The organism is Pseudomonas typographi, assembly GCF_014694385.1.
Classification (GTDB): domain Bacteria; phylum Pseudomonadota; class Gammaproteobacteria; order Pseudomonadales; family Pseudomonadaceae; genus Aquipseudomonas; species Aquipseudomonas typographi.
Window position 1 is genome coordinate 168,957 of record NZ_JAAOCA010000002.1, and the last position, 57,442, is coordinate 226,398.

General features: G+C 61.3%; 48 protein-coding genes, 4 tRNA genes and 1 pseudogene (2 of these 53 only partly in view). 26 read left to right on the plus strand and 27 right to left on the minus strand.

Translation table 11 applies throughout. The features are described from left to right. The 10 genes from HAQ05_RS02090 to HAQ05_RS02135 all read left to right on the plus strand — a co-directional run. A protein-coding gene (locus tag HAQ05_RS02090) for a DUF4845 domain-containing protein (protein ID WP_190416930.1) crosses the window boundary here: on the plus strand, positions 1-134 show its end. The gene continues 235 nt to the left of window position 1, outside the view; the window shows 134 of its 369 coding nt (coding positions 236-369); its start codon lies beyond the left edge, outside the window; the stop codon is at positions 132-134. Next, positions 131-820: a ribonuclease III gene (rnc, locus tag HAQ05_RS02095; protein ID WP_190416931.1), complete on the plus strand. Its 690-nt coding sequence runs from the start codon at positions 131-133 to the stop codon at positions 818-820. The genes HAQ05_RS02090 and rnc overlap by 4 nt, the downstream gene beginning before the upstream one ends. After that, positions 813-1,709 (plus strand): GTPase Era, encoded by an 897-nt coding sequence (gene era, locus HAQ05_RS02100; protein WP_190416932.1) that lies wholly within the window; start codon positions 813-815, stop codon positions 1,707-1,709. Before rnc ends, era begins: the two co-directional genes overlap by 8 nt. An 89-nt stretch (positions 1,710-1,798) precedes the next feature. Then, positions 1,799-2,485 carry a DNA repair protein RecO gene (gene recO, locus HAQ05_RS02105; RefSeq protein WP_190416933.1) on the plus strand — a complete coding sequence of 229 codons (687 nt, stop codon included), beginning with the start codon at positions 1,799-1,801 and terminating at the stop codon, positions 2,483-2,485. Between the two features lie 54 nt (positions 2,486-2,539). Beyond that, entirely contained in the window at positions 2,540-3,286 is a 747-nt protein-coding gene (gene pdxJ / locus HAQ05_RS02110) for a pyridoxine 5'-phosphate synthase (protein ID WP_190416934.1), read from the plus strand. A gap of 255 nt (positions 3,287-3,541) precedes the next feature. Continuing rightward, positions 3,542-4,111, plus strand: a complete 570-nt coding sequence (locus HAQ05_RS02115) for an RNA polymerase sigma factor (protein ID WP_190416935.1) — start codon at positions 3,542-3,544, stop codon at positions 4,109-4,111. Beyond that, on the plus strand, positions 4,108-5,082 hold the full coding sequence (locus tag HAQ05_RS02120) for a FecR family protein (protein ID WP_190416936.1): 975 nt from the start codon (positions 4,108-4,110) through the stop codon (positions 5,080-5,082). The genes HAQ05_RS02115 and HAQ05_RS02120 overlap by 4 nt, the downstream gene beginning before the upstream one ends. Positions 5,083-5,185: 103 nt before the next feature. Continuing rightward, positions 5,186-7,624: a TonB-dependent siderophore receptor gene (locus tag HAQ05_RS02125; RefSeq protein ID WP_190416937.1), complete on the plus strand. Its 2,439-nt coding sequence runs from the start codon at positions 5,186-5,188 to the stop codon at positions 7,622-7,624. Between the two features lie 150 nt (positions 7,625-7,774). After that, positions 7,775-7,850, plus strand: a tRNA-Glu gene (locus HAQ05_RS02130). A 4-nt stretch (positions 7,851-7,854) separates the two neighbouring features. Further along, positions 7,855-7,930 (plus strand) — tRNA-Gly (locus HAQ05_RS02135). A gap of 318 nt (positions 7,931-8,248) precedes the next feature. Here HAQ05_RS02135 and HAQ05_RS28525 read toward each other — a convergent pair. The 7 genes and pseudogenes from HAQ05_RS28525 to HAQ05_RS02170 form a co-directional block, all read right to left on the minus strand. Beyond that, positions 8,249-8,554: pseudogene (locus HAQ05_RS28525) on the minus strand (transposase); the annotation flags it as partial. A gap of 571 nt (positions 8,555-9,125) precedes the next feature. Beyond that, positions 9,126-10,352 carry a c-type cytochrome gene (locus HAQ05_RS02145; protein WP_190416939.1) on the minus strand — a complete coding sequence of 409 codons (1,227 nt, stop codon included), beginning with the start codon at positions 10,350-10,352 and terminating at the stop codon, positions 9,126-9,128. Continuing rightward, positions 10,349-12,112 (minus strand): GMC family oxidoreductase, encoded by a 1,764-nt coding sequence (locus tag HAQ05_RS02150; RefSeq protein ID WP_190416940.1) that lies wholly within the window; start codon positions 12,110-12,112, stop codon positions 10,349-10,351. Before HAQ05_RS02150 ends, HAQ05_RS02145 begins: the two co-directional genes overlap by 4 nt. Positions 12,113-12,117: 5 nt before the next feature. Beyond that, positions 12,118-12,867 carry a gluconate 2-dehydrogenase subunit 3 family protein gene (locus HAQ05_RS02155; protein ID WP_190416941.1) on the minus strand — a complete coding sequence of 250 codons (750 nt, stop codon included), beginning with the start codon at positions 12,865-12,867 and terminating at the stop codon, positions 12,118-12,120. An 812-nt stretch (positions 12,868-13,679) separates the two neighbouring features. Beyond that, a complete protein-coding gene (locus tag HAQ05_RS02160) occupies positions 13,680-14,030 on the minus strand; it encodes a peptidase dimerization domain-containing protein (RefSeq protein WP_190416942.1) in 351 nt (116 codons plus the stop codon). Positions 14,031-14,141: 111 nt separating this feature from the next. Then, complete coding sequence (locus HAQ05_RS02165; protein WP_190416943.1) at positions 14,142-15,170, minus strand: EthD domain-containing protein; 1,029 nt, start codon at positions 15,168-15,170, stop codon at positions 14,142-14,144. Beyond that, on the minus strand, positions 15,163-16,341 hold the full coding sequence (locus HAQ05_RS02170; RefSeq protein ID WP_190416944.1) for an MFS transporter: 1,179 nt from the start codon (positions 16,339-16,341) through the stop codon (positions 15,163-15,165). The genes HAQ05_RS02165 and HAQ05_RS02170 overlap by 8 nt, the downstream gene beginning before the upstream one ends. Positions 16,342-16,487: 146 nt before the next feature. Between HAQ05_RS02170 and HAQ05_RS02175 the strand changes: the two genes are divergently transcribed. Further along, the gene (locus tag HAQ05_RS02175) at positions 16,488-17,435 is read left to right on the plus strand and encodes a LysR family transcriptional regulator (RefSeq protein ID WP_190416945.1); all 948 of its coding nucleotides are present in this window, start codon (positions 16,488-16,490) and stop codon (positions 17,433-17,435) included. A 191-nt stretch (positions 17,436-17,626) separates the two neighbouring features. On the opposite strand, the gene HAQ05_RS02180 is transcribed toward HAQ05_RS02175, so the two are convergent. From HAQ05_RS02180 to HAQ05_RS02240, 13 genes are all read right to left on the minus strand, one after another. Continuing rightward, complete coding sequence (locus tag HAQ05_RS02180) at positions 17,627-18,112, minus strand: GNAT family N-acetyltransferase (protein ID WP_190416946.1); 486 nt, start codon at positions 18,110-18,112, stop codon at positions 17,627-17,629. Between the two features lie 86 nt (positions 18,113-18,198). Then, a complete protein-coding gene (locus tag HAQ05_RS02185; RefSeq protein ID WP_190416947.1) occupies positions 18,199-19,476 on the minus strand; it encodes an acetyl-CoA hydrolase/transferase family protein in 1,278 nt (425 codons plus the stop codon). Positions 19,477-19,573: 97 nt separating this feature from the next. Then, complete coding sequence (gene catC, locus HAQ05_RS02190) at positions 19,574-19,852, minus strand: muconolactone Delta-isomerase (protein ID WP_190416948.1); 279 nt, start codon at positions 19,850-19,852, stop codon at positions 19,574-19,576. Positions 19,853-19,888: 36 nt separating this feature from the next. Beyond that, positions 19,889-21,175 carry an MFS transporter gene (locus HAQ05_RS02195; protein ID WP_190416949.1) on the minus strand — a complete coding sequence of 429 codons (1,287 nt, stop codon included), beginning with the start codon at positions 21,173-21,175 and terminating at the stop codon, positions 19,889-19,891. 136 nt (positions 21,176-21,311) lie between these two features. After that, a complete protein-coding gene (locus HAQ05_RS02200) occupies positions 21,312-22,190 on the minus strand; it encodes an acyl-CoA thioesterase (protein ID WP_190416950.1) in 879 nt (292 codons plus the stop codon). Then, positions 22,187-22,906 (minus strand): 3-oxoacid CoA-transferase subunit B, encoded by a 720-nt coding sequence (locus tag HAQ05_RS02205; RefSeq protein ID WP_420825736.1) that lies wholly within the window; start codon positions 22,904-22,906, stop codon positions 22,187-22,189. Before HAQ05_RS02205 ends, HAQ05_RS02200 begins: the two co-directional genes overlap by 4 nt. Next, on the minus strand, positions 22,903-23,604 hold the full coding sequence (locus HAQ05_RS02210; RefSeq protein ID WP_190416952.1) for a 3-oxoacid CoA-transferase subunit A: 702 nt from the start codon (positions 23,602-23,604) through the stop codon (positions 22,903-22,905). The genes HAQ05_RS02205 and HAQ05_RS02210 overlap by 4 nt, the downstream gene beginning before the upstream one ends. A 214-nt stretch (positions 23,605-23,818) precedes the next feature. Beyond that, positions 23,819-24,520, minus strand: a complete 702-nt coding sequence (locus HAQ05_RS02215; protein WP_190416953.1) for an SDR family oxidoreductase — start codon at positions 24,518-24,520, stop codon at positions 23,819-23,821. Positions 24,521-24,535: 15 nt separating this feature from the next. Then, positions 24,536-25,588 (minus strand): cyclase family protein, encoded by a 1,053-nt coding sequence (locus HAQ05_RS02220; protein WP_190416954.1) that lies wholly within the window; start codon positions 25,586-25,588, stop codon positions 24,536-24,538. Positions 25,589-25,698: 110 nt separating this feature from the next. Next, complete coding sequence (locus HAQ05_RS02225) at positions 25,699-26,637, minus strand: LysR substrate-binding domain-containing protein (RefSeq protein ID WP_190416955.1); 939 nt, start codon at positions 26,635-26,637, stop codon at positions 25,699-25,701. A 90-nt stretch (positions 26,638-26,727) separates the two neighbouring features. Further along, positions 26,728-27,618, minus strand: a complete 891-nt coding sequence (locus HAQ05_RS02230) for an MBL fold metallo-hydrolase (protein WP_190416956.1) — start codon at positions 27,616-27,618, stop codon at positions 26,728-26,730. Between the two features lie 23 nt (positions 27,619-27,641). Beyond that, the gene (locus HAQ05_RS02235; protein ID WP_190416957.1) at positions 27,642-28,502 is read right to left on the minus strand and encodes an alpha/beta fold hydrolase; all 861 of its coding nucleotides are present in this window, start codon (positions 28,500-28,502) and stop codon (positions 27,642-27,644) included. A 12-nt stretch (positions 28,503-28,514) separates the two neighbouring features. Continuing rightward, complete coding sequence (locus HAQ05_RS02240) at positions 28,515-29,711, minus strand: acetyl-CoA C-acetyltransferase (protein WP_190416958.1); 1,197 nt, start codon at positions 29,709-29,711, stop codon at positions 28,515-28,517. Between the two features lie 259 nt (positions 29,712-29,970). Between HAQ05_RS02240 and HAQ05_RS02245 the strand changes: the two genes are divergently transcribed. After that, a complete protein-coding gene (locus HAQ05_RS02245) occupies positions 29,971-31,209 on the plus strand; it encodes an OprD family porin (protein ID WP_190416959.1) in 1,239 nt (412 codons plus the stop codon). 77 nt (positions 31,210-31,286) lie between these two features. Here HAQ05_RS02245 and HAQ05_RS02250 read toward each other — a convergent pair whose 3' ends face one another. The 3 genes from HAQ05_RS02250 to HAQ05_RS02260 are packed head-to-tail and all read right to left on the minus strand — an operon-like array spanning position 31,287 to position 34,140. Next, complete coding sequence (locus HAQ05_RS02250) at positions 31,287-32,108, minus strand: HpcH/HpaI aldolase/citrate lyase family protein (RefSeq protein WP_190416960.1); 822 nt, start codon at positions 32,106-32,108, stop codon at positions 31,287-31,289. A 9-nt stretch (positions 32,109-32,117) separates the two neighbouring features. After that, on the minus strand, positions 32,118-33,281 hold the full coding sequence (locus tag HAQ05_RS02255) for an acyl-CoA dehydrogenase family protein (RefSeq protein WP_190416961.1): 1,164 nt from the start codon (positions 33,279-33,281) through the stop codon (positions 32,118-32,120). Positions 33,282-33,312: 31 nt separating this feature from the next. Further along, positions 33,313-34,140: an HTD2 family dehydratase gene (locus tag HAQ05_RS02260; RefSeq protein ID WP_190416962.1), complete on the minus strand. Its 828-nt coding sequence runs from the start codon at positions 34,138-34,140 to the stop codon at positions 33,313-33,315. A 244-nt stretch (positions 34,141-34,384) separates the two neighbouring features. Here HAQ05_RS02260 and HAQ05_RS02265 point away from each other — a divergent pair, with 244 nt between their 5' ends. From HAQ05_RS02265 to HAQ05_RS02275, 3 genes are all read left to right on the plus strand, one after another. After that, positions 34,385-34,912, plus strand: coding sequence for a TetR/AcrR family transcriptional regulator (locus HAQ05_RS02265; RefSeq protein WP_274603298.1), 528 nt, complete (start codon positions 34,385-34,387; stop codon positions 34,910-34,912). A 290-nt stretch (positions 34,913-35,202) separates the two neighbouring features. Beyond that, a tRNA-Glu gene (locus HAQ05_RS02270) sits at positions 35,203-35,278 on the plus strand. A gap of 4 nt (positions 35,279-35,282) precedes the next feature. After that, positions 35,283-35,358: transfer RNA gene (locus tag HAQ05_RS02275), tRNA-Gly, on the plus strand. Positions 35,359-35,802: 444 nt separating this feature from the next. On the opposite strand, the gene HAQ05_RS02280 is transcribed toward HAQ05_RS02275, so the two are convergent. After that, the gene (locus HAQ05_RS02280) at positions 35,803-37,761 is read right to left on the minus strand and encodes a polysaccharide lyase family protein (RefSeq protein ID WP_190416964.1); all 1,959 of its coding nucleotides are present in this window, start codon (positions 37,759-37,761) and stop codon (positions 35,803-35,805) included. A gap of 263 nt (positions 37,762-38,024) precedes the next feature. Here HAQ05_RS02280 and HAQ05_RS02285 point away from each other — a divergent pair, with 263 nt between their 5' ends. The 3 genes from HAQ05_RS02285 (at position 38,025) to HAQ05_RS02295 (ending at position 42,683) form a co-directional block, all read left to right on the plus strand. Beyond that, positions 38,025-40,277, plus strand: a complete 2,253-nt coding sequence (locus tag HAQ05_RS02285) for a TonB-dependent receptor (RefSeq protein WP_190416965.1) — start codon at positions 38,025-38,027, stop codon at positions 40,275-40,277. Positions 40,278-40,474: 197 nt separating this feature from the next. Then, the gene (locus HAQ05_RS02290) at positions 40,475-40,966 is read left to right on the plus strand and encodes an acyl-CoA thioesterase (RefSeq protein WP_190416966.1); all 492 of its coding nucleotides are present in this window, start codon (positions 40,475-40,477) and stop codon (positions 40,964-40,966) included. A 58-nt stretch (positions 40,967-41,024) separates the two neighbouring features. Next, the gene (locus HAQ05_RS02295) at positions 41,025-42,683 is read left to right on the plus strand and encodes an FMN-binding glutamate synthase family protein (RefSeq protein ID WP_190416967.1); all 1,659 of its coding nucleotides are present in this window, start codon (positions 41,025-41,027) and stop codon (positions 42,681-42,683) included. Between the two features lie 25 nt (positions 42,684-42,708). On the opposite strand, the gene HAQ05_RS02300 is transcribed toward HAQ05_RS02295, so the two are convergent. Both HAQ05_RS02300 and HAQ05_RS02305 read right to left on the minus strand, forming a co-directional pair. Continuing rightward, positions 42,709-43,278: a LysR substrate-binding domain-containing protein gene (locus HAQ05_RS02300; protein WP_338050092.1), complete on the minus strand. Its 570-nt coding sequence runs from the start codon at positions 43,276-43,278 to the stop codon at positions 42,709-42,711. Between the two features lie 74 nt (positions 43,279-43,352). Next, complete coding sequence (locus HAQ05_RS02305) at positions 43,353-43,994, minus strand: TetR/AcrR family transcriptional regulator (RefSeq protein ID WP_190416969.1); 642 nt, start codon at positions 43,992-43,994, stop codon at positions 43,353-43,355. Between the two features lie 467 nt (positions 43,995-44,461). On the opposite strand from HAQ05_RS02305, the gene HAQ05_RS02310 reads away from it, so the two are divergent. The 6 genes from HAQ05_RS02310 (at position 44,462) to HAQ05_RS02335 (ending at position 53,845) form a co-directional block, all read left to right on the plus strand. After that, positions 44,462-45,868, plus strand: a complete 1,407-nt coding sequence (locus tag HAQ05_RS02310; protein WP_274601956.1) for an efflux transporter outer membrane subunit — start codon at positions 44,462-44,464, stop codon at positions 45,866-45,868. 15 nt (positions 45,869-45,883) lie between these two features. Next, positions 45,884-46,954 (plus strand): HlyD family secretion protein, encoded by a 1,071-nt coding sequence (locus HAQ05_RS02315; protein ID WP_190416971.1) that lies wholly within the window; start codon positions 45,884-45,886, stop codon positions 46,952-46,954. Continuing rightward, positions 46,951-49,716 carry a ribosome-associated ATPase/putative transporter RbbA gene (gene rbbA / locus HAQ05_RS02320; RefSeq protein ID WP_190416972.1) on the plus strand — a complete coding sequence of 922 codons (2,766 nt, stop codon included), beginning with the start codon at positions 46,951-46,953 and terminating at the stop codon, positions 49,714-49,716. Before HAQ05_RS02315 ends, rbbA begins: the two co-directional genes overlap by 4 nt. A gap of 1 nt (position 49,717) precedes the next feature. Further along, a complete protein-coding gene (locus HAQ05_RS02325; protein ID WP_190416973.1) occupies positions 49,718-50,842 on the plus strand; it encodes an ABC transporter permease in 1,125 nt (374 codons plus the stop codon). 115 nt (positions 50,843-50,957) lie between these two features. Next, positions 50,958-52,844, plus strand: a complete 1,887-nt coding sequence (locus HAQ05_RS02330; protein ID WP_238935006.1) for an esterase/lipase family protein — start codon at positions 50,958-50,960, stop codon at positions 52,842-52,844. Continuing rightward, complete coding sequence (locus tag HAQ05_RS02335; RefSeq protein WP_190416974.1) at positions 52,841-53,845, plus strand: Lnb N-terminal periplasmic domain-containing protein; 1,005 nt, start codon at positions 52,841-52,843, stop codon at positions 53,843-53,845. Before HAQ05_RS02330 ends, HAQ05_RS02335 begins: the two co-directional genes overlap by 4 nt. Before the next feature lie 9 nt (positions 53,846-53,854). Here HAQ05_RS02335 and HAQ05_RS02340 read toward each other — a convergent pair whose 3' ends face one another. Beyond that, a complete protein-coding gene (locus tag HAQ05_RS02340) occupies positions 53,855-54,490 on the minus strand; it encodes a TetR/AcrR family transcriptional regulator (RefSeq protein ID WP_190416975.1) in 636 nt (211 codons plus the stop codon). Between the two features lie 241 nt (positions 54,491-54,731). Between HAQ05_RS02340 and HAQ05_RS02345 the strand changes: the two genes are divergently transcribed. Both HAQ05_RS02345 and HAQ05_RS02350 read left to right on the plus strand, forming a co-directional pair. Then, on the plus strand, positions 54,732-56,336 hold the full coding sequence (locus HAQ05_RS02345) for an MFS transporter (RefSeq protein WP_190417057.1): 1,605 nt from the start codon (positions 54,732-54,734) through the stop codon (positions 56,334-56,336). Positions 56,337-56,341: 5 nt separating this feature from the next. Then, positions 56,342-57,442 carry the 5' portion of an HlyD family secretion protein gene (locus HAQ05_RS02350; RefSeq protein ID WP_190416976.1) on the plus strand. The gene runs 60 nt beyond the window's last position, so 1,101 of the gene's 1,161 nt are visible here — the first part of the coding sequence; it begins with the start codon at positions 56,342-56,344; its stop codon lies off the right edge, out of view.

The following is a 57,442-nucleotide window of genomic DNA, read 5'->3' on the forward strand; positions in this document are numbered from 1 at the left end:
AAAAAGCATTGAGCATCGAAGAGCAAGGTGGCGTGATCCGCGCGCACCTGAATTATGAAAAACGTGAACACCTGGTGGCCAACCTCGACCTGGTCCTGGTGTTTACCCACGATACGAGCGTGACTGCCCAGTGAGTGTTTCGTTGAACCGGCTCGAGCGCCAACTCGGCCATACCTTCAAAGACAAGGACCAAATGGTTCTGGCACTCACGCACCGCAGCTTTGCTGGGCGCAACAACGAGCGCCTGGAGTTTCTTGGCGACGCGATCCTGAACTTCGTGGTGGGCGAGGCCCTTTACGAGCGCTTCCCGCAGGCCCGCGAAGGGCAACTGTCGCGCTTGCGCGCACGGCTGGTCAAGGGCGAAACCCTGGCATTGCTGGCCCGCGGTTTCGACTTGGGCGAGTACCTGCGCCTGGGCTCCGGTGAGCTCAAAAGCGGGGGCTTTCGCCGTGAATCGATCCTGGCCGACGCGCTCGAGGCGCTGATCGGCGCCATCTACCTCGATGCCGGCATGGCGGCGGCTCGCGAGCGTGTGCTGGCCTGGTTAGCCAGCGAATTCGACAGCTTGACGTTGGTCGACACCAATAAAGACCCGAAAACCCGCCTGCAGGAGTTCCTGCAATCGCGGGCCTGCGAGCTGCCGCGCTATGAGGTAGTGGATATCCAGGGCGAACCCCATTGCCGTACCTTCTTCGTCGAATGCGAAGTGGGCCTGCTCAACGAAAAAAGCCGCGGGCAGGGCGTGAGCCGCCGCATCGCTGAACAAGTGGCCGCCGCTTCGGCCCTGATCGCCTTGGGCGTGGAGAATGGCAATGACTGATACCCCCACCCGCTGTGGCTATGTGGCCATCGTTGGCCGGCCGAACGTGGGCAAGTCCACGCTGCTGAACCATATCCTTGGGCAGAAACTCGCAATCACCTCACGCAAGCCACAGACCACGCGCCATACCATGCTGGGTATTAAAACCAACGGCCCGGTGCAGGCGGTGTATGTCGACACCCCCGGTATGCATAAGGCCAACGACAAAGCCTTGAACCGCTACATGAACAAGACGGCCTCGGCCGCGCTCAAGGATGTAGACGTGGTGATCTTCGTGGTCGACCGCACCCGCTGGACGGACGAGGACCAATTGGTACTCGACCGTGTGCAGTACGTCGCAGGGCCGGTCATCATCGCGATCAACAAGCTTGACCGCATGGAAGAAAAGGCCGATTTGATCCCGCACCTGGAATGGTTGCAACAGCAATTGCCCAAGGCCGAGGTGGTGCCTATTTCCGCCCAGCAGGGCCATAACCTCGACACCCTCGAGGCACTGATCGGCAACTTTTTGCCTGAAGGCGACCATTTCTTCCCCGAAGACCAGATTACCGACCGTAGCAGCCGTTTCCTGGCCGCCGAGCTGATCCGCGAAAAAGTCATGCGCCAACTGGGCGCTGAGCTGCCGTACCAGGTCACCGTCGAAATCGAAGAGTTCAAGCAGCAAGGCCGTACCCTGCACATTCATGGGTTGATCCTGGTCGAGCGTGACGGGCAAAAGAAGATCATCATTGGCGACAAGGGCGAGCGCATCAAACGCATCGGCACCGAAGCGCGCAAAGACATGGAACAGATGTTCGACGCCAAGGTGATGCTCAACCTCTGGGTCAAGGTCAAGGGCGGCTGGAGCGACGACGAGCGCGCACTGCGTTCGTTGGGGTACACGGATTAAACGGCAGGCTGCAAGCCACAAGCCGCACGGCCGTGGCTTCGAGCATGAGCCTTATGGCATGAGGGCTGCGACGTGAAGCTCAACCCCCCATGCCGCTGACCACCGATACTCACCACGCCTACGTCCTGCACACGCGGCCTTACCGGGAAACCAGCGCGCTGGTGGATTTTTTTTCCGCCGAAGGGGTGGTACGCGGGGTGTTGCGCAGCGCCCGGGGCAAGGCCGGCAGCGTAGCGCGGCCGTTTGCACCGCTGGAGGTGGCGTTGCGTGGGCGCGGCGAACTCAAGACCGTGGCGCGCTTGGAGCCCACCAGCAATGGCCTGTGGTTGACTGGCCAGGCGCTGTTCAGCGGGCTCTACATGAACGAGCTATTGGTGCGGTTGCTGCCGGCCCAGGTGGCGCACCCGGCGCTGTATGAGCATTACCAACTGACACTCCAGGCGCTGGCCGAAGGCCGCGCCCTCGAGCCGCTGCTGCGCAGCTACGAATGGCGCCTGCTCGATGAGCTGGGTTACGCCTTCGCCCTCGACCACGACCTCCATGGCCAGCCGTTGGCGGCGCAGGCGTTCTACCGGCTGCAGCCGGAGGCCGGGCTGGAGCCCATCGCGCACGCGCAACCGGGCATGTTCCTCGGGGCCGACCTGTTGGCCATGGCCGAGGCCGACTGGGCCGCCCCCGGTGCCCTGGCCGCGGCCAAACGGTTGATGCGCCAGGCGTTGGCCGCACACCTGGGCGGGCGGCCGCTGGTGAGCCGCGAGCTGTTTCGCAAGCCATAGCCGCCTGGGGGCGCGGCGGCGTATCCTGTGGCCCCCACTCACAGGAGACCTGCCGTGACCACCACCAACCGCATCCTGCTGGGCGTGAACATTGATCACGTCGCCACCCTGCGCCAGGCCCGCGGCACCCGTTACCCGGACCCGGTCAAGGCCGCGTTGGATGCCGAACAGGCGGGCGCCGATGGTATTACCGTGCACCTGCGTGAAGACCGCCGGCACATCCAGGAGCGCGACGTGCTGCTGCTCAAGGATGTGCTGCAAACCCGGATGAACTTCGAAATGGGTGTGACCGAAGCCATGCTCGCCTTCGCCGAGCGTTTACGCCCGGCGCACGTTTGCCTGGTGCCGGAAACCCGCCAGGAACTGACCACCGAAGGCGGCCTCGATGTCGCCCGGCAGCAGGCGCGTATCCAGGCCGCGGTGCAGCGTTTGAGCGCGGTGGGCAGCGAGGTGTCGCTGTTCATCGACGCCGACCCGCGGCAAATCGATTCCGCCCACGCCGTGGGGGCGCCGGCGATCGAACTGCACACCGGGCGTTATGCCGACGCGCACACCCCTGCCGAAGCCGCTGCCGAATGGCAGCGCATCGCCGACGGGGTGGCCCAAGGCGCGCAATGGGGCCTGGTGGTCAATGCCGGGCATGGCCTGAATTACCACAACGTAGAGGCGATCGCCGCGATACCTGGGGTGAATGAGTTGAACATCGGCCATGCCTTGGTTGCGCATGCCTTGTTCGTGGGGTTCCCCGCCGCGGTGGCGCAGATGAAGGCCTTGATCACGGCGGCCGCCCAGCGCCGCTGACCCGCGCTGCATTACGGATTACGGCCAGTGCCTGAACCTGGTTGGCTATCGTTTCGTGGGCAGCACGTTTTACGCAGCCAGGCAATCAAGCGCTACTGGCCCGCGCACCTGGCCGCGGCATGGCTACCCCGTCACAGCATGCGGCAATAGGGGGTGCGCACAGCGAATGTGACGGCGTGAAGGATTCTGCTTCACATTTGAGAATATTTATCATTAAAATCGCGCTTTCGTCCGTTTCGTCACACAGCGCCCACCATGACCGAACCCACCCGCGCGCCTGAGCCGGCTGCACCACTGCAGCCCGATACCCGTGCGCAGTTTCTCGAAGTGTTCCTGGCCGAGCGCCCGCGCATGGAGGCGGTGGTGGCGCGCCGGGTGGGTTGCCGGCAAACCGCGGCAGACCTCGTACAAGAGCTGTTCCTGCGTTTCTGGCGGCGGCCACAGACGCAGGTGGGGGAGCTGCGCCATTACCTGATGCGCAGCGCGGGGAACCTGGCCATCGACCATTTACGCAGTGAAGACGCGCGTGAACGCTTGGCCAACGGCTTGGCCCCGCTGGGCGATGAAGCGGTGGGCGCCTCGCCACACCAGGCGCTGGAAGCCGGAAGCGAGTTGCGCCACGTCGAGGCCGCGCTGCGTGCGTTGCCGGAGCGGACCCGGCGGATATTTCTGCTCAACCGCATTCATGGGCGCACGTACGCCGAGATCGCCAAAGCGATGCAGGTATCCCAAAGCGCCGTGGAAAAACATATGATGCGCGCGCTGCAAGCGTGCAAGGCCAGCTTGCGCGATACCACTTGCCCGCCAGGGAATGCCGGCCCATGACAGCCCACCGCGTTAACCCCCTTGCCGCCCGCCAAGCCCTGAAGTGGCTGAGCGTGTTGGCCAACCAACCTAGCGAGGCGCAACGGCGCGCGTTCGAGCGTTGGCTAGGCCAGGCCCCCGCTCACGCCCAAGCCTGGCAGCAGGCCAGCCAGGCCTGGGTGCGCAGCGAAGCGCCGGCGCGCACCCTGGCCGATGAAGACGCCGTGGCCCTGCAGGACTTGCTCCAGGCGATGGATGCACCGCCCAGGCGGCGCGCACCGTGGGCGGCGGCGCTGGCCACTGCCGCCGGCGTGCTGGTGCTGGTCGGTAGCTTGGCCGGCTGGCGCCCCGACCACTGGCTGCAAGACCTCGGTGCCGACCATGTATGCCCAGCCGGGCCGGTGTGTTCCCTGACCTTGGCAGACGGCTCGCAGCTCACGCTCGACGCGGATACGGCCATCGCCGTGGACCTTACGCCGGGGCGGCGCCAGGTGCAGGTGCGCCGGGGCGCGGTGTTCTTCAAGGTCAGCCACACCGGCCAGCCATTCGTGGTGCAGGCCGGTGGCGGCGACGTGCGGGTGATGGGCACCGAGTTCGAAGTGCGGCGCCAGGCCAGTGATGAGCGGGTCACCGTACTGGGCGGCAAGGTGGCGGTGCGCGCCGCCGCCGGCCAGCCGGAGCAGGTACTCCAGGCCGACCAGCAAGTGGCCTATGCCCACGGCCACGCCACGCCAGTGGGCCAGGTCGACAGTGCAACGCTGTTGGGCTGGCGTGACGGCTGGCTGAGCTACTACCAGGCGCCGTTGGCGCGGGTGGTCGCAGACCTCGCAGCCCACTACCCGGGGCGCATCCTGTTGCTCAACGATGAACTGGCCGCGCGTACCCTGAGCGGCAGTTTCCCCAGCCGCGACCCCCAGGCGGTGATCGATTCGCTGCAAAAAGTATTGGGGTTCGAGCAACGCCGCTGGCTGGGCGTGATCGTGCTGCGTTGAGTGCGCCAAATATTTTCAAAATGTGTGTGAGGTACTGGCCCCGTTGCTCCGTCTAGACACTACATGCGAGTAATTCTTATTCGAATCCATGACGGGGAGCAGAATGAAACACAGGATTGAACCAGCGCGTCGTTCGGTAAAAAGCTGGCTGGGGGCATCGGTGTTGTTCGCCGGCTGCGCCACGGCGATGGCAGTGGCCGCCGCCCGTGCCGATGAGCCGGCCGGCACCGCCCAGGGCGTGCAGTACGCCTTCGCTATCGGTGCCAAGGCGTTGCCCCAGGCGCTGGGGGAATTCAGCCGGGTGACCGGGTTGAGTGTGATCTATACCGTGCAGGTGCCCAGCCAGGTCCAGGCCCCGGCCCTCAGCGGCCGCATGAGCGCAGACGCGGCCATGGGCCAATTGCTGGCGGGCACTGGGTTTACCTTTCGCCACACCGACGCCATGACCGTGGTGCTCGAGCCCTTGGCCCAGGACGGCGCCTTGAGCTTGCCCAGCAGCCAGATTACCGCCAGCCTCGACCGCGAAGGTGGCAATAGCTACCAACCGCCCGCGACCAGCTCGATTGCCCGCGCCTCGGCGCGGGTGCAAGACATCCCCCAGTCGATCAATGTGGTCGCCAGCCAAGTGATCAAGGATCAGGCGCCGCGTAACCTTGACGATGCCTTGAACAACGTCAGCGGTATTACCCAAGGCAACACCCTGGGCAGCACCCAGGATTCGGTACTCAAGCGTGGCTTTGGCGACAACCGAGATGGTTCGATCATGCAAGATGGCATGCCGTTGGTGCAGGGCAGGGCATTGAACGCCACCACCGACCGGGTCGAAGTGCTCAAGGGCCCAGCCTCGCTGCTGTATGGCATCCAAGACCCGGGCGGGGTGGTCAACTTGGTGGCCAAGCGGCCTCAGCTCACGCAGTACAATGCGCTGACCGCGCGCGGCTCCAGCTATGGCAACGGCAAGAACGGCAGCGGCGGTACCCTCGACACCACCGGGCCACTGGGCGACAGCGGCCTTGCCTACCGGTTGATCGTCGACCATGAAGACGAAGACTATTGGCGCAATTTCGGCACCCATCGCGAAAGCCTGGTGGCGCCGTCACTGGCGTGGTACGGCGAAAACACCGAGGTGGTCGCCAGCTACCAGCACCGCGAGTTCCTCACCCCTTTCGATCGCGGCACCGTCATCAACCCCAACACCAACCACCCGCTCGACATCCCGGCCACCCGCCGGCTCGACGAGCCATTCAACGACATGGAAGGCCGCTCCGACCTTTACCAACTGCAGGTCGACCACCACCTGAACGACGACTGGAAAGCGCACCTGGGCTTTAGCTACAACCGCGAAACCTATGACGCCAGCCAAATACGGGTGACCGCGGTGAACCCCACCGCCGGCACGCTCACCCGCAGCATGGACGGCACCCATAACGCGATCACCCATGACCGCTTCACCACCCTGAGCGTGGAAGGCTCGCAGAACCTGTTCGGGCTGCAGCATGATTTGGTACTGGGCCTGGACGACGAATACCGCAAAATCTACCGCTCAGACCTGATCCGGCAAAAAAGCCTTACCACCTTCAGCTACACCAACCCGAATTATGGCCACGAGGTAGAAGGCAGCACGGTCAGCGCCTCCGACAGCGCGCAGTTGGATGACCTGCGCAGCAATTCGCTGTTCATGCAGGATTCGGTACACCTGAGCGACCACTGGATTTTCGTGGCCGGTGGCCGCTACCAACTGTATGACCAGTACGCGGGCAAAGGTCGGCCATTCAACGCCAACACCGATGCCAGCGGGCAAACCTGGGTGCCACGGGCAGGGCTGGTGTACAAGCTCAATGAACAGTGGTCGTTCTATGGCAGCTACACCGAGTCGTTCAAACCCAATTCCAGCATTGCCGCGCTGAGCGGTAACACGGTGCTGGATTCAGGCTTCAAGCCCGAAGAGGGCAAGGCCTGGGAAATCGGCGCCAAATTGGATATCCCCGGGGCGATCACCGGCACCGTGGCGCTGTACGACATCAAAAAACGCAACGTGCTGGTTTCGCAGGATGTGTCCGGCACCACCACCTACAGCCTGGCGGGGGCGGTGCGCTCGCGGGGGCTGGAAGTGGACCTGACCGGCCAGCTCAGCCAGCACTGGAGCTTGATCGGCAGCTATGCCTACACCGATGCCGAGGTCACGGACGACCCTGACTACAAGGGCAACCGCCTGCAGAACGTGGCGCGCAACGGCGCCTCGGTGCAAGCGGTGTACGACTTCGGCAGCTTGTTCGGCGGCGACCGCCTGCGCGTGGGCAGCGGTGCCCGCTACGTGGGCAAACGGGCGGGGGATGCGGCCAACAGCTTCGACTTGGACGCTTACACCGTGGCCGACGCCTTCGCCAGCTATGACACGCACGTCGGTGGGCATAACGTGAATGTTAAGTTCAACGTGAAGAATCTGTTCGATCGCACCTACTACACCTCGGCGGCCAGCCGTTATTACGTGTCGATGGGCGATTCGCGCCAGTTCGTGCTGTCGAGCACGGTGGAGTTCTGACCCGTCGGGTGGCTTTTGTGCCGCCCTTCCGCTTCTCGAAGTCGTTGATTTAAATAATATTCCGTTGGGGGGTTGACGCCCCGGCAAAGCCCCCCTAGAATGCGCGCCACTTGCAGCGCAAAGCGTTGCAAGAGTGAAAAGTTGTAGTGTGTCCCCTTCGTCTAGTGGCCTAGGACACCGCCCTTTCACGGCGGTAACAGGGGTTCGAGTCCCCTAGGGGACGCCATATTGCGGGAATAGCTCAGTTGGTAGAGCACGACCTTGCCAAGGTCGGGGTCGCGAGTTCGAGTCTCGTTTCCCGCTCCAATTTATTTTCTACAGGCTTCTATTGAAATCTGCAGAAACCCAAAAAAGAGGCTTCGGCCTCTTTTTTCGTTTCAGTAAGTTCCACTCAAAAGCACTACCAGCCGCGTTTTTTAGTACATTTTTTGGTACATTAGTCCGGTGCTCGATAGGTCATTTTTTCGTGGTACTCACTCTTCGGGAACCGTACAAATCCCCTCTATTAAATGAGACGGCGTTTGTACAATGGCGCTCACCGACACTCGGTCCGGCACGGCAAACTGTCGTGGTCTAACGATTCAGGACACCTCGATAAATAGTTTTTGCGCCTCCTGCCGTTCGTACTGATTTGGCGATCACTTTAATTCGTGGGCAAAGAAGGCTGTAGCTTTTCGAGGATAGCGTTGTCCATCTTCAGCTTCCGGATTTGCTGCTCAAGCTGGCGAATACGCTGTTGTTCCGATGTCAGCGGCTTCCGATTCCGGCACCCCCAAGCTGCTCGGCCTCGTACTGCTGAACCAGCGCCGAACCGCCGTCTCGCCCAGATCCAGATCTCGGCAGGCCTGACCCACACTCATCCTGGTCTTTGATCATCTTCACGGCCTCCAGCTTGAAGCTGGCGTCGAATTTGCTGTATTTCTTGCTCATCGGTACTCCTCGATAGGTGTAGTTCCACCTATCGAGGTGTCCGGGGGCATTAGAGCAGCTCAGAGCGACTACCCGTCCGAGTGGCGGCCATTGAGGCCATGGGGATTTCACGGGCACTTGGGAACCGATTTCGCGCTGATGGACACTGATTCCACGAGCACTGCTCCCTTCGCGCTGTTCCCACTTTCTGTCGCAGCCCGGTGCGCTCCGTCCCATATTTGTCGTGCGCTGGCTAGCGCTGAATCTGAGCTTTTAGTGAGTTGTAAATCCACCGCCCACGCACAAAGCGGCACCGATCAAAGAGTTCGCCGCTGAGCTGCATAACCAGCACAGCTCCTGTATAGATTGGCTTCGCATGAATTCCTTATGCAGGCCTGGTTGACAGGTCCGGGGCGCCCCAACAGCGACTTGCCGCCGTCGTCGTAGGCACTGGGTGGCGTTGGCGTAACGAGCGCCAATCGCACGCGCGGACGCACGACACGCCCGCCTCGCTCAGCGGAACAGCATTGCGCCATACGCCTGCGACTGGCCAACGCCACCCTTCAGCCCAACCTGCGCGCTACAGCAATACTTACTTCACCTGCAATTGCTCGCGCAAGTTTTTCACCTCGCTGCTCGTCACTGGCGCCGCGGCATTCCCCCAGCTGTTACGAACATAGGTGACTACGGCCGCCACGTTGTCATCCGAGAGGTTCCAGCCAAACGATGGCATCGCTGGGGCGGTGGGCGCAGCGTCGGTAGCCCCTGCACGGCTCCCTGACAACACCACCCGAATCATTGACGACGCATCAGCGTTATTGACCAATGGCGCATTCGCCAAGGTCGGGAACAAGCCTTCTACCCCTTGGCCCTTGCTAATATGGCAGGCCGAACAACGGTCAGCGTAGATCGCTTGGCCCGCCTTCATGGTGGGGTCGTTGGCCGCCAGTGGCTTCGGTACTTCAGCGGGGTTGGCGAAGTCCTTGAGGTATACCGCGACCGCCATCAGGTCTTCGTCTTGCCAATGCTGGGAGGAGTGCTCGACTTCCTCTGCCATCGGCCCTGAGGCGACATCAAAGCGGTTCGCCCCGGTCTTCAGGTATTGAACGATGTCCTCGGGGCGCCAACTGCCGATGCCTGAGTGATTGTTCGCGGTGAGGTCGGGTGCTACCCACCCCTGTAGGTTGGCCCCTTGAAGGAACTGGCCATTCTTGTCGCCCCCCGTGAGGTTTTTGGGCGTGTGGCAGGTGCCACAGTGCCCCAAACCCTGAACCAGGTAAGCACCACGGTTCCACTGCGCCGATTTTTGCGGGTCTGGCTGGTATTCACCCTGGGTAAAGTTCAACAGGTTCCAGCCGATCAGGCTCGCCCGCACGTTGAACGGGAATGGCAGTTGGTTGGTTTCCACCGCGTTGTCCGACGGATCCACCGTTTGCAAATAGGCCCAAAGGGCTTGGTTGTCTTCCCGGGATACCTTGGTATACGCCGTGAACGGCATGGCGCCGTAGAGGCGCTTGTCGCCGGGGCTATGGCCCTTGGACATGACATTCTGAAAGTCCTCGAACGACCATCGGCCGATGCCGTGGACCGGGTCGGGCGTTATGTTGGCACCCAACAGCTTGCCGAACGGCGTGTCCAGCACCACGCCGCCGGAAAACAGCGGTTTGCCGGGCAAGGTATGGCAGGCGGTACAGTCGCCGAGGGTGGCCAGGTAGCGGCCTTTTTCCACCAGGTTGTAGGAGTCTGCACCGGTGCCCGCGTGGGCATAGCCGATGGCCAGGCCGAGCACGCCGGCGCACATCGAAAGGGAGGCTTTCATACCGGGATCATCTCCCCTGGACGCTTAAGGTAGCGGCTACGGATGGCATCCGCCGCCTTGAAGGCCAGCGCACACACGGTGCCCGTAGGGTTATAGCCCGGGTTCTGCGGGAACGCCGAGGACCCCACCACGAACAGGTTCGGCACGCCCCACACCTGCAGGTGCTTGTTCACTGAGCTGGTGCCCGGGTTGGCGCCCATGATAAAGCCGCCGACGATGTGCGAAGACTGGTATGGCCTGCTGTCCCAGTGCCCCTGCTGGCTGCTCACCACGATTTCCCGTGGGTTCATGCTCTTGGCGATTTCAGCGACCTTGCCGATGCAATATTTCGCCATCTTGCGGTCGTTGTCCGGAAAGTCGAAGGTGATGCGCAGCAGTGGCCGCCCATGGGGGTCGGAGTAGGTCGGGTCCAGCGACAGGTAATTAGCGCGGACCGAATAACTGCTGGCCTCGCAACCAATCGACATGCTGCTCAGGTAGTTCTTCACCGTGGCCTGTTTCCACCCTTTGCCCCAGGTCGGGCTGCCCGGCGGCATCGGGCGGGAGTCGATGGGCGCGGCGCCGATCGGTGTGACTCGGGTGCTACCACCGCCCATGAAGCCAAGGCCTGAGTGGTCGAAGTTGTCGTTGTTGAATTCGTCGATACCCATGCCGATGGCGCCACCACCAATGAACGGGTTGAAGTTCTTGTCGTCGAAAAACAACCGTACGTTGTTGGCGGTCTGGTAGGCATAATTGCGGCCGGTGGTGCCGGTATTGGTGACTGGGTCATAGGGCGTGCCCACCCCAGACAGCAGCATCAGGCGTACGTTTTCGAAGATGAACGCAGCCACCACGACCAGCTCCGCCGGCTGTTCGAACTGCTCGCCGTTAGCGTCGGCATAGATCACTCCGGTGGCCTTGGTACCAGTACTGTCCATCACCACTTTCAACACTTCGGCGTTGGTGACCGCCTTGAAGTTCGGCTTGCGAATCAATGCCGGCAGTACCGTGGTAATGGCACTGGCCTTGGAGTAGTTGGCACAGCCGTAGTTGGTGCAGAAGCCGCAGTAAGTGCACGGCCCCATCTTTACGCCGAGGGAGTTGGTATACGGTTGCGACACCAATGCCGAGGGCACCGGGAAGGGTTTATAGCCAAAGTTGCGCGCGGCTTCGGCGAACAGTGTCGGCGCGTAGGTCTGCAGCGTGGGGGGGTTGGGATATTCCGCCGAGCGGGGGCCTTCGAAGGGGTTGCCACCGTCGATCAGCGTGCCTTTGATGTTGCCCGCCTTGCCCGATACACCGGCCAAGCGGTCAAACGCGGCGTAGTGGGGTTCCATCTCTTCCCAATCGGTGCCCCAGTCCTGCAGGGTCAGCTCGGCGGGCAGCTCTTTGCCGTAGCGCTCGGTGAGGTAGCTGTGCAGGCGGAATTCGTGCGGCTGAAAACGAAAAGCGATACCGGCCCAATGGTTGCCGGCGCCGCCGGTGCCGTTGCCAGGGTGGAACGATCCCCAACTGCGCAGCGGCAGCGCGGTTTCGCTGGCGTTGTTGCGCATGGTGCAGGTGTTCTGCCGGGTTCTGAGCATCAGCTCTTGGCGGCGGTTGTAGCGCAGTTCGTCGGCAGCCGACGCGACGTTGAAATCCCTGGCGGTATCGCGCCATGGCCCACGTTCGAAGCCGATAATGTTAAGGCCGGTGTCAGCCAGCTCGTTGGCGATGATAGATCCGGCCCAACCGAGCCCGACAACCACAACATCAGTGGAAGGTAGTTTCTTGGCCATGCGAATTAACCCTTCTGCGTCCAGGCGGAGCTACCGACAATAGAGAGCGGCACCAGATCAAGCTTTTGGTTATGCAACCCAATGTAATCGCGGTAGTCGTACCGCGCCCCGGGAAAACCGATCAACTTCCACGACACCATGTCTCGGTTGCCGCCATAGATAGGGTCGGCGAAAAAGCCTTCCATGGTGTTGCCCAGTACTTGTTGAAAAAAAAGCGGGCTGTCGATGCCATCGAGCGCGATCGTGCCTTTTTCCAGCCCCGCCAGGGTGGCGTCACGTTGTTCGGCGCCGAGGCCACTGAAGGGCTTTTTAAAGTTGGCCTGGCAGTATTTGGTGAGCCCGGCTAAGCCGAGCGTATAACGCTGGCGAGGATTGAGGGGCGATTGGTCGCCCTGCATCGCTGTACCGGGCTGAAATGGGCCTTCCTGATACAAGCGGGCGAACGTGCCATATTCACCGGCCAATTGGCGGTCGATGAACACCGCACAACCGGCGTCTTTGCCACTGACACTGAGTTCGTCAGCAGGAATCAATTGTTCAACGATGGCTTCGACCTCACGCGCTTGTTCGTCGGTGAAGTACTGCCACCCCGGCGTGTCATAGTGCAGGGGGCCGTTGTGGTCGAAGGGAACCCATTGCGGGGTGCCTGCGATGGTGGCCGCTTTAGCGGTCGCCGCCGCGCCCATGGCAACGGTGGTGGCGGATGACAATAGCAACTGCCTGCGTGTTACCCCCTTTGCGGGTTTCTCGATCATACAAGTCTCCTCGCAACAGGCTGCCCCGCGCCCTTGACCGCAAACGCCAAGGCGCGGCGAACACAAGCCTGTACACGGTCAATCACGGTTTTACCTTGACGAGCAAGGCGGCTTTTTTTGAAGGTGCGACTTTTTGGTAACGTGCGCGGCATTCCCTGCTGTGAAATAATAAACTACTTAGCTCAGTATCCGCGTTATGGCTACTTGTTATATAGATTAATTAGTTTTAAGCCGGCCAGCACGGGTAAAAATCGCAATAGACTGTTGCCCATAAGGTAACGATGGCTGAAAGCCCAAGCGCTGACTCAACACGCACATACGCAACTTGGAAGTGAATCCAAGTGCGATGAAAAATCCGCGGCTTTCGACACCATCAATTCAAGGCACATCGCGGGCCAACCAGCGTGCGCGCCAGCCTCGCGCTTGCGATGTTTCACACAGCCCGAGCCGAGTGGCAAAGGCTTACGGCCGTGAGCGCCAGCATCTTGGCTACGGTTTGCATTTCGCTGATGACGACATATGCGCCTTCAGGCCCTACAGCGGTGAACGCAGCGGTCGGGCCGTAGTTCACGGCGCTGATTTGCACAACCAAGCGGTGTCGCAGGCAGAGCAACACGCTGGCAAGATCGCGCCAATGTGGGTAGGGGGCTTTCCGGTGAGGTTTTTATAGCTGCTGCCCGGAGACTGCACGATTTGCGCATCTACCGTAACGTGCACCGGTTCCATCACCAAGCGCCGGCGCCCTTTGATAAAGTCCGGTGGCGGCCTCTCCATGGAGGCAGTGAAGTCGGCATCTGCTGCCTTGATAAGGTCTAGTTCGCGCTGTACGCCGGCCGGCCCGCTTTCAACGGTCTGGCCAGGGATGAATGCACATCGATAACGATGGTGCAGATGTCCGGCACGTACGGCGGTTCTGACAGGTAATGTTCGCCACGTCCGCTGAGGACGCTGCCGACATTGAGGCGCGGCAGCGGCGGATAGGGCTCGGTCGTGAAGGTCATGTGTTCTAGGTGCTGCAGCAGCAACGCCATTTCGTTCACAGCGTGCACGGTGTTCTCACGCTGGCTGAGGTGCCCGAAGCGGTCGATCACATGAATCGCGAAGTGCATGATGCCGCTGTGAGTCGTCGCGCCGTTGTCCGCGCCAAAGGGTTCGGTAATCACTGCCGCCAGATGCGAGTCCCGTTTTCCGCTCCAAATTATGATTTGGAGTTTGCTAAGTAGCGCGGTATATCGTTGAAAAAGGCCCTTAGGGCCTTTTTCGTTACATTCAGCCTATGTTGTGCCGCTCCCGGTACGGGCCGTAGCGCACTCAGGTGCGATGCGGTTGACCAGCACCATGCCGACGGTTGTCCACCATTGCTCCGCCGACGGGTCGGCCATGCGTGCTTCGTCTCGCGCAATCGCCTTCTGCCCGGGGCTGCGCAAAAAATCCTCCAGGTCGTTGAGGCTGGCGAAGCCCAACAGCGTGACTCCGTCAATACCGCTGGCCTGCGGGTGATACAGCGGATGGCCCGGTTCTGTCGGCCCAATGTTGTGAAGTTGCACATAGCGCCGGGCCCAACCGCCGGCCTGTTCGGCCACCAGCGGCGCATGTTCATGCAACCACCACTGCTGGAAGGCTTCGCGGCAGGTACCCTGGGCGCGCGCGTGGAGCTTCACCAGTGTCACGGCCTCGTTGCCGGTGGCACTGGGCAGGATGATGTACTGGCGCGAGAGCACTGGGGCGATGTCGCGGAAAATTGCCTGGTCTTCGGGCAGGATTTTCTCGCGCACCCGGGCATTGCCCAGCACCACGGCAATGTCCTCGGGGCCCGCGAAATTCAGGTAGGCGATGCCATCCCAACGTGGGCGCCGGTACGCCTCGATGTGGCCGATGACGGTAGGCCACAGCTTACCCTGCTCATCGACCGGTGCACGGTACGGCGGCGCATCGGTGTGGGTTGGCCCCGGCGTAAAGCGGTGTAACTGGTCATAGCGCAGCAGGCGCTCCAGGCTGCGATCGTCTGGCTCCTCGGCATGGATGAAACGCACGCCATGCACTTTGCGCCAATACTCCCCCCAGTGCTCGAAGTTGAGATTCGAGTTGCTCTCGAAGGCATTGGCAGCGGCATCAGCCGCCGGGTCGGCGATAACCCGCCCGGCAGCGGTGAGCAGGTGATTGTCGGCCCGTCGCCGCTCATGCAGCGGTGTGTTGTCGGCACGCGAGAGCAGCGAGCACAATACGGTGAGCGGCTGGTCGCTGCCGGGCCGGGGGTGCAGGTATGGGGCGCGAAACAGCCGTTCCTCGATCGTCTTACTCATGGGGATGTTCTCCAACGATAGGGTGAAAAAAACCCACGGCCAGGGCCGCGAGCCCGGCCGCTGCCGCAAAGCCGTAGAGGCCGAGCATGCCCGCCTGCGCCCACGCCGCGTTGCCGATGGCGGCGCCTGCCGCCATACCGGCCATCGCGCCGGTCATCAGCAGGCCGTTGAGGCGGCTACGGGCCTGTGGGTCCAACCCGTTGACGATGGTTTGGTGCGAAACCAGCGCCGCCATCACGCCCAGGTCGAAGACCACGGCGCCGGCTGCCAGGCTCCAGAGGCTGGGCGGCAGAGTTTCCATGCCGAGGAACGCCACGATCACCAGCGCACAACCGAGGCGGATGGTGGGCAGCGGCCCGCGGCGGTCGGTGAGGCGGCCGAACCACGGGGAGGCGAAGGCGCCAGCGGCGCCGGCGATGCCGTAGCTGCCCGCCATGCCGGCGCCCAGGTGGAACGGCGGCGCCGCCATTACCAGGGCGAGCGTGGACCAGAACGCCCCCAGCGTTGATGCGAGCAGCGCCTGTGCCACCACAGCCAGCCGCAGGGCGCGATGCTGCCGCCAGAGGGTCCACAGGCTGGCGATCAGTGCGCCGTAGCGGCTGCGGCTGGCCGGCGGCAGGTTCGGCACGGTGCCCCAGGTGATCGCCATCACCCCGAGCATCAGGCCGGCCGCCACGAACTGCATGGCCCGCCAGCCCAGTGACTCGGCGACCCAACCGCCCAGGGTGCGCGACAATAGGATGCCGCTGAGCAATCCGGTGGTGACGGTGCCCACGGCCCGGCCACGGTACTTGTCGGGGGCCAGTTGTGCGGCGATCGGCACGAAGTCTTGGCCGATGCTGCCCAGCAGCCCAACGGCGAAGTTGGCGATCACCAGCCAGCCGAGCCCAGGGGCGACGCCGGCCCCCAGCAGGGCCAGCACCAGCAGCACCGCTTTGGCTAGGATCAGCCGCCGTCGCGGCAGCACGTCTCCGAGCGGGGCCAGCAACAGCATGCCCAACGCGTTACCGATCTGTGTCAGGGCAGGCAACCAGCCGACCCGTTCCGGGCTGGCGCCAAACTCGGCCTGCACCAGGGACAAACCCGGCTGGAGGTAGTAGACGTTCGCCACGCCCAGCCCGGCGCAGGTTGCTAGCAGTAATAACGCGCCGTTCGGGCGGGACGTGAACATGAGAGCCGATTGCGGCATCGAAGCCTCGCAGGAAAATCGGCAGCCCTGGAGGCTGCGCCAGCGAGACATGTTATTGACGAATTACGTTTCGATATATGATCCACGAGTCGCAATAGAGTTGATCATAATTCGTCAATAGGTACGCCATGAATACGCCAGACCCGTTCCGAGGCATCGCCGTCTTCATGCAGGTCGTGCAGGCCGGCAGTTTCACGCTCGCGGCCGAGCGGCTGGACATGAGCAAGTCGGGAGTCGCCAAGAGCATTGCCCGTTTGGAAGCCACGCTGGGCGTGCGGCTGTTCCAGCGAACCACGCGCCGCCTGAGCCTGACCGAGCAAGGCCGCCAGTTCGGCGACGGCTGCCTGCGGGCCTTGGCGGAGCTGGAGGGCGCACAGGCACTGGTGACGGCACAGCGGCAGGAACTGGCCGGGCGTTTGCGCGTCGATCTGCCCGTGGTCTTCGGCCGCCGCTGGGTGCTGCCGGCGCTGCTGGAGATCGCCGCGAAGCACCCCGCGCTCGAACTGGACGTGAGCCTGACCGATCGCCGGGTCGATCTGGTCGAGGATGGCATCGACCTGGTGATCCGCATCGGGCCGCTGCAAGACAGCGCTACGCTGGTTGCCAAGTCCCTGGGCGTGCAGCAGGCGGTGCTGGTGGCGCATCCCGACTACCTGGCCCGGCACGGCCAGCCGCAAACCCCGGACGACCTGCACCGCCACGCCTGCATCACTTTCGGCAGCGGAGGGCAGGCGCGGCCCTGGCACTTCCTCGACCGCCACGGCCGCAGCCAGCCACTGGCGGTGCGCGGGCGGCTGGGCCTGAACCATAGCGAAGCCATCTTGGACGCGGCACTGGCCGGGCATGGCATCGCGCTGCTATCCGACTGGCTGTTGGCCGAGCACTTGGCCGCCGCGCGGTTGACACGGGTGCTACCCGAGGCACGAACCCAGGGCTTTCCGATCCATGCGGTTTGGCAGAAGAACCTGCACGTGTTGGCCAAGGTTCGGCGCGTCGTCGATGAGCTGGCTGAACGGTTCGTACCCCGGCCACCTTGGCAGGTCGTATCCATCGATGGCGCAGGCGCGATGCCGTGATGGCTCGTTTCTGCATGCGGCCGTTCAACCGCATGGATGACCTGGACCTCTTCGGCCACGGCGGCCGGCTTGCGACGCTGCACCATGCCCATCGGCCGGCCAAGGGCGCTTTTCCGTTCCGGCGAAAGCACCCGCAAGCCGTTGGCTGCCCCCGCTTTTTGAGCCTATCCATAAGCGGCGAGGGTGGCCGTTCACAGCGCCAACACTAGCCGCCGTTCGTATCCCAGACGGCTACGATACGCGGTGCCGCAGTCCACCCAACCCAGGCTGAGGTACAGGCCAAGCGCTGGCCGGTTTTCCGGGTCCACAGAGAGCATCAACTGCCTGACGCCCGGCCAAAGCGTGCGGGCCAGCGCTGGCAGGGCTTGCAAACAGTGTTTGCCCAGCCCGCGGCCTTGCCACTGCACATCGATCATCAGGCCATGCAAGGTGGCGGTGCCCGGGTCTGCCCAGGGCGGTAAGAGCGCCCCATGCTTAAGCACGAAGAACCCACGCGGCGCGTTATCCACCAACAATGCAAAGCCGCGGGCATCATCCTTCGCGGCGGATGCCAAGGCGTGCAAGGCCGCGAAAATGCCCCCGACATACTGCTGCTGCTCAGGGGGCAATTCGAGCTGTTCGAGTGCTTGGCGCTGAAGCGGGCCCAGGGCTTCATAGTCGACGACGTGGGTTTTCATGTTTCACGGCCTTGGTCCGTACCTGGAGGCATTATGGCGCGGTGCTTACGCTTGTGTCCCACCTGCGTCAGCGCTTGCCCAATTCATCATGATTTGGCCAGGTCAGTTCTGCTGTCACGGTCCAACTGCGCTTGCAACTGGGCACGGTAGTCCGGATGGGCAATGTCCAGCATTTTGGCCCTGCGCTGGTCTAGCGTCAGCCCGCGCAAATCGGCCACGCCGAACTCGGTGACGATTACCCCGGCGTCGCTACGCGGGATGGTCACCGGGCCGCTCAACTGGGCGACGATCCGGCTGTGGCTGCCCGCCGTCGCAGGCAGCGCGATAATGGGTAAGCCCCCTTTGGAGCGCTGCGCGCCGCGAATGAAATCCAGCGCCCCACCCACCGCGCCCACATAGCTGCCCGCGGCGACCTCCGAATTGATCTGCCCGGTCAGGTCGACTTCCACCGCCGAGTTGATCGCCACCAGCCGGTCGGTGCTGGCCAACACCTGGGCGTCATGTGTATAGCGCGTCGAGCGCAGTTCGATGGCCGGGTTGTGGGAGGCAAAGTCGTGCAATACCCGGCTACCCATTAGGATGCCGCCAATGCTGATGCCACGATCCCTGGTTTTACGCTGGTTGGTGATCACACCGCGTTGCATCAGGCGCGCGACACCATCGCCCAGGCTGCCGGAATGCACCCCCAAATCACGGTGCTCGCCCAACGCACCCAATACCGCATCGGGGATCGCACCGATGCCCATCTGTAGCGTCGACCCATCTTCGATCAACTGTGCGATATGCGCGCCAATGCGTTGATCGCTGTCGCGAATGCGGCTGGTCGGGTTTTCCATCGGCGCGCGGTTGGTGTACAGGATCGCGTGCAAATCTTCCGCGCCCAGGGTGCGCTCTGCATAGGTCCACGGCGCTTGGCGGTTGACCTCGGCAATCACCACGCGGGCATGTTCCAGGGCGGGCAGCAGGTATTCACTGGCGATGCTCAGGCTGTAGCGGCCGTTGCCATCGGCGGGGGCCAGTTGCAGCAGCAACACGTCAATGCGCAGGGCGCCGCTGGCGATCAGTGCCGGCAATTGCGAGTAATGGCTCGGCAGGATGCCCAACAGGCCAGCGTTGGCCAACGCCCGGTTGGAACCGGCCCCGCAATACGCCAGGAATTCGACACAGTCGGCATGTTCCGGCAGGCATGTTCGGCTGTTGGCAATGCCCAGCATCACCTTGAACTGGCCAATCTTCCTGCGTTGGGCCATCAAGGCTTGGGTCAGCGGCAGCGGCTCGGCGTTGGCCTGGCCCCACATCACGGTGTCGCCAGGGCGGACCAGGCTGGCCAGGTTCAACGAATCGAGGTGCAGTAGCTCGGGCATGGCGAATTCTCAACAACCTACCCCGCCGCGCCCTGTTCAACTGGCCAACGGTAGTAGCGTGGCGGTGGGTAGCGGCGGCCTGGCGCCGCCGTAATCTTCAAATGATCGAAGAGGGATGCTTGGCCAACGGCGTGACGTGAATCGTCATGAAGGGGAACAGCGGCAGGCTCGACAGCAACTCGTGTAATTCATCGTTGCTGGCTACATCGAGAATGCTGATGTTCGAGTACTGCCCAACGATGCGCCACAGGTGCGGCCATTTACCGGCTTCTTGCAACTCGGTAGCGCGCTTTTTCTCAGCGGCCTTGATCGTTTCCACTTTTTCCGCAGGGATATCGCGGGGGATGTTGACGTCCATCTTTACGTGATAAAGCATCGCTTCTACTCCAGCTTGGCGCTTGTTATTTATGGCTTAACGGATGGTTGAAACCTGAGCGGGTGGGTCTTCAGCCTCGGCCCCCAACTTCGCGTCTACATCTTCCAGGCGCACGCCACGGGTTTCTGGCAGCAAATACACGGCGGTAATCGAAAGGGCATAGGCCACCAGGCAGAAGCCGCCGATGGCCTGGGCCAGCCCGAAGCGCTCGGACAGTACACCCACCCCAGCGATCGATAACGCCCCCAGGGATTTACCCAGGTTGTAGGAAAACCCCATGCAGGTGGTGCGGATGTGGGTGGGGAACAACTCGCTGAGGAACGGGCCAAGCACCGCAAAGATCCCGGTGGCGAAGGCGCCGACCGGAAAGCTCATCAGCATCAGCAGCGCCGGGCTCATCGGGACCAGCATGTAGACCACGGTGAACACCCACGCCCCGACGCAGAACACCAGCAGCGCCGGGCGGCGCCCGAAACGGTCGGCCAGGTAAGAGGTGAGCACGAAGCCTGCGAACGCACCGGCACACATGATCAGCATGGTTGCCACCACCGGCCCCGGCTTGAGCCCGCGAACCTGGACCATCAGCGTCGGTAGCCAGGCCATGATGGTGTAGGCCGCAGCCTGTAAGCCGGTCACCAGCAGGGCGCCGAGCAAGGTAAGGCGGATCACCGAAGGGCGGAAGGCAGACAGCAACGAGGCTTTTTCCTCGGTCTTGGCCTTGGCTTCGTTGAAGATCCGGGCATCCTTGACGTTACGGCGGATGAACAGCACGCAGGACGCTGGAATGACGCCGACCCAGAACGCGACACGCCAGGCGGTTTCCGCGGGCAGATACGCCAGCAGCCCGGTCATGATCACGGCCGACAACGCCCAACCCACGGAAAACCCGCTTTGCACGAAGCCCATCGCCTTGCCGCGGTGTTCCGGGCGGATGACCTCGGCCATCAGTGCCGCACCCACCGCCCACTCACCGCCAAAGCCCAACCCTTGCAGGGTGCGCACCACCAGCATTTGTTCGTAAGTTTGGGTGAAGCCTGCCAGGGCACCCAGCAGGGTGAACCAGCAAATGGTGAACATCAGGATGCGTGTGCGGCCGTAGCGGTCGCTGAGGATGCCGGCAATCCAGCCGCCCAATGAAGCCGAGAGTAGGGCGGCCGTGCCGAGCACCCCGGCCTCGCCCTTGGAGATCTGCCATACCGCCATGAGCGTGGGCAGCAGGAAGCTGAACATTTGCGCATCGTATGTATCCAGCGCCCACCCGGAAAAACAGGCCCAGAAAGTCTTGCGCTCCTGCGAGGAGCCGGTTTTATACCACTCGAACATGGCACTGCCCTTCTTGTGTTGACTCTTTTTATTGGAGTGCCCCTGGGGTGGCGGGGCCATGGCCAGGAGCATGCGACACTTTGCGCGTATCACCCATTTGCCTTTGCGAAACACCGCCTTCCAAGTTGGCTAAAGCTCACGCATCGCGAGGCGAAATCAAAAGGTCCTGCGCCATGCTGGCGACCAGGCGGCCGTCACGCTGGTAGATGTGCGTCATTGCCAGGCCGCGGCCCGAGAGGCTGTGCAGCGCATCGTTAACGAACAGCAACCATTCGTTGACGTTGATGGCCAGGCTGTGGAACCACAGCGTATGGTTGAGGTTGCTGACGTAATAGTGTTGCCACAACTCCAGCATGCCTTTGCGCGGGGCCAGGCTCGCGTTCAGCCAACTGTCGGAAAGATAAGCGAGCGCGGCATGGTGCAAGCAACCCTCGCTGGGTAGCGCTTGGTTCAAGCGCACCCAATAGCTGATTTCCCGCTGTTCGGCGGCGTGTTCAAAATAGCCTTCGGGGTGGACCGGGCGAATGTCCAACACGGGCCGGGCATTGAAACGTAGCTGCACCGCTTCGCTATCGTGCGGGTAGCGCTCGGCCAGTTCGGCCAGGGTGGGCAGGCTTTCCGGCGTTGGTACCGGGTGCTGCAAGCGCTGCGGGTTGCCGGGGTCGGCCTGCGCCACTTGAAAACTGGCATTGGCACTGAGTACCAACCCCGTACCCTGTACCCCATACACATGCCGGGTAGACAAGCGCCGGCCGTCTTGTAAGGGTTCGACGCTGTACTCAATGGCTTCCTGCGGGCGCGCGCCCTGTAAGAAGGTTATCTGCAGCATGCTGGGGCTGCGCCCATCCACGGTTTGCGCAGCAGCCCACAAGGTTTGCCCGAGCAATTGCCCGCCGTAGACCCGCCCATTGGCATTGGTGTCGCACACGCAACTGCGCCAGTTTTGCCGACCGGCTGATTCCAACGTAAGCAGTTCGGTCAGGTCACGCTGGTCCCAGCGCCAATCGCTTTTCATCGTGGCGTGGCCGCCAGGGCGCCTCGGCTGGGCGTGGCTTCAGGGTGGGTGCCGTGGTCGGAAACGACGGCGGTAAAATCCAGTGGCACGCTGGTGATCGCTTGCAGTTGTTCGCAGGTGATGTCGCCGATCAGCTCGACCACTTTCACGCCGCTGGCGGTGATGTCCAGGGTGGCGAGCTCGGTATAAACCCGGCTTACGCAGCCCAGGCCGGTCAGGGGGTAGGTACAGGCAGGCAGTAGTTTGCTGCGCCCGTCCTTGCCCAGGTGCTCCATCATCACGAATACGCGCTTGGCGCCAATGGCCAAGTCCATGGCCCCGCCCACCGCGGGGATCGCATCCGGGGCTCCAGTGTGCCAGTTGGCGAGATCACCGCTGGCCGACACCTGGAAGGCGCCCAGCACACAGATGTCCAGGTGGCCACCGCGCATCATGCCGAACGAGTCCGCATGGTGGAAAAACGCAGCGCCAGGGGCCAGCTCGATGGGTTCCTTGCCGGCGTTGATCATGTCCCAGTCTTCTTCCCCCGGGGCCGCCGCCTGCCAGCGCCCCAGCACGCCGTTTTCGCTGTGCAGGAAGTAATCTTTGTCTCGCGGCAGGTGGTTGGCGACCAAGGTTGGCAAGCCGATGCCGAGGTTGACATAGGAACCTTCGGGGATATCCCGTGCCACCCGCTGGGCCATGGCAATGCGTACGTGCTTATCCATAATCATTATCCCGCCTGGTTCAAAGAAGCTGCAGCCTTGGCCGAGGGTTCGCGCAACACCAGGTGCTTGACGAATATCCCTGGCGTGACCACGGCTTCAGGGTCCAGCGCACCGAGTTCGCAGAGCTGTTCGATGGAGGCAATGGTGTTTTTCGCCGCCATGGCCATGACCGGGCCGAAGTTGCGTGCGGTCTTGCGAAACACCAGGTTGCCCCAGCGATCGCCGGCCTGCGCCTTGATGAGCGCGTAGTCCACGCAAATGGGGTATTCCAGCACGTAGTTGCGCCCATCGATGGTGCGGGTTTCCTTGCCCTCGGCGAGCAAGGTGCCAAAGGCCGTGGGGGTATAGAAGGCGCCGATGCCGCAACCGGCCGCGCGCAGGCGTTCGGCGAGGTTACCTTGGGGTACGATCTCCAGTTCGATCTGGCCCGCACGGTACAACGCCTCGAATACGTGTGACCCTGCCATGCGCGGATAGGAGCAGAGGATGCGGCGCACCCGGCCGGCCTTGAGCAGCGCGGCAAGGCCGGTGTCGCCCTGGCCGGCATTGTTGCTGACCAGCGTGAGGTTGCGCGCGCCCTGGTCGATCAGCGCATTGATCAGGTCATCTGGCATGCCGGCGCCGCCGAACCCACCCACGGCGATGGTCGCCCCATCGGGAATCTTGGCCAGTGCCGCCTGTGCGCTGGGGGAAAGCTTGTCGATCATGGCTGTTGTCCTTGTTTTGAATTCATCCACCGCCATCGCCCGGCGCACCGGTGTGAGCAACGGTGATCCAGGAAAGGGCGACGCATCGGGGTGCGTGGCCTCGACGCATCTCCCTTCCTGGCTGAATCAGCTTGCCCAAGGGCGGCCGGTGTCACAATTTCAGTCTTCGGAAGGCTCGGTTAACCGGCGATTAACGGCTGTGCTACCCAGCGTTTCATACGCCGGCTACGCTCACCGTCATGCCGCCGCACACGTACAGCACTTGGCCGGTGACGAAACCGCTGCGGGCATCCAGGAAGAATGACGAAGCCTGGGCGATATCCGCGGGTACGCCGAGGCGCTTGACCGGGACCGAGTCGATGATCGCCTGGGTTCGCGGGCTGTCTGGCGGGTTGGCTTTTTCGAACAGTTCGGTACGGATCGGCCCCGGCCCGATGGCGTTGGCGGTGATACCGAAGCGCCCCAATTCCAATGACCAGACGCGCGTCATGCCCAGCAAACCGGCCTTGGTCGCCGCATAGGCACTGCGCAGTTCCTTGCCCAGGGCCGCCCGCGACGACATATTGAGGATGCGGCCGAAACCGGCCTGTTTCATTGCGGGTAACAGCGCCTGCATGCATTGCAACGAGCAACGCAGGTTGAGTGCCCAGACCCGTTCAAGTTCTTCGAAACTCTGCTCTTCGGCGCTGTTGGGGCAAACCATGCCGACATTGTTGACCAAGCGGGTGATCGGCCCGGCGGCCAAGGCTTGTTGCAACGCGTGGGCGGTGGCCTTCAAGTCGCTGAGGTCAGCGATTAAGCCGTTGCCGATTCGGTCGATAATCACCGGTTCATAGCCGTCTTCGAAGCAGCGCTCGGAAATCGCGGCGCCGATACCAGAGGCGCCTCCGGTAATCAATACACGTTCTTTGGGCACTGAGGTGTCTCCTTCCTAGACGGTAGCGACAGGGTTAAGTGGCGCCCCCACCGCGCCCGGCAGGCGCAAGGGCGGGGCGGTCAGCAAGAAGCGATTACGCTGGTTGGCGCGCAGCCAACGGGCCAACGGCGTGAGGTGCCACAGCTCGCCCAGGTGCACGCCGAGTTTGAACAGGCAGTGATTGTGCAGGGGCATTACCGAGCAACAGTCGCCGCCGTGCCCGTTGGGGAAAATTTCCACGGAGTAATTGTCCGCCGCGATGGCGACCAGCCCGCTGTCGGTAATCCATTGCAACAAGCGCGAGTCGTTGCCGTCGAGCACCGTGCCGAGGTTTTCCAGCGCCTTGGCATCGGGCTGCTTGTTCATGCCCAGCAGGGCTTCGGCATAACCGGTGTGCAGGCAAACGATATCGCCGGGCTCGACCTGAACGTTATCGGCGTCCAGCACCCGCATCAGTTCGTCATAACCGATATGGGTGCGGGCATCGCCATAGTGGTGATGCAGGTCGATCATCACCCCGCGGCCTTGCACACAGGTTTCGGCCATGCGTTCGATACCCAGGGCGTGGGCACAGGAGGTGCTGTGCGGGGCAATCTCGCCATGCAGGCCGCAATCGGCAATATCGCTGGGGCCCACCACATCGGTATTGGCGGCAAAACCGTTGTAATAAAGCGGCTCCGCCACACCGTCGCCATCGGCGTCGAACAGCGCGCCCACGTGGGACAGCGCGTCCCATTGGGTGGAGTATTGCAGGTGCAGGATGGCCAGGTCGTCGCTGAGTACGTCCGGCCGGCCGGCCTCGATGCGGTCATATTGGTAGTTCATGTTGACCCCGCCCTTACGCAGCAGTGGGCGTAGGATCGGCGGTAGGCGGTTGACGTTCATCGCATTGCCGCCTGGGTAATCCAGTGGCAGGCTCAAGCAGAAGGCCAGGCCCTGGCGAACTTCCGCGATGCCTTGCAGCACTTTTTCGGGGGTCAGCAAATTGAGCCGACCTTTCTGGTCATCGGGGCCGAAATCGCCCCAGTTCGAACCTTCAGGGCGATGTTTCCAACGCTGTTGAGTCATGAGGCCTTCCTGTTTTTATGGATATTGCGTTCAGCCGAACGCCCGAGCCTTGGGCCGTGAGGCTGCCAGACCGGTGAGGCACAGACAATTTTGCTTTTTAAAATGCCGCTTTAAGAATTGCTTAAAGCGGCTGGCTGGCTGGCCGCGGCGTGCGTGCGGCACCATTCGATCAGGCTGTTGGCGAAGTCCCGGGCAAAGGAAGACAGCCCGTCGAAGTCCTGCGCGCACAGTTGAAAAGTGCGTATCGCCCAAGGGTCGAGCAAGGTGCAGGAGCCGATCTTCTGTTGGCCCTTGAGCCGTGCGAAGCCGGCCTGGGGCACGATGGCGATGCCGGCGCCGGCTTCGACCATGCGCAAGATCGCATCGGAGCTGGCCACCTGCACGCGGATCGTCAATGGCGTATGCAGCGCGGCGGCGGCACGGCTGAGGAACACATGGATGGCGCTGCCTTCCAGCAACGAGACGAAGGCATACTGCAACGCTTCCTTGAAGAACACCTCGCCGTTGGCCAGCACAGGGTGGCCAAGCGGGGCGATCACCATCAGCCGGCTGGACACCAAATGCACACTTTGCAGCCCGTCGGTCACCACGCTGCCGGAAACGATGCCTAGGTCCGCACCGCCATCGCGAATACTGCGCACAATGTCGTCGCTCAAGCGTTCGCGCATGTCGATATGCACATCGGGGTGGGTCTTGAGGTATTCGCCCACTACCGGCGGCAGGTATTCGGTAATGGCCGTGGTGTTGGCCAACAGCCGTAATTGCCCCTTCAGGCCAATGGCGTACTCCTGCAAGTCGCCGGTCAGGAGTTCCAATTGGGCCAGTATGACCCGGGCATGTTGCAGGTAAGTTTTGCCTGCTTGGGTGAGCGTGACCCCCTGGGGCGAACGTTCGAGCAGGCGCATGCCCAGGTTATCTTCGAGGTTTTTGATGCGATTACTGGTCGCCGGCACTGAGAGAAACGAACGCTCGGCACCGCGCGTCAGGCTGCTGGTTTCCGCGATGTTGATGAACAACCGGAAATCGGTGATATCGAAATGCATCGCCATGATTATTGACTTCTTATTGCAGGGATAGCCCACGGTAATAGCGTGCACCGCCCCTGTCCATACAAGCCATACGGTTGCTTGCCCGGTGCTTTACCACTGTGCCGGTTCGAAACGAAAGCCCGCGCCTTCTCGGCGGATATAACCGCAATGCGGTTCGCCGAAGTGCACCGGCATCAGCAAGGCTTCGCGATCAGCGGCGCGGTTCAGAAAGTCCAGGCGCGTGTTGCGCGCGGTATCGGCCCAGATGCAATAACCGGAGTTGACGTCCGGGCGCGCGATCTGCAACGGGCTGTGGAAAATATCGCCACAGAACAGCCCTTCTTCGCCCCGCGAACGCACGCGGAAAGCCACTTGGCCGGGGCTATGCCCCGGGGCGGGCTCGACCACCAGGCAGTCGGCGATTTCCTGTGGTGGCTCGATCATCACCCCAAGGCCCTCATCGATGATCGGCATCACGCTGTCGAAGAACGAGTCACCAAACACGTCGATCACGCCTGGCGCCTTGTTTTTGCCCTCTCTGCAAAAAACGAAGTCTTCCTTGGGAATGTAGTAACGGGCGTTGGGGAAGGTCGGTACCCAACGGCCATCCTGCCACGTGGTATTCCACCCTACATGGTCGGAATGAAGGTGGGTCAGCACCACATGGGTGACCTTTTCCGGGGCCGCGCCGGCGGCGATCATCCACTCGCGCACCAAGGTGTTGAGCATGTTCATTCGCGGAATACCCGCGCGCGGCTTGAAGTTGCCGACGCCGGTATCGACCACGATGATGTTGTTGCCCGCGTGCACGATCCAGAACTGGATGGTGACGATCAGCTTGTTCATATGGGGCACCCAATGGTTGGGCGCCATTAACTGCTGATGCTCATCAAGCACGCTGCGGTCGATATCGGGAAACAGAAATGCCGGGTCATGGGTGGGCCCTGCATATTCGAGGATCCGGGTAACTTTGATATCGCCGATCATGCGTGATTGCATCATGGTAGTTTTCCTTTTTCTTATAATCAGGCAGCGTGGTCGCTAGGGGATACACGGTGTTGCGGGCTACTGATGAACGCCTCGTATATTTCGCGGCCTGCACGGTTGTGCAGAATGTATTGCTCGAACAAGGTAGTGACCCACTGCGGGCTTTGCACCGGCATAAAATGCCCCGACGCTACGTGTATGGCTTCGATATGGCTGGCCAGTGCTGCCAGCCGGTCGATCTCCGCCGGTGGACGCAGGCCATCGTACTCACCGGCGACCAGCAACGTCCGGGTTGGCACGTGCGGCAAGTCGCCCTCAAGCTCCATGCGTGCCAGCATCGAGAAGATGGCGGCGAAGCTCTGCGGGTCCGCGCCCAGCCAGCGAAGGGCGAAGCGTTCGAAAGCCTGCGGGTCACTGCGTAACGCCGCGGGCCAGGTTTTATCCAGTAACTGTGGGATCAGCGTTCGCAGGCCTTCGTGGCGAATCGCCGCGGCCCGCTCCAGGGTGGCTTGCCGCGCCTGGGGCGCCACACCACAGGCCGGAGACAAGCCGATCAAGTGGCTGACCCGTTGCGGATAACGGGCGGCGAAACGAATAGCGATGGCGGCCCCGACGGCAATACCGGCCAAGGCGATCGGCCCGTCGATGGCCAGTGCCGCCAGCAACGCGTGTAGGTCTTCGGCTTGGTCGTCGATGGTGGTGTCGCCAAGGATTTTTTCCGACAGGCCCGAACCGCGAACGTCATAGCGTAATGTTTGAAAGCGGCCACCGAGGTTCGCGCAAACGGTGTCCCAGCTTTCCAGTGTGCCGCCCATTTCATGAATCAATACCAGCGTGGGGCCGGTTTTGGCACCGAGCTCATAGCGCAGGGCATTGCCGTTTACCTTGATCCACTGCATTACGATACCCCGTCAAACCCGTTCGAATAGCGCCGCCATGCCTTGGCCGCCGCCGATGCACATGGTTTCCAGGCCATAGCGGACCTCTCGCCGGCGCATCTCATGCAGCAGGGTGGTCATGATACGCACGCCGGTGGCGCCAATCGGGTGGCCGAGGGAGATACCCGAGCCATTGACGTTGACCCGGTCAAAGTCTTGCAGGTCCCAGGCGCGCAGCACGGCCAAGGCTTGCGCGGCGAAAGCTTCGTTGACCTCGATCAGGTCCATATCGGCCAGCTTCAGCTGGGTACGCTGCAGCAGCTTGGCGACCGCGGGCACCGGCCCGATGCCCATGCGCGCCGGGTCGCACCCGGCCGCCGACCAGTCCACCAGGCGGGCGAGGGGTTGAAGGTTGTAGCGCGCGGCGTATTCGCGGGAAACTACTAGGCAACCGGCAGCGGCATCGTTTTGCTGGCTGGAATTACCCGCCGTGCAGACGCCTTCGGGCAGCAGCGTGCGCAAGCCGGCCATGCTTTCGACACTGGCCTCGGCGCGGATGCCTTCGTCCATGTCCACCCACTCGCTGGCGCCACGTTTGCGCGGCACCTCCAAGGCAATCACTTCATCGGCAAAGCGGCCTTCACGCCACGCCCGGGCGGCATTTTGATGGCTGCGCACGGCGAAGAGGTCGGCCTCTTCACGGCTGATGCCATAGTCGCGCGCCAGGTTCTCGGCGGTTTCCGGCATACCCGAGATGCGCCCGAAGCGAGCCTCGGGCTGTGAGCGCTCGCGGCCACGTTCTAGCCGGTCGTGCATTTTCACACTGCCGGCGCGGGCGCCCCAGCGCATGTCGTTGGTGTAGTACTCGATATTGCTCATGCTTTCCACGCCCACCACCATCACCGCTTCGGCATGCCCGGTCTGCACATGCATCGCGGCGTCGGCCACGGCCTGCAAACCCGAACCGCAGCGGCGGTCGAGGGTGTAGCCGGGCACCGCCAGGGGCAGGTCGGCAAGCAGCGCGGCATAGCGGCCCATACAGGGTGCTTCGCTGTTGGAATAGGACTGGGAAACGATGACTTCGTCCAGCGACTCTGGGGCCAGATCCAGGCGTTTGATCAGGGTACGAATCACCGTAGCCGCCAGATGATCAGCGCTCAGTGACGCCAGGGCACCACCGAATTTACCGATGGGGGTTCTCAGCGGCGACACGATCAAAGCGTCTTTCATAACCCAGGTACCTTTTATTGTTGGCGTGTGCGAAGCGTTGCCCAGCATGGCGCTGGTTCACGTGCCGGACAATTTCGTTTAGCAAAAGGCCGCCTTTCGTACTGCTTAACGGTGGCTGTATGGCCGGCATGTTTTCCTCGGTGCAAGTGGCGCTTAAGCAAATCCCAATACCCAACCCTCCATGCGCTGCGCATGCTGGTGGCGCTGCGGGCATTGATGCCCGAAGCCCTAATAAGAAAATACTCACCGGGAAACCCACATGCACAAGCTTCCCCTGGCGCGCGTCTGCGCGCTGTCCTGTATTGCGCCGCTGGCGGTAATGCCTTGCATTGGCAGGGCTGATTTGCTCGGCGACAGCAGCGTGACCCTCGACCTGCGTAACTTCTATTTCAGCCGCGATTTTCGCCAGGATAACGCGGCGCAGTCCAAGCGAGCGGAATGGGCGCAGGGCTTCATGTTCAACGCAAAGTCTGGCTACACCGAAGGGCCGATAGGTTTCGGCGTGGACCTGTACGCGGCCTTGGGGGTGAAGCTCGACTCATCCGACGCCCGTGCCGGTACCGGGTTATTACCCAATGCATTTGGGGACTCTGGGCCGGGTGAGTACAGCGACTTGTCTGGGGTATTCAAAACCAAGGTGTCGAAGACTGAACTGAAGGTGGGTGGCTTCATGCCTAAAACCCCCGTGCTGTTGTCCAGCGATGCACGGCTACTACCGCCTATCTTCAATGGCGCCACCCTGGTGTCCAAAGATATCGACAACCTGTTGATCGACGCTGGGCAGTTTCGTAGCGTCAACTACCGCAACTCCAGCGGCAATCATGATGACCTGCTGGCCGGTAATTACTCGGCACGTAGCGACCGCTTCGACTACGCCAGCGCCGCCTATACCTTCAACCCGCACCTGACCGCGGCGTTTTGGCGGGCAGAGCTCGAGGACGTCTACCAGCAGAATTACTACGGTGTGTTGGCGGCCCATAAACTGGGAAGCTGGGCCCTGGGCGGCAACCTGGGCTATTTCGACTCTTCGCAAGTTGGGGCGCAGCGCGCGGGCAAGATCGACAACGGCCTCGTATCCGTACTGTTGTCGGCCAACCTCGGGGCCCATACCTGGCGCGCCGGCTATCAAGACAACCGTGGCAATTCCCCCTTCCCCTACCTGCAGGACGCCGACCCCAACGTTGCCAACGTGGTGCAGATACTGGATTTTACCCGTACCCAGGAACGCTCCTGGCAGGCACGTTACGATGTGAACATGGCGAGCTATGGCGTACCCGGGCTGACATTTTTGGCGCGTTACCTGCGCGGTGATGGCTTCGAGGTGGCGGGTAGCAATGCCAAGGAATGGGAGCGCGACCTGGATGTGAGCTATGTAATCCAGAGCGGCCCGTTGAAGAATGTCGGCATGCGCTGGCGCAACGCGATGGTGCGTTCGGACGAGGCGGGGGACCTGGACGAAAACCGGCTTATCCTGTCCTATACCATCGCCTTCAAATAAACGGGCGCACCCCGATATTCACTTAATGAAAAAACGGGCCACTGTGTATTCAGTGGCCCGTCGAGGTAAAGCTTAAGTTAGCCGTTGTTGGTAGCCGCCAGAATCTTTCGAGCGCGTTCTATCACCGGCGCATCGATCATTTGCCCGTCCAACTGAAACGCCCCGGTATGTTCAGCGCTTGCTTGTAGCACGCGGCCTGCCCACGCCCGGGCTGCCTGGCCCGGCGCGAGCACTTGGTGGATGATGCCGACCTGGCTCGGGTGGATGCAGAGCATGCCGGCAAAGCCCATGTTGTGCCCGTTGGCCATGAACTGCTCGAGGCCCTCGGTGTCGCCAATATCGGCGAAAACGGTTTCCAACGGCCCGGCCAAGCCAGCCTGCCGGCTGTGTATCAGCAAGGCGAAGCGAACCTGATCGAGCATGCGTTCGGCCCCGCCACTGCCCGCCACCAGCCCTAAGTCCAGGCTCATGTCCAGCCCGCCATAGGTTAGCCGCTGAACACCCTGCACCCATGCCATCGCTGGCAACGCTTGTACGCCTTTTGCGCTCTCGATAATGGGGATAATCGGCTTGCCGGTCGCGGCGGCATGGGCGATCTGCTCTGGGCTTTCGGCTTTGGGCAACATCAGCGCTACCACACCGGGTTCGGTGGCACAGAACGCCAGGTCTGCCTCGTGCTGTGGATGGTCGGCGCCATTGACCCGCACCCAGGCACGGGCGTTGGGCTCGGCGCGCAGGAAACTGCCCAGTTGCTGGCGGGCTTGGGCCTTGTCCGCTTCCTGAACGGCGTCTTCGAAGTCGACGATCACCACATCGGCACCACTGGCCAGGGCCTTGGCAAAGCGTTCGGGGCGGTTTCCCGGCACGAACAACGCCGAGCGCACTAACGTTTCGTCCATAGGGGTTCCTTAGAAACTGCGGGGTAGTTCGAGCAAATGCTCGGCCACATACGACAAAATCAAGTTGGTCGAAATCGGCGCCACCTGGTAAAGCCGGGTTTCGCGGAATTTGCGCTCTACGTCGTACTCACAGGCAAAACCAAACCCACCATGGGTTTGCAGGCAGGCATTGGCCGCCTCCCACGACGCCTTGGCCGCCAGGTACTTGGCCATGTTGGCACTGGCCCCAGCAGGCTTGCCGCCGTCGTATTCCTCACAGGCGCGCCAGCGCATGAGGTCGGCAGCCTCCACTTCGATATGGGCTTCGGCGATGGGGAACTGCACCCCTTGGTTCTGCCCAATGGGCCGGCCGAACACCGTACGCTCGCGGGCGTAGGCGCTGGCTTTTTCGATGAACCAGCGGCCGTCACCGATGCATTCGGCGGCAATCAGGGTGCGTTCGGCATTGAGGCCGTCGAGGATGTATTTGAAGCCCTTACCCTCTTCGCCAATCAGGCTGTCGAGCGGCAATTGCAGGTTGTCGAAAAACAGCTCGTTGGTTTCGTGGTTGACCATGTTGGCGATCGGTTGCACGCTCAGGCCGTTGCCAATCGCTTCGCGCAGGTCGACCAGGAAAATCGACATGCCTTCGGTTTTTTTCTTCACCTCGGCCAAGGGCGTGGTGCGCGCCAAGAGGATCATCAGGTCGGAATGCTGCACCCGGGAAATCCACACCTTCTGGCCGTTGATCACATAGCTGTCGCCTTGCTTGACCGCCGTGGTCTTGATCTTGGTGGTGTCGGTGCCGGTGGTGGGTTCGGTCACCCCCATCGACTGCAAGCGCAGCTCGCCACTGGCAAGCTTGGGCAGGTAATAACGCTTTTGCGCCTCACTGCCGTGGCGCAGCAGGGTGAACATGTTGTACATCTGCCCATGCACGGTGCCGGAGTTGCCACCGCAGGCATTGACCTCTTCGAGGATCACCGAGGCCTCGGCCAGGCCCAAGCCGGAGCCGCCGTACTCGGTGGGGATCATCGCCGACAGCCAGCCGGCCTCGGTGAGGGCCCGCACGAAGGCTTCGGGGAAGCCCTTTTGTTCGTCTACCTTGCGCCAGTATTCGGCTGGGAATTCGCCACACAGCGCGCGCACGCCCTCGCGGATGGCATTGAGGTCTTCATTGTTATTGGGGTTCATGGTTCGTTCGTCCTCTTGAATGCAGCGAAACTCAGTCGAATTCGACGGTGGCGCATTGGCTGATACCGGTGGTATCGCCCGCCCAAAGGTCCGCGGCGCCATGGCGGGTATGGTGGCCGGCGACGATAAATTCGCCGGGCGCTATCAGCGGGCGTACGCCACGAAACGAAAAACGCCGAACGTGCGCCAACGGGTTGGCACGGGTGAACGCGGCCAGGTTCAAGGTCGCGGTCAATGGGCCGTGTACCACCAGGCCGGGATAACCTTCGGCCTGGGTTGCATACGGCCAGTCGTAATGGATGCGGTGGGCATTGAAGGTCAATGCCGAATAACGAAACAGCAGCAACGGGTCGGCGCTGATGGGTTCACTCCACTGGGCCAGTGGCAGCGGGTCGCCGGCGGCGAGCTTGGGCGGGCTGGGTTCGCGATAAACGATGTCTTGCGCTTCGCGAACGCAAAGCTGTTCGCCCAGCCAATACTCATGGGTAAGGGTCACGAATAGCAGCGAGCCGGTGCGCCCGTGTTTTTCTTGTAGGTGGGTAATGGTCGTTTTACGGCGCGCCTGTGCGCCTATATACAGCGGGTGGATGAAATCGAGGCGGCTGCCGGCCCACATACGATGGCGCCCATGGGCCGCCGGCATGAACTCGCCCAACTTCGGGTGGCCGTCCGGGCCCAGGCCATGGCTGTCGACACAATCATCGAAAAAACACCAATGCCATAACCATGGCAGTTCCTGGCCTTCGGTAGGGGGCGGTGCGTTGAAGGTCGCCGCGATGCGCCGGGTCGCCTGCAGGCTGAAATGATCGTGGCGTTCCTGTGTGCGCCCCAGGCAATCGCCGAGCTTGAAATCGTGCATGTCTGTGTTCATCGTTGGCCGCGTAACAACCATGATGGGGGCCTGCAGCGGGGTAGGGAATTTGCATTTCTATAAGGCCGCTTGAAGCTTTGGCTAAGGCCGCCAGGCTTACAGCCGCGCGAACACCGCCTTTCAATTTGCAAAATTGCGCGCGATTAGCCACCGGGCCATGCTGCCGGTACGTTGAACCTAGGAGCAGGCGGCTATTAAACGTTCGCTGGATACGCGCCATCAGGCTTTGCCGTTGTTTGCGAAAAAAGGCTACAGCAGCGTTGGGATGCGCGAATTGGCTGCGGCGCTGGGCATCGGCTGTGGGTCGATCTACAACCATATCGAAAGCAAAGAAGCGCTGCTTTACGAGTTCTTCGAAGAACTCTACGAACTGTTGTATGTGAAGGCGATGAAATTGCAAAAGCGCAATGCCGGGCCTGCGCTATTGCACGCCATCGTCGCCATGCACATGCAGTTACACGAATCGATGCCTTGGCACTTCCAGGTGGTCGAGAGCGAATGGCGGCATTTGTCCGAACCCTTGCAGCAACAAGCGGGGCGCTTGCGCCAGCGCTATGAGTCGATTATTGCCTCGGGCCTGGGCTGCGTGCCCGGGCGCCAGAACTGCGCCAGCAGTATCGTAAGCTTGCTCAATCAATCGCCGGTTTGGCTGCGGGGTGTCGCGCCATCAACCTCGGCCCAAGTTGAAATGGTGCGGTCGATCATCGCGGTGATGCTGGGCCAGGTGAGTGAATGCCCCTGCTGGCCGTGCTCGCGGTAAATAAGCCCCGTTACCTGCCAAAGGCGTTTGGCGGCGCCTGCTGCGCTTGGCGTGGTCGGTTTTTTTCTTCCGGTGGTTGACATGCCCACCGAACAAGTCCAAAATTGCGTCCATTCCTGAGTGAGGAATGCCAAAAAAACCTTAAATTTCAATGGGTTAAGAAAGGGATTGGTATCTGGGATCCCACACCCATTGATGTGCACAGGGCTTTGGCGGTGCAAGTAATACCCGAAGGCGGCTGGCCGTTTTTTCGGGGCTGAAACGCTCAGGTGAGGGTTTTGGGGTTTTACGTCCCCTTCGTCTAGTGGCCTAGGACACCGCCCTTTCACGGCGGTAACAGGGGTTCGAGTCCCCTAGGGGACGCCATATTGCGGGAATAGCTCAGTTGGTAGAGCACGACCTTGCCAAGGTCGGGGTCGCGAGTTCGAGTCTCGTTTCCCGCTCCAGTTTATGATCTACAGACTTCCACTCACGTCTGTAAATCAATTAAAAAAGGACCGAAAGGTCCTTTTTTTATTCCAGTAAAAGCCACGGAAAAGCACCTATAGCCAGCGTTTTTGAGGCCAAAGGATGCAGGATGCCCTGTAGCGTCGCTGGGAAAGCCGGCAACTACCGGGCTCGCCCCAGGCACCGGGCTGGCATGGCTCGGTCCTTATCGCTTTGCGTCACATACCCGAGGCAGGAGCCGTATGCGGTAGTTCCGCACGTACGGATCTGTGCGGGGGGCGGCAGGTAACTGCCGTTCCTACCGCGACCGATAGGCTGGCGTTTCAGGCGAACTCGAGGTGGCCAAGTTTCTGCAATAGCGAACGTCTAAAACAGGCCATTTCCAGCGCCATAGACTGCGAAACCAGGCAGGCGCCCGTACCGCAGCATTCCCACTCAACAGCCTATGGTGGGTTAGCGTCGCCTTGCCCCGGCGATGGCCCAGGCACGCTGGCGGGCGGCTGCACCTGCAAACGTAACGCGTCATACATCACCTGCCCCGGCACCTCCCCCGAGCCACGCGCTACAAACGTATTGAACGGCTCGCTATCGGCATGGCGCAAGGTCAGCAGGTTATCCCCGGGCTTGAGCAACGCGGCGTCGAAATTCAAGGTCCGCACCGTATAGGGCGAATCCTGCGCGCTGCCGCGATAGCCGGCGGTGCCGCTTTTCGGCAGGGCAATGTGCGCCAGTTCCTGGCCGTTAAGGTTGACCCGCAAATCAGTCAGGCGCTGCCCATGGGCGGGCTGTGACGAGGCAAACCCCAGCGTCAACCGGGCCCGACCGGCAACGGCACCCGGCAACGCAAAACGCACCCGCCAGGCGGGCTGTTGGTTGTAAACAGCCCATTGGGCGTAGTTCCAATCGGTGCCCGGCTGGCTGCTGCCCACGCGGTAGTCGACGTCGTGGGGGAACTGCTCGGCGTAGGCCCTGTACATCTCGAAGTGGCGCGCGGCATCGCCGTTGCGAAACTCGCCAGCGCTACGGTCGAAACGGCCGATCTGCCAGAGGGTTTGCCAGGAGGCGTCATCGGGCCAGGCCAAAGGCGCTAATTGCAAAGTGCTATCATCCTTGACCGTGACCCGCTGCAGGAGCAGATCGCGGGGCTGGTCGGCACCGCTGGCGTAGAGGTCGTAGGTGCCGGGGATCACACCGTCGAGATGAAAATCGCCCTGCGGGCCAAGCCGAGTCCAAAACGCATAACCCTTGCTTTGCGCCGTCCAGGCGACGCCCGGGTCGCTGAGGATCACCCAGGCATTCGTCGCGGGGGTTCCGTTCAGGCTGAGCATACCCCGAACGGCACCGCGGGCATGGTGGTAGGCGGGATGGTCGACCCATCCATAAGGCCACTGTGCCTTTTCTTCTCGCCATTGGCGCTGCGCATCGGCTTCCAGTGCCCGCAAAGTGGCACCCCGATTGGCGTACACGAGAAACGGCCCATACACTTTGCGCCAGGGTTCGCCTTGCGCCAGCACCACCGGCGAAGCGCCGAAGTGGACCGACTGCATGACCCGCAGCAGCACGTTGTCGTGCAGGGTTTGCCCCTGTTTGCTGGGGCCGCCGTTGTGATACTCGGGGCTCGCCTCGATCACCCACAAGCCACGATCGCTGCCGACATAGCCATACACTGGCGTTTGCGCCCAAAACACCGAGTTCATGTACTTGGTCTTGATGCTGCCATCGACCAGGCGAAACGTTGCATCGCTGACCTGCTCGGCTACCGCCGCTTGCGGAATCGGCAGGAACTGGCCGCCACCGATGGCCCAGTGGCTGAAGGTGCCATCCATCACGGTCTTGATCACGAAGCGGTTCTGGTACAGCGTCGCCGCGGGTTGATCCGCGCCATGCTCCAATACGGCATAGGCATAAAAACCCGGGCGGTCGGCGAACAGCACGTAATGCAGTTCGCTGCTGAACGGAAACAGCGCGGTGGGGGCCAATGCCACCACCACTTCGGCACGCCGGTCGGTGGCGTGGCTTACGCGTACCTGGGGCTCACCTGGCGCCGGGCGGAAATAACCCTTGGCCGCCGGTTTCGCGCCTGCCGGCAGTGGCCGGGCATCGGCATTGGCATCCCAGTACAGGGCCTTGCGCGAGTCGTTGGCGAAGTCATCGCCATGGGCCTCATAGGCGGCATGCTGTTCATTGGCGCCTAAGTCGTGCCAGGCATGGCCGTCCCACTGGCGGATAAAATCCAAGGTGCCGTCGCCGCGGGCGATACCGATCTGGATCTGGCCGTTATCCAGGGTCAGGCGCCCGGGCTGCTGCTGCACATGCACCGATTGCGCCCAGGCGGCGGGCGCCAGCGATAAGGCCAGGCAGATGCCTCGTGCCAGGTTGGGAACAACGGTGCACGGGCTCATGGCAGGTCCGTTCAAGAAGAGAGAACCCGGGATTTAAAACAGCGCTGGCGATGCGCGCCAGTGCAAAACCAGCATTATTTTTTTGCGTATTGCGCATTCGAGTGGCCGCCCGCGCGGGCCGTGGTTTATGCCAAAACCGCAGCGAATGTAGAGAAAAACGTATTTCGTTTTGGCCCCGGCCCTGAGTGAACGTTCGGCGCCTTGACGGCTGCGTACAGCGCATTGCAGCCCGTCAGCGTCTTACTTTCGCCCAAGGAGTCGACATGATTGATCTGTGCAATGGACCTCGACGCTGGCTACCCCGTGCGATGCTGCTGGCCGCGCCCTGGAGCGCCTTGCCCGCCGCGGCTGCAGCGGAGTTGGAAAGCACCCGGCTCAATACGGTCACCGTCACCGGCAACCGGCTGGACCGGCAAAGTGCCCAGCAACCGCCCGCATCGGTCACCACTATCGGTGGCGAACAATTGGAAAGCGAACGCATCAACAGCATCGACGACCTGCAGGATATCGCCCCTGGCCTAGACGTGTCTTCGAGCGACCCCTACGACACCCGCGTCAGCTTGCGCGGCCTGGGCGACGGCACCGATGGCGAGATCAATATAGGCATGGCCAGTAGTGTTGGCCAGTACCTGGATGGCGTGTACCTGAGCCGAGCCGGGATGATCCCGCGAGACTTGATGGACATCGACAATATCCGCGTGCTCAGCGGCCCACAAGGCACGTTGTTTGGCATCAATACAGGCGGTGGGGTGATCGACATTCACAGCCGCCAACCGACGTTCACACCCCATGCTTCGTTCAGCCAATCGTTCGGCCAGCGTGGGTACTGGCAAACCCGTGCCATGGTTTCCGGCCCGTTGAGCGAGCACCTGGCTGGGCGCCTGAACATCGCCACCACCAACACCGACGGCAACGTCGAGAACGTGCGCGATGGGCATCGCCTCAACGGCAGCAAACGCGAGGGGCTACGCGGCCAACTGCTGTTCGAGCCTAATGAAGTGTTCTCGCTCAAAGCCGCGGTCGACTACAGTTCGCAGACCGGCGAGCCGACGCTGACGCTGTACGACAGCCATGCGGTCGATGGCGTCGACCAATTCCTGCAAAAGGCGCGGCAGGTCGGTGCGTCGACGGTACAAGGCAAAAAGGTCGACCTCGATGAGGCCTCGTACATTCGTTTGGAGCAGGGCGGGGGTTCGCTCACCGCGCAATGGGATTTTCCCAGCGGCTATTCGTTGCGCTCGATCAGCGGCTATCGCTATTTCCTCTATAAACCCAACTCAACAGATGCTTTGAGCATCCCTTTATACGACACCAAGGGCAGCGCCGTTCACGACCGCGTGTGGAACCAGGACCTTCGGCTGGAATCGCCCAAGGGGTCGCTATTCGATTACGTGTTGGGCTATAGCTACGTCGGGGAGAACATGGATACCTTCGCCTCGACCAACTACAGCGCGGGTTACCCCACTGCCTGGTATGGCAACACCAGCTACACCAACTTGAGTGTGTTGCGCTGGGGGGAGTTGAACGAAGACATCCACTCGCTGTTCGCCCAGGGCACACTGCACGTGACATCGGCGTTCGATATCACCGCGGGTGCGCGCCTGACCTACGAGAAAAAGAGCGGCATGTTCAAGCGCCTGAACCGCGCGAATTACGATTCCGGTGACCTCACCGAATACCATCACCTGCCTTCGGGCACGCTGAACTTCAGCTACCGGCTTACACCCCACGCGTTGACCTATTTAGCACTTTCGTACAGCGAGAAGTCAGGCGGGTTGAACGTTTCCGCCGGTGCGGCGCGTTCGCTGAAAAGCACCGAAACCCTGTTCATATTGCCCGAAACCACCCGCGGCGCCGAGCTGGGCATCAAGACCGACTGGCTTGACAACCGCGTTGGTTTCGACGTGGCGCTATTCTGGACCCTGGTCAGGAATTTCCAAACCACTGCTTACGATTGGCAGAACCAGACCAGCTACCTCACTAACGCCGGTGACGTGCGCTCCAGGGGCGCCGAGGCGGCACTTAACCTCAAGCCTACCGAGCATTGGAGCGTTAACCTGGGCGCGGCGTTTCTGGATGTCAGCTACCTGAGCTACCATGATGGCCGCTGCCCGCCGGAACTGACCTTGGGGGCCAACGCACCGACATCCTGCGACTTGACCGGCGCCCGGGCGGCGCGTGCGCCGAAATGGACCTACAACCTGCGCAGCCGTTATGAGTGGGACCTGGGCGGGGTCCAAGCCTATGTGGGTGGGCGCTACAGTTATCGCTCATGGTCCTACGGCACCCTCGACAACTCCGAGTTCACCAAAGTGCCAGGTTATGGACTGCTTTCGTTAACCACAGGGTTATCCGGGCGCCTAGAGCAGAACCAGCGTTGGAATGCTTCGATCTGGGTCAATAACGCATTGGACAAACGCTACTATCGCACCCTCAAGGCTGGCGATTACGGCTCGGCGTACGGCGTTCTGGGCGAGCCGCGTACAGTGGGGATGACCGTGGGGGTCGAGTTTTAACGGGAGCAGGGGTGTTTTTAGGATCCCTTGCGGAGCATGATTGTTACCAGATCTGAAAGGCAGCGTTTCAAAGTATTAGCTAGCTAACTAAGTAGATAGCTTGCTATCTTTTTTCTCCTCAAGACAGCCCTCTATAGCCCAAAGCGCTAGGCCTACATAGCGAAAGGGGCATAAACGCCTACCGTGATGAGGTTTCTATGGAGCCCGGCAGCTATCAGTTGAGCATGAGTGTGCTCATGACCCCCGATAAAGCGAACTTCTCTGGCAACGTACACGGCGGGGCATTGCTGAAAATGCTCGATGAAGTCGCCTTTGCCTGTGCCAAACGCTACGCCGGCCGTTATGTGGTAACCCTCTCGGTGGACCAGGTACTGTTCAAGGAGCCCATTCATGTGGGTGAACTTGTAACTTTTCTGGCCTCGGTGAATTACACCGGGCGCACTTCGCTGGAAGTGGGCGTGAAAGTGATGACCGAGAACATCCACGAACGAACGGTACGCCACACCAACAGTTGCTACTTCACCATGGTTGCCGTCGACAGCGATGGGCGCCCCTGCCCAGTACGCCCTCTACTCCCGGATACCCCGACCGAACGGCGGCGCTTCGCCCAGGGCCAATTGCGCAAGCAACAACGCCAGGAACTGCAGGCCCGCTACGACGAGATTCGCGAACTGGGCGGGGTTGAGTAACCCCCGGTTGCATAATGCCTGCCCCTACCTGCCTGCTTTCGTACATCGAGGCTTGATAATGAAAATATCGCTCGTGAGTCGGTACGCGGTCTTCACATGCTGTGTGTGTTTCACGCTGTTCAGCCTGGTATTTCTCACCCTGTCCCCTTGGCTGGCCACACTAACGGCGGTGACGGCCGTGCTGAGCCTGATCGGCCTCAACGACTTGCTGCAAACCCATCATTCGGTGCGCCGTAATTATCCTATCCTCGGCAACATCCGCTACCTGATAGAAACCATCCGCCCTGAGATTCGCCAGTACATTCTGGAGGGCGACGACGAAAAGTTACCCTTCTCCCGCGCGCAACGCTCCATCGTTTACCAGCGGGCGAAAAACCAGCCCGCGGAAAAGGCCTTCGGCACCCTGACGGACGTGTATAAGCCTGGCTTCGAGTTCATCAGCCACTCCATGCTGCCCAGCGACGCTTGCGACCCCACGCAGTTTCGCGTGGTGATTGGTGGCCCGGCATGCCAGCAGCCGTACAGCGCATCGGTGTTCAACATTTCGGCGATGAGCTTTGGCGCGCTCAGCGCCAATGCCATTCGCGCTTTGAACAAAGGGGCAAAACTGGGCAATTTCGCCCACGATACCGGCGAAGGTAGCATCAGCCCTTACCATCGCGAGTTCAATGGCGACCTGATCTGGGAAATCGGCAGCGGCTATTTCGGCTGCCGCACCCCTGGCGGTGAATTCGACCCGGTGCGCTTCGCCGAACAGGCACGCCAGCCACAGGTGAAGATGATCGAAATCAAGATGAGCCAGGGGGCCAAGCCTGGGCACGGTGGCATCCTTCCCAAACACAAAGTGACCGAGGAAATCGCCAGCACCCGTGGGGTGCCGCTGGGCGAGGATTGCATCTCGCCTTCACGCCACTCGGCGTTCAGCAACCCGGTGGAGCTGCTGTACTTTATCGCTCAACTACGCGAGCTTTGCGGCGGCAAACCGGTGGGTTTCAAACTGTGCCTGGGCCACCCCTGGGAATTCATGGCCATCGTCAAGGCCATGCTGGCTACCGGTATCCAGCCGGATTTCATCGTGGTCGATGGCAAGGAAGGCGGCACCGGGGCCGCGCCTCGCGAATTTACCGATAACATGGGCATGCCGATGCGCGAAGGGCTGCTGTTTGTACACAATACTTTGGTCGGCGCTGGGTTGCGCAGCCAGATCAAGGTGGGCGCAGCGGGCAAGATCGTCAGCGCTTTCGACATTGCCAGCGTGTTGGCCATTGGTGCCGATTGGGTCAACTCGGCACGTGGTTTCATGTTTTCCATCGGCTGCATCCAGTCGCAAAGCTGCCACACCAACAAATGCCCCACCGGCGTTGCCACCCAAGACCGGCTGCGCCAGCGCGCACTGCAGGTACCAGACAAAGCTGAGCGCGTTCACAGCTTTCACCGCAATACGTTGGTGGCGCTGGGTGAGATGCTGAGCGCCGCAGGCTTGAGCCACCCCTCGCAACTGGAACCAAAGCACTTGGTACGGCGCATGACCACCACCGAAGTTCGGCTGTTTTCTCAGATCCATGTATTTCTGGAGCCAGGCGAGTTGCTGGGCCAGTCGATAAGTGCGGAGTTCTATGGGCGGATGTGGCGCATGGCGCAGGCGGATAGTTTTTCCCCGCTCGCGCTGGCGGCCCCGTCGAAGGCCGACCGGTTGGAGGCGGCCGCGAATGTTTAACAGTGCTGGGGTTGTGTGCGAAACGCTAGTCACCCAGCGACAGCGGGAACGGTACGAAACCAAAATGGTTCTGCACCAAGTAGCGGTGCAATTCCGCCTCCAGGAAGTAGGCGAATGACGCGGTGATCCCAGAGATAGGCCGGTAGGTGGGGTACATCAGCCAAAGGTCGAAATACACCGCGGGGCTGATAGGTTTAACCACTATTTCCTGGGCGCTGAACCCTCGGGTAGAGAACGGCTCGACGATCGACACGCCCGCCCCACTGGCCACCAGTTGGCAGGCCGCTTCCGACATTTGCGTTTCAGCCACGATGATCCGCTGCCGGTCCCGCCCACGGAAGAATTGATCGACCAGAAAGCGTGTACGGTCCTCGGTGCTCAAGGCGATGAAGGGTTCACCCTCCAGGTCCCGTGGCGTAATGATGCCCTTGTCTTTCAAGGAATGATCGGCCGGCAACACACACACGCCCTCTACCTGCATCAGCCGGCGAAATTCGAGCCCTGGCCGGTCTTGCGCCAGCAGGCCGATGCCGATGTCGCTTTTTTGCGCGCTGACCCAATCGACCATGAACTGTGAGCTTCGACTTGTCAGCAGCGGCCCGTTATCCGTTACCTCTCTTCAGGTCGGCGCCTTGACTGTTGGCTGTTGCGCGGCGCATCCGAAAACCTTCAGCCGGGGTAAAGCAGTGCCCTCCACAGGGTTTTCATGCGCTGCGAAAAAAGTTGGCTGGAGAATACTTCTACGTCGAACTGCTCGATGAAGGGCCGCAACGAAAGTGTCAGCGCGATGGCACCGGAAAGGTTATAAAAAAACAAATTTCCATTAACGCCTTTAAGGAATCCGTCGTGGATGGCTTGCTCAACCGTTGGCAGAAAAACTTCTTGGACAGGCTTTATTAGGCGTTCGTACAGGTAATGGAATCGGGCGTCTTGTTGGGCGACCTCTTTGAGAACGAACATCGACATTTCGGGGGCGTCTGCGGAGAAATCGATCATTTGATCGATGGCGTGCAAAAGCCGCTCCATGGAGGTCGCGCCAGTAGCGTCCACAGGGTTTCGGGGTCGGCTCAGTTGCCCGACAAATTGGCCGGCAATGTCATCGACCACTGCTTTCCAAAGTTCTAGTTTGGCGCCGTGCCGGTGCGCGATCAAAGCGACATCGACATTTGCGGTGGCGGCGATGCGCCGCAAGCTAGCGCCTTCGAAACCGTGCGCGGCGAACGACCTCAGCGCCGCTTGAATAATCGCGTCGGGTTTGACCGCACAGGCTTTGGGCGGCCGGCCTCGCCGTTTGGAGGGCGCATTAGGCATTCGTTCAATGTTCCTGGGGGATGGACAGTTTGGTTGACATGCATGGCAATGCAACGCTTTAATCAACGGTCGATGAATTAATATTCATAGTTCCACCATCATAGCGCTAATCATCGATGCGCTTGGCTGTCGGCGTTGGCGTCGGCGGCTTTTAAAAGCCGCTAATGCATTGTTTTGTAGGGATCGCTTAACAAGCCCCTGGTACATGATCTTGATGGCCGCAGGCAGGCGGCGAAGCACTTGATTTCAGCCGCCTAGCGCTCCGTTGGGTGTCGTCAGCGCCTTCCCTAGGGTTTGGGGGGCGGATGGCTCCTGTTTTCGTCATTCATATGGGGTAATGGAGTGTGGCGGTAATGCTGGCCAACGCGCAGAAAACGGCATTGTGCAAACGGCACCTGGCGTTTTTAAAAACGCTGCCAGGGCGTCTACCCGGCAAGGAAGCGCTGATAGCCTCGTTTGCTTTGCTGATGGTGGGTTGCGCTTCAATGGCGCCCCCGAATGTGGCCGTGCCGCTACCGGTTTCGGCGGCGTACCCGGTCACCCCAGAGCACCCGGCGGGAGCGCCAGAAGCTAATGCCGCTGCCCTTTCATGGCAAGCGTTTTTAACCGATGCGCAATTGCGCGCCCTGGTTCAATTAGCGTTGGATAACAACCGCGACTTGCGCGTTGCCGTAGCTCGAGTCGAACAGTCCCGCGCCCGTTACGGGATCCAGCGGGCGGACCTATTCCCCTCAGTGGGCCTGAATGCTGACGGCAGTAACGAACGGGTCCCGCACGACCTGAGCCTAACCGGGCAGCCGGAAATCAACCACCAGTATCAGGCCGGTGTCGGGTTTAACACGTGGGAGCTGGATTTCTGGGGTCGGATACGCAGCCTGCGGGATGCCGCATTGGATAATTATCTCGCCTCGGACGCAGGGCGGCGCGCCGTTGAATTGAGCGTGATCAGTGAAGTCGCGGATGCTTACCTTCAGCTTCGCGAGCTTGATGAACGCTTGGCCCTGGCGCACCGTACGGTCGAAACCAGGGAAGCATCGCTGGCTATTTTCACCCGCCGGGTCGCGGTGGGTTCAACGTCTCAGTTGGACCTCACACAAGTCCAATCGCTATTGCAACAAGCCCACACCTTGGTTGCGCAGTTGGAACAGTCTAGGGCGGTTCAAGTGCATGCGCTTGAAATGCTCGTCGGCAAGCCCGTCGATTTGCGCCCCGAAGCGTCTCGGTCGGATACGTCGATTTTGGCTGAAATGGCCCCTGGGTTGCCGTCTGATCTTTTGATAAACCGGCCCGACATCGTCCAGGCCGAGTACCTCTTAAAAGCTTCCAACGCGAATATCGGCGCGGCCCGTGCGGCTTTTTTCCCGCGCATTGTGCTGACGGGCTCGGCGGGAACCGCCAGTGCAGAGCTTGATAATCTTTTTGCCGCGGGCAGCGGCGCCTGGAATTTCGCACCGAGTATTTCCCTGCCGATATTCGATGCTGGCCGCAACCGCAGCAACCTGGCCTTGGCCCAGGCGCAACGCGAAGAAACCGTGGCGCAATACGAACAGAGTATTCAGGCGGCCTTTCGCGACGTGGCCGATGCATTGACCGACCGCCACTGGCTCAACGAACAAGTGCTCACTTTGCAGACTACACAAAGCGTGCAGCTTGAGCGCGCGCGCTTGGCCAAATTACGTTATGACAGTGGTGCCGCAGCTTTTCTTGAAGTCCTCGATGCCGAGCGTGACCTGCTGGACGTAGAGCAACAGTTGGTGCAACGGCGGCGCGAATTGCTCTCCAGCCAAGTCGCTTTATACAACGCATTAGGTGGAGGCCAAGCGGCAATCGCGCTGAGCGCCGCAAGCCCGAAACCTGAACGTAACGCCCAATGAACAAGGTCGCAATTCATGAAAGTGCCCGGTAAGAAGCTGATAGTGCCATTAGGCATCGTCGTAGTAGTGGTGGCAGGCTGGTTTATTTGGAAAGCGCTGAACCCCGTTGGGTTTGGTGATGGCTTTGCCAGCGGCAATGGTCGTATCGAAGCCACCGAGGTTGATGTTTCGACTAAGTTGGCCGGGCGTTTGGACGACATTCTGGTGCAGGAGGGCGACTTCGTGGAGGCCGGCCAGCGTTTGGCCAATATGCAGGTTCAAGTGCTCACAGCCCAGCGTGACGAAGCCGCTGCCCAGCACCAACAGGCGATCAACACGGTGTTAGGCGCCAAGGCGCAGGTACTGGTGCGCCAAAGCGACAAACTGGCCGCCCAGGCGCTGGTGGCGCAACGCCAAAGTGAATGGGACGCCATGAAGCGGCGGCTCAAACGCTCGGAAATGCTCTCCCGCGAAGGCGCTTTATCGACCCAAGAATATGACGACGACCGGGCCAACGAACGCAGCGCACAAGCGGCACTTAGCGCTGCGCAGGCGCAAGTCGCGGCCGCCCAGGCCAATATCGAAGCAGCACAAGCAGAAGTGGTCGGGGCGCAATCGGCAGTGGCCGCCGGCCTCGCTACCGTTGCCCGCGTAGAGGCCGACATTACCGATAGCCAGTTGGTCGCGCCGCGCGCTGGGCGTGTGCAATACCGTATCGCGCAACCGGGCGAAGTGCTTGCCGCGGGCGGCAAGGTACTCAACCTGGTCGACCTTTCAGACGTGTACCTTACGTTCTTCCTACCCGAAGCGGTCGCCGGGCGCGTCGCCATGGGCAGTGACGTCAGGATCATCCTCGATGCCGCGCCCCAGTACGTGATACCGGCCAAGGTGTCATTCGTGGCCAGTGTTGCGCAGTTCACCCCGAAAACCGTCGAAACGGCCAGCGAACGGCAAAAGTTGATGTTTCGCGTCAAAGCGCAGATCGACCGCGACCTGTTACTGCAAAACCTTAAGCAGATCAAAACCGGCTTGCCCGGCGTGGCCTGGGTCAAGCTCGACCCGCAAGCTGAGTGGCCGGCCGAGTTGGCAGTGAAAGTTTCCAAATGACCGCCGACCCTCAAGCCGGCCCGGTGCTCAACGTCGCCAGCGTCAAGGATGTGGTGCTTACCTACGGTAAAACCCAGGCGCTGGCCGGGGTTACCTTGGATGTTCCCGCTGGGCAAATGGTCGGGCTTATCGGGCCAGACGGCGTGGGTAAATCCAGCTTGCTGTCGCTGCTGGCAGGTGCCAGGGCGATACAGCAAGGGCAGGTCAACGTATTGGCGGGCGACATGAGCCAGGCCGCGCACCGCAACCTGGTGTGCCCACGGATCGCCTACATGCCACAGGGCTTGGGCAAAAACCTCTACCCAACCTTGTCGGTCGAAGAGAACCTGCAGTTCTTCGCCCGCCTGTTTGGCCATGACGCCGCCGAGCGCCGGCGGCGTATCGATGATCTTACCCGCAGCACCGGGTTGTTTTCATTCCTGGCGCGGCCTGCTGGCAAGTTGTCAGGTGGTATGAAGCAAAAGCTGGGGCTGTGCTGCGCACTGATCCACGACCCCGACCTGTTGATACTCGACGAGCCCACCACCGGCGTCGACCCCCTGGCCCGCGCCCAGTTCTGGGACCTGATAGGCAGCATCCGCCAGCAGCGCCCTGGCATGAGTGTGATCGTGGCCACCGCTTACATGGATGAGGCGCAGCGGTTCAATTGGCTGGTTGCCATGGACGCCGGCAAGGTCTTGGCAACGGGTACACCGGAGCAATTGCTGCTTAGTACGCAGTCCCATAATCTGGAGGCGGCCTTTATCGCCTTGCTGCCGGAGGAAAAGCGCCGAGGGCACCAGCCGGTCAACATTACCCCCTTGGAAGACGTCGCCAACCCTGAGATCGCCATCGAAGCTAAAGGCTTGACCATCCGCTTTGGCGATTTCGTGGCGGTGGACCACGTGAGCTTCCGTATTCGCCGTGGTGAAATCTTTGGTTTCCTCGGCTCCAACGGTTGCGGTAAATCCACCACCATGAAGCTGCTGACCGGGCTGTTACCCGCCAGCGAGGGCACGGCAAGCCTGTTCGGCCGCGAAGTGGACCCCGACGACATCGGTACCCGGCGCAGGGTCGGTTATATGTCGCAGGCGTTTTCGCTGTACAGCGAGCTCACCGTGCGGCAGAACCTGGTGCTGCATGCGCAACTGTTCCAGATGCCGGAAGCCCAGATCGGCCCGCGCATCGATGAGCTGGCGGTGCGCTTCAGCCTTGGCGAGGTACTGGAAAGCCTTCCCGAAAGCCTGCCGCTGGGGATTCGCCAGCGTTTATCCCTGGCGGTCGCGACCGTTCACCGGCCTGAGTTGCTGATTTTGGACGAGCCTACCTCCGGCGTTGACCCGATTGCTCGCGACGGTTTCTGGAACCTGCTGATCGAAATGTCCCGTAAAGACCGGGTGACGATTTTTATCTCCACCCACTTCATGAACGAGGCCGAACGCTGCGATCGCATTTCGTTGATGCACGCAGGCAAGGTGCTGGTCAGCGATACGCCCGGCAATATCGTTTCGCAGCGCCACGCCAGTTCGCTGGAGCAAGCGTTCATTGCCTACCTGCAAGAGGCCGCGGGCCCCGCCGATAAAGCGGTAGCCACCGACCCGGCCGCCCCAACGGTGCAGGCCAATGCCGCGCCGGCCAAGCCAACGGGTGCGCCGAACTTCAGCGTCAGCCGCATGTTCAGCTACCTGTGGCGCGAAGCCTTGGAACTGCGGCGTGACCCGGTGCGCGCGACCTTGGCGCTGATCGGCTCATTGGTGTTGATGCTGGTGATGGGCTTTGGCTTGAGCATGGACGTGGAAAACCTCACTTACGCCGTGCTGGACCATGACCAAACCGAATTGAGCCGCAATTATGCGCTGAACCTCTCCGGCTCCCGTTACTTCAAAGAAATGCCGCCGTTGGTGGACTATCAGGACCTCGACTCGCGCATGCGCAGCTCGAAGATCACCTTGGCGATCGAGATACCCCCGGGTTTCGGCCGCGACCTGCAGCGGGGTGCGCCGGTGCAAATTGCGGCCTGGATCGACGGCGCGATGCCGTCCAGGGCCGAGACGATACAGGGCTATGTACAGGGTATGCACCAGGTGTGGTTGCAGGATCAGGCGTTACATCGATTGGGCACCTCCAGCAGTGACAGTTCGGTCAGCATCCAAACCCGCTATCGCTACAACCCCGACGTAAAAAGCCTCCCGGCGATGGTGCCGGCGATCATTCCGCTGCTGTTGTTGATGTTGCCGGCCATGCTCACGGCGCTGTCTGTCGTGCGTGAGAAGGAACTGGGTTCAATCATTAATTTGTATGTTACCCCGGTGACGCGGACCGAGTTTTTGCTGGGTAAACAGTTGCCCTACGTGGCGCTGGCGATGGTTAACTTTCTGTTGATGACGTTAATGGCCGTGACCCTGTTCGATGTTCCGGTCAAGGGCAGTTTCCTGACCCTTCTGCTGGCTGCATTAATTTACAACTTCATCGCCACCGGCATTGGGCTGTTGGCGTCAACGCTGACCAGCAGCCAGATTGCGGCGATGTTTTTCACCATGATCGGCACCATGATCCCTGCGATTCAATTCGCCGGCCTGCTCAACCCGGTGTCTTCGTTGGAGGGCGCGGCGAAATTCGTCGGTGAGATCTACCCGGCGACTCACATGCTGAATATCAGCCGCGGCGTGTTTGGCAAATCCTTGGGCTTCGCCGACCTGCACAATGAATTCTGGCCGCTGTTGGTCGCGGTGCCGTTGATTCTGATGCTGACGGTTGCCCTGCTCAAGAAACAGGACCGCTGACATGCAATCGCTGAAGAATATCTACCGCCTGGGCATCAAGGAGTTGTGGAGCCTGGTCCGCGACCCGACGATGCTGGTGCTGATCATCTATACCTTCACGGTGTCGGTGTATACCGCCGCGACGGCCCAGCCAGACGTGTTGCACATGGCGCCGATCGCGATTGTCGATGAAGACCATTCGCCGTTATCCGGGCGCATCGCCTCGGCGTTTTTTCCGCCGCAGTTCACCCTGCCGGCGATGATTTTCCCGGAGCAGGTCGATGCCGGGCTAGATGCGGGAATCTATACGTTCACGCTCAACATTCCGCCAAAGTTTCAGCAGGACGTATTGGCCAACCGGGCGACGGAAATTCAACTTAACGTGGACGCGACGCGCATGTCCCAGGCGTTCACCGGCAGCGGTTATATCCAACAGATCGTGAATGCGGAAATCACCGAGTTCGTGCAGCGATATCGGGGCGCGCAAGCCTCAGCGGTCGACCTGGTCATCCGCATGCGTTTCAACCCTTCTCTTGAACAGTCATGGTTCGGCGCGCTGATGCAGATCATCGACAATGTCACCATGTTGTCTATTATCCTGACCGGCGCAGCGCTTATTCGCGAGCGTGAGCACGGCACCATCGAGCACTTGTTGGTGATGCCGGTGACCCCTCGGGAAATCATGCTGGCCAAAGTCTGGTCCATGGGCCTGGTGGTGCTTGTCGCTGCCGCCTTGTCGCTGATATTCATCGTGCAAGGGGCGCTGCATGTGCCGATCGAGGGGTCGATTGTGTTGTTCCTGGCGGGGGCGGCCTTGCACCTGTTCGCCACCACCTCCATGGGCATATTCCTGGCGACGCTGGCGCGGAGCATGCCGCAGTTCGGCATGTTGATGATCCTGGTTTTACTGCCGCTGCAAATGCTATCGGGCGGCAGTACGCCACGGGAAAGCATGCCCGAGTTCGTGCAGAACATCATGTTGATAGCGCCTACCACGCATTTCGTCGAGCTCAGCCAGGCGATCCTTTATCGGGGCGCGGGGCTGGCGGTGGTTTGGCCTACGTTCGTCATCTTGCTGATCATCGGTTCGGTGTTGTTTACGGTGTCGCTTTCGCGCTTTCGCAAAACCATTAGCCAGATGGCTTGATAGCCACGTTTCCCCGGCGGGGGATGGGCGTGTTCTCATTCATGCACCCACCAAGGTTTTTTTTGTGCCACTGCATTTTTTAAGCGGCGTTGCTCGCCATTGGCCTGGTGCCCTGTTGATCGCGTTCATGGTGGCTACTGCCGGCTGCGCCGGGGTCAAGGTCAATACGGTCGATAACCGAGATTACCTGGCGCTTCGGCGCGGTGACGTGCTCACATCCGGGCAACTCAGTGCGGCGGCGCGCACGGCATTGCAGGTTGCCGGGGTCGAGGAAAAACGCTGCAGCGAGGCGCCGCAAGCCTGCCGTGAACAGGTGCGCCTTAGCCCTGGCCTGGGCGAAGAACAGCGCCTTTCTACGCTGTCTGAATTGTGGCTGCAAGAGGCGCAGGATACCCATAGCCGGTTAACGGCCGAAGGGCGTACCGACGCCTTTTTGGAAAGTGCGCGTTATGCCTATGCCTATCTGTTCATGACCGCCAGAACACCTAGCCAACGGGCGTTGGAAGACCGCCAATCGCAAGTTCGCGATTACTACAATTTTTCTGTTCAACAGGCGCTCAGCGAATTGTTCGAACGCTACCGGGGCCGGCCGCCGCGCACCGAAGACCACCAGGGCAACTACCGCCTGCAGGCAGGGCGCTGGACGGTGTTCGGGCGTATGGAGCATGTGCGCCTGGCCAACCAGCGCGGCCTGCCCCAGGCATTGATTCCCGCCTCTTCGTTGTCTTTTGCAGGGCTGCGCAACCAGTATCGCCGCGACGGCGTAGGGGCCGAACTAGTGGCCGTCACGGCGAAAAAGGTGGTCAACAGCGACAGCGACGACCAGGCCTGGAGCGAAACGCCTTTTCCGGCGGTGACCGCCGTTGCCCGCTTTCCCGGGCAAACCCTTGACCAGGTGCTCGCTACCCGCGAGGTCGAAGTGCTGGCCTATGACCCGTATCGGCAGGACAGCGTGGAACTGGGCGGTATCGAAGCGCCGTTGGCAGCTAATTTTACCTCGGGTTATGGCTTGTGGCTGGCCCGCTCCGGGTTCGCCCGGCAGTCCTTGCTGACCCTGGTAGGGCGGGGCGATGTGCTGAAAACGCCCCACCTGTACCTATTGCAGCCCTACGACCCTAACCGCCATGTTGTGATCATGTTGCATGGCCTGGCCAGTAGCCCCGAGGCCTGGATCAACGTTGCCAATGAAGTGCTCGGTGACGAAAACCTGCGGCGTAATTACCAAGTGTGGCAGGTGTACTACCCGACCAACCTGCCGCTGGCACTGAACAATGCCACCATCCGCCGGGTGATCGAACAAACCCTGCGGCATTTCGACCCTGAGCAAACCGCGCGGGCCAGCCACGATGTGGTACTGGTCGGCCATAGCATGGGTGGCGTGCTGTCGCGGCTGATGGTGTCGACCTCTGGCACTGGTGTGTGGGATACGCTGTTGGCTAAGTACAACATGAATGGCCAGCAACTGGCGGCCGCGCACAAAGACCTGGACCCGTACCTGACCTTCAGCCCGTTGCCGCAAGTGAGCCGGGCGATCTTTATCGCCGCCCCGCACCGTGGCACGCCCTTCGCCGAAAACCGTATCTCTCGTTGGGCCGCCGGGCTTGTGCAGTTACCCGCCTCGGTGCTCGACCGCTTCAAACAGCTCGCGCAATTGTTGGTGGTGCCGGGCAGCGCCTCCTCCGCGGCCATGGCACGCCCGCTCAACAGCATCGACAACTTGAGTGACCGCGACCCGTTCGTGAGGGCGGTGGCAGACCTACCGATTTCCAGCCAGGTGCGCTACCACAGCATCATTGGTAACTACACGCCCTCGCTGGCACTGGCGCTCTCCAATGACGGGGTGGTGCCCTACAGCAGTAGCCACCTGGCCGGTGCACAATCGGAGAAGGTAGTGCCGTCCAGCCATAGCGTGCAGAACACCCCCGAAGCCATTATCGAGATTCGCCGTATTCTCCAGCTACACCTTAAGGGCTTGGATGAACCGGCAGGGAGCCACCCATGAACATCGCACGCAAGGCCGCCGGCATCCTGCTGCGCGGCCTATTGACCCTGGCCGGTGCCGGCATCACTGCCTGGGGCGCATTAGCGCTGGGTTACCGGCTGCCGTGGCCGGCTTGGGCCAGTTATGCCGTGATCGCTGCCTGGTGCCTGTGCGGTATCGGTTTGCTCGTCGTCGCCTGGCGCCCACGGCCATGGCGGGCGCTGCTCGGTTATGCCGTGATGCTGGCCTGTATCAGTACCTGGTGGGCTACGATCAAACCGTCGAACGCGCGCGTTTGGGCCGATGACGTCGCGCAGATGAGCTCCGGCAGAATCGAAGGCAACCGGCTGACGATGAACAATGTGCGCAACTTCGACTGGCGCGCAGAGGACGATTACCGCGCCCGTTGGGAAACCCGCAGCTATGACCTGGACCGGTTGGCCTCGGTGGACTTGATTACCTCGTACTGGGGCATGCCCGCCATCGCTCACGTGTTGGTTTCATTCGGCTTCGATGACGGCCAGTTCTTGCTGTTCAGTGTCGAAACCCGCAAGGAAAAGGGTGAAGGCTATTCTGAGGTTGCCGGTTTTTTCAAACAGTACGAACTCAGTATCCTGGCGACCGATGAGCATGATGCCCTGGGTGTAAGAACCCAGGTGCGCGGTGAAGACGATTACCTGTATCGGGTGGCGCTGTCGGCGCCGCAGCGCAAAGCCTTGTTGGTGTCATACATTGAACAGGCCAACGAGCTGCTGGAGCAGCCGCGCTTTTACAATACCGTCACCGCCAATTGCACGACCATTGTTTTCGATATGATGAACACCATTGTGACGGGCCTGCCGATGGATTACCGGTTGCTGCTGACCGGCTACTTGCCTAGCTATGTTGATGATGTAGGTGGCCTGCAGCCGGGGTATTCGCTGCAGGCATTACGTGACGCGGGCCGCATTACCGCGCGGGCGAAACAGGCCAGCGCCGCAGCGTTCTCCGTGCGCATCCGCCAGGGGGTGCCGGGTTGGTAACCCCTGGGGCTAGCCAAGTTCAATACTACGCAAATACGCAGCCAATGCCGCTGGCGCCTCTTCGAGCAATAGCTCGCGTTTGAACGCGTCGTTTTCCAATGCCATTTGAAGCAAGCCCAGGGGCATGCCCATGAGGGTTTTGACGCGGCGCCCGCGTTGCACGTCGGTCGCCGTGGGCATGCGTATCGCCAGCACATGATCATAAATGTGTTCTATGTCTTTCCTCAGTTCCGGCGCGCGAAGTTGGCCGCTGGCGAACCCTGAGCTGATCATCAGCATAAAGTCTGGGTGGGTTTCTATGTATCTCAATATCGGCATCATCAGGTAGTCGATAACCCCCTCGGCGGGCAACTCGCGCCAGGTGGTTTCGCTGACCTGCTGGAGCTTGTGCGTGATCGCGGCGATGGACTCAAGGTGGCGAACACCCAGGGCGTGCAATACCGCTTGTTTATCGGCAAAAAAATGATAAAGCGAGCCGATGGACGTATTGGCCTCTTTCGCCAGGCCGTGCATGGTCAACTGTGTGGCGCCCCGGTTTGCCAGTAAGGTGGCGCAGGCATCGAGGATCGCGCTGACGCGTTCGCGGCCGCGGGTTTGCTGCGGCGCGCGTTTGGCCGTGTGGCCAGCGAAATGGGTAGAAGGCATGGCGGCGCCTGTGCATAAGTTGGCGGCCATTATGGCCGATACGCCATAAAAAGGCCGCTTTAAAACTAGACATGTTAGTCTAGTTTTAGGGACAATACGCACCTGGCCCCGCCAGCCCGGAACGGGGCCTATACGCCAAGCCGACAGCCTGCCTGCTCTACGCAGTCAATGATAAGGGGTGTGCCGCTTGCCCGAGTACTTAGAGCCCGTCCCCAAGTGGGAAGCCCATGAACGTCCGTCCATGCCGGGCTCGCCTTCAACACCCACCCATAGCCCCGCGGTACGCCTGGCCTATGCCTGCGTGGCGGTGCTGCTGGGGCTCACCGGCGGTTTGGGCAATGCGTTGATCAGTGCCAACCTCGCCAGCGTTCAAGGCTATTTGGGCCTTACGCCCAGCGAAGGCGCCTGGCTTCCCGCCGCTTATTTGATGGTGAATGTCTCCACCTCATTGCTGCTGATCAAGTTTCGCCAACAATACGGGTTGCGGTTATTCGCCGAGATCGGGCTTTCGTTGTACGCCATCGTCACCGTGTGCCAAGTTTTCGTCGAAGGCTTCGCCATGGCGGTGTTCGTCCGCGCGGCCAGTGGTTTTGCGGCGGCGACGGTCAGTACCTTGGCGGTACTTTACATGCTCCAGGCCTTCAAAAAGGCCGATATGGGCCGGGGCCTGGTATTGGGCATCGGTATTTCCCAATTGGCCACACCGTTGGCCTGGCTGCTGTCGCCTGCGTTATTGGACCTGGGCGAATGGCACCGTTTGTATGTATTCGAAGCGGGGCTGGCACTGTGTTCACTCGCCGCGGTGGTGATTTTGAAGTTACCCCCGGGCGAGCGCGTAAAAGCCTTCGAACCCCTGGATTTCCTCACGTTCGCGTTATTGGCACCCGGCCTGGCGTTGGTCGCGGCGGTGCTGGCGCAAGGGCGGCTACAGTGGTGGAACAGCCAACCTTGGATAGGCTATGCCCTGATCGTGGCCGTGATCTTGCTGACCATCGCCATCGCCATCGAGCATTTACGCCAGACGCCACTGTTACAAACGCGCTGGCTGGGCGCGCTGGACACGGTGCGCTTTGCCACGGGCGCATTGATGTTGCGCTTCATCCTCTCCGAACAGAACTATGGCGCGGTAGGCTTATTGCAAACCCTGGGCATGGGGCCGGACCAACTGCAACCCTTGTATGCGGTGATGTTACTGGGGCTGTTGGCTGGCATGCTCGCCAGCGCCCTGACGTTCAGCCCCCGCACCGCGATACCGCAAATCCTCATCTCCATCGTGCTGGTGGGGGTGGGCAGTTTCATGGACGCCGATGCAACCAATTTAACCCGCCCGCAAAATATGTTCGTCAGCCAAACACTGTTGTCGTTCGCCGCAGGCATGTTCATGGGCCCGTTGATGCTGGTGGGGGTGATGAGTGCGCTGAAACAGGGGCCCCATTACATCGTTAGTTTTTCGGTGTTGTTTTCGCTGACCCAAAGTATCGGCGGCTTAGCCGGGCCGGCGGCATTCGGTACCTTCCAGGTGGTGCGCGAAAAGTTTCATTCGAGCCAGGTCAACGCCTACCTGGACCCGACCAACCCGGTGGTGGCCCAACGCATTCAACTGCAAGGCCAGGCCTACGCCGCCACCCTGCTTGACCCGGCGTTGCGCCAGGCCGAGGGGGTGGCCCAACTGGGCCAGGCGGCAACCCGTGAGGCCAATGTGCTGGCCTACAACGATGTATTCAAGGTAATCGGCACCATGACGATCAGTTTTCTCTGCTGGTCGTTGTTCCATACGTGGCGCGCTGCGCGCAAAGCCGAACCGGCCAAGCAGGCCGTTGCCGGTAATTCTTCTCCTGCTGTGTGATCCCCATGACCGACACCCCCCCGCGCAACGCCCCAGACGCACATCCACCCGCATCGCCCGCAACCGCGCCCGTGGCTGACGGCAGCGCCCCCGCGCAAGACCCACCGAAGGTGATCAAGCCGCGCCGGGGCACGGTGATTGCCATGTTGCTGGTGGCCCTGGTCGGCATCATGGCCATCCTTTATGCCTGGCGGTTCTGGCCCTTCACCAGTGCGATCACCACCACGGAGAACGCTTATGTACGGGGGCAGATTACCGTGATGGCGCCCCAGGTGAATGGCTATGTCGCACAGGTGCTGGTGCGCGATTTCGAAACCGTGCGCCAGGGGCAAACGCTGATCAGCATCGATGACCGTATCTATCGCCAGCGGGTGGAGCAGTCGCTCGCCGACCTTGACGCGCGCAGGGCTGACCTGGCGAACTCGGTGCAAACCCAAGCGTCGGACCAAGCCACCCTGGAATCCCGGCGTGCCGAATTATATTCGGCACAAGCTGAAGCGGACCGGGCCAAGGCAGACGAACTGCGGGTAAACGAATTGGCCTCCCGCGGCTCGGTGTCGGTGCGCGAGCGCGACCAAATCCGCGCCACGGCGCGCGCCGCCGGTGCTGACGTCAAAAAAGCCCAGGCGGCGATCCGGATTGCCGAGGAAACCGTGAAGTCGACGCGGGTGTCCCGCGACGTGCTGGCTGCGCAGGTGCGCACCGCGGAGGCGGCCCTGCACTTGGCGCAGATCGATCTCGATAACACACTGATCAAGGCCCCTATCGACGGGCGCCTGAGCGAGGTATCGGTGCGGCTTGGGCAATATGTCGTGGCCGGTTCGCAACTGCTTTACCTGGTCCCGGAACAGCTGTGGGTGATCGCTAACTATAAGGAAACCCAAACCCACGACATGGCTGTGGGCCAAACTGTGACCATTGACGTCGACGCGCTGGAAAGCCAGCGCCTGACCGGGCATATCGAGCGGCTTGCACCGGCCACCGGGTCGGAGTTCAGCGTGCTGCGTGCAGACAACGCAACGGGTAACTTCACCAAAGTGGCGCAGCGCATCCCGGTGCGCATCGCGCTGGATGCAAACCAGCCCTTGCTGGGCAAGCTGAAACCA

What these genes read in the sequence shown, in the direction of transcription:
- era (WP_190416932.1), top strand. Translation starts at nt 813, where the DNA reads ATGACTGATACCCCCACCCGCTGTGGCTATGTGGCCATCGTTGGCCGG.
- recO (WP_190416933.1), top strand. Translation starts at nt 1,799, where the DNA reads ATGCCGCTGACCACCGATACTCACCACGCCTACGTCCTGCACACGCGG.
- HAQ05_RS02115 (WP_190416935.1), top strand. Translation starts at nt 3,542, where the DNA reads ATGACCGAACCCACCCGCGCGCCTGAGCCGGCTGCACCACTGCAGCCC.
- HAQ05_RS02120 (WP_190416936.1), top strand. Translation starts at nt 4,108, where the DNA reads ATGACAGCCCACCGCGTTAACCCCCTTGCCGCCCGCCAAGCCCTGAAG.
- HAQ05_RS02125 (WP_190416937.1), top strand. Translation starts at nt 5,186, where the DNA reads ATGAAACACAGGATTGAACCAGCGCGTCGTTCGGTAAAAAGCTGGCTG.
- HAQ05_RS02145 (WP_190416939.1), bottom strand. Translation starts at nt 10,352, where the DNA reads ATGAAAGCCTCCCTTTCGATGTGCGCCGGCGTGCTCGGCCTGGCCATC.
- HAQ05_RS02150 (WP_190416940.1), bottom strand. Translation starts at nt 12,112, where the DNA reads ATGGCCAAGAAACTACCTTCCACTGATGTTGTGGTTGTCGGGCTCGGT.
- HAQ05_RS02155 (WP_190416941.1), bottom strand. Translation starts at nt 12,867, where the DNA reads ATGATCGAGAAACCCGCAAAGGGGGTAACACGCAGGCAGTTGCTATTG.
- HAQ05_RS02165 (WP_190416943.1), bottom strand. Translation starts at nt 15,170, where the DNA reads ATGAGTAAGACGATCGAGGAACGGCTGTTTCGCGCCCCATACCTGCAC.
- HAQ05_RS02170 (WP_190416944.1), bottom strand. Translation starts at nt 16,341, where the DNA reads ATGTTCACGTCCCGCCCGAACGGCGCGTTATTACTGCTAGCAACCTGC.
- HAQ05_RS02175 (WP_190416945.1), top strand. Translation starts at nt 16,488, where the DNA reads ATGAATACGCCAGACCCGTTCCGAGGCATCGCCGTCTTCATGCAGGTC.
- HAQ05_RS02180 (WP_190416946.1), bottom strand. Translation starts at nt 18,112, where the DNA reads ATGAAAACCCACGTCGTCGACTATGAAGCCCTGGGCCCGCTTCAGCGC.
- HAQ05_RS02185 (WP_190416947.1), bottom strand. Translation starts at nt 19,476, where the DNA reads ATGCCCGAGCTACTGCACCTCGATTCGTTGAACCTGGCCAGCCTGGTC.
- catC (WP_190416948.1), bottom strand. Translation starts at nt 19,852, where the DNA reads ATGCTTTATCACGTAAAGATGGACGTCAACATCCCCCGCGATATCCCT.
- HAQ05_RS02195 (WP_190416949.1), bottom strand. Translation starts at nt 21,175, where the DNA reads ATGTTCGAGTGGTATAAAACCGGCTCCTCGCAGGAGCGCAAGACTTTC.
- HAQ05_RS02200 (WP_190416950.1), bottom strand. Translation starts at nt 22,190, where the DNA reads ATGAAAAGCGATTGGCGCTGGGACCAGCGTGACCTGACCGAACTGCTT.
- HAQ05_RS02210 (WP_190416952.1), bottom strand. Translation starts at nt 23,604, where the DNA reads ATGATCGACAAGCTTTCCCCCAGCGCACAGGCGGCACTGGCCAAGATT.
- HAQ05_RS02220 (WP_190416954.1), bottom strand. Translation starts at nt 25,588, where the DNA reads ATGACTCAACAGCGTTGGAAACATCGCCCTGAAGGTTCGAACTGGGGC.
- HAQ05_RS02225 (WP_190416955.1), bottom strand. Translation starts at nt 26,637, where the DNA reads ATGGCGATGCATTTCGATATCACCGATTTCCGGTTGTTCATCAACATC.
- HAQ05_RS02230 (WP_190416956.1), bottom strand. Translation starts at nt 27,618, where the DNA reads ATGATGCAATCACGCATGATCGGCGATATCAAAGTTACCCGGATCCTC.
- HAQ05_RS02235 (WP_190416957.1), bottom strand. Translation starts at nt 28,502, where the DNA reads ATGCAGTGGATCAAGGTAAACGGCAATGCCCTGCGCTATGAGCTCGGT.
- HAQ05_RS02240 (WP_190416958.1), bottom strand. Translation starts at nt 29,711, where the DNA reads ATGAAAGACGCTTTGATCGTGTCGCCGCTGAGAACCCCCATCGGTAAA.
- HAQ05_RS02245 (WP_190416959.1), top strand. Translation starts at nt 29,971, where the DNA reads ATGCACAAGCTTCCCCTGGCGCGCGTCTGCGCGCTGTCCTGTATTGCG.
- HAQ05_RS02250 (WP_190416960.1), bottom strand. Translation starts at nt 32,108, where the DNA reads ATGGACGAAACGTTAGTGCGCTCGGCGTTGTTCGTGCCGGGAAACCGC.
- HAQ05_RS02255 (WP_190416961.1), bottom strand. Translation starts at nt 33,281, where the DNA reads ATGAACCCCAATAACAATGAAGACCTCAATGCCATCCGCGAGGGCGTG.
- HAQ05_RS02260 (WP_190416962.1), bottom strand. Translation starts at nt 34,140, where the DNA reads ATGCACGATTTCAAGCTCGGCGATTGCCTGGGGCGCACACAGGAACGC.
- HAQ05_RS02280 (WP_190416964.1), bottom strand. Translation starts at nt 37,761, where the DNA reads ATGAGCCCGTGCACCGTTGTTCCCAACCTGGCACGAGGCATCTGCCTG.
- HAQ05_RS02285 (WP_190416965.1), top strand. Translation starts at nt 38,025, where the DNA reads ATGATTGATCTGTGCAATGGACCTCGACGCTGGCTACCCCGTGCGATG.
- HAQ05_RS02290 (WP_190416966.1), top strand. Translation starts at nt 40,475, where the DNA reads ATGGAGCCCGGCAGCTATCAGTTGAGCATGAGTGTGCTCATGACCCCC.
- HAQ05_RS02295 (WP_190416967.1), top strand. Translation starts at nt 41,025, where the DNA reads ATGAAAATATCGCTCGTGAGTCGGTACGCGGTCTTCACATGCTGTGTG.
- HAQ05_RS02305 (WP_190416969.1), bottom strand. Translation starts at nt 43,994, where the DNA reads ATGCCTAATGCGCCCTCCAAACGGCGAGGCCGGCCGCCCAAAGCCTGT.
- HAQ05_RS02310 (WP_274601956.1), top strand. Translation starts at nt 44,462, where the DNA reads ATGGTGGGTTGCGCTTCAATGGCGCCCCCGAATGTGGCCGTGCCGCTA.
- HAQ05_RS02315 (WP_190416971.1), top strand. Translation starts at nt 45,884, where the DNA reads ATGAAAGTGCCCGGTAAGAAGCTGATAGTGCCATTAGGCATCGTCGTA.
- rbbA (WP_190416972.1), top strand. Translation starts at nt 46,951, where the DNA reads ATGACCGCCGACCCTCAAGCCGGCCCGGTGCTCAACGTCGCCAGCGTC.
- HAQ05_RS02325 (WP_190416973.1), top strand. Translation starts at nt 49,718, where the DNA reads ATGCAATCGCTGAAGAATATCTACCGCCTGGGCATCAAGGAGTTGTGG.
- HAQ05_RS02335 (WP_190416974.1), top strand. Translation starts at nt 52,841, where the DNA reads ATGAACATCGCACGCAAGGCCGCCGGCATCCTGCTGCGCGGCCTATTG.
- HAQ05_RS02340 (WP_190416975.1), bottom strand. Translation starts at nt 54,490, where the DNA reads ATGCCTTCTACCCATTTCGCTGGCCACACGGCCAAACGCGCGCCGCAG.
- HAQ05_RS02345 (WP_190417057.1), top strand. Translation starts at nt 54,732, where the DNA reads ATGCCGGGCTCGCCTTCAACACCCACCCATAGCCCCGCGGTACGCCTG.